The 57,671-nt window shown below is 50.0% G+C and carries 47 protein-coding genes, 2 other RNA genes and 1 pseudogene (1 of these 50 running past the window's edge); 25 read left to right on the plus strand and 25 right to left on the minus strand.

Annotation, left to right across the window (positions count from 1 at the left end):
- Positions 1 to 299 precede the first annotated feature (299 nt).
- Both NZM05_08570 and NZM05_08575 read left to right on the plus strand, forming a co-directional pair.
- Entirely contained in the window at positions 300 to 743 is a 444-nt protein-coding gene (locus NZM05_08570) for a DMT family transporter (protein ID MCS7013665.1), read from the plus strand.
- Positions 744 to 769: 26 nt separating this feature from the next.
- Entirely contained in the window at positions 770 to 1,726 is a 957-nt protein-coding gene (locus tag NZM05_08575; protein MCS7013666.1) for a cobalamin-binding protein, read from the plus strand.
- Positions 1,727 to 1,728: 2 nt separating this feature from the next.
- Here the strand turns inward: NZM05_08575 and NZM05_08580 are convergent, their stop codons facing one another.
- The 11 genes from NZM05_08580 to NZM05_08630 all read right to left on the minus strand — a co-directional run bounded on the left by NZM05_08580 (position 1,729) and on the right by NZM05_08630 (position 10,397).
- On the minus strand, positions 1,729 to 2,490 hold the full coding sequence (locus NZM05_08580; protein ID MCS7013667.1) for a DUF72 domain-containing protein: 762 nt from the start codon (positions 2,488 to 2,490) through the stop codon (positions 1,729 to 1,731).
- A gap of 33 nt (positions 2,491 to 2,523) precedes the next feature.
- A complete protein-coding gene (locus NZM05_08585; GenBank protein ID MCS7013668.1) occupies positions 2,524 to 3,006 on the minus strand; it encodes a DUF456 family protein in 483 nt (160 codons plus the stop codon).
- A 99-nt stretch (positions 3,007 to 3,105) separates the two neighbouring features.
- Complete coding sequence (locus NZM05_08590; GenBank protein ID MCS7013669.1) at positions 3,106 to 3,672, minus strand: YqgE/AlgH family protein; 567 nt, start codon at positions 3,670 to 3,672, stop codon at positions 3,106 to 3,108.
- Between the two features lie 3 nt (positions 3,673 to 3,675).
- A complete protein-coding gene (purE, locus tag NZM05_08595; GenBank protein MCS7013670.1) occupies positions 3,676 to 4,143 on the minus strand; it encodes a 5-(carboxyamino)imidazole ribonucleotide mutase in 468 nt (155 codons plus the stop codon).
- A gap of 92 nt (positions 4,144 to 4,235) precedes the next feature.
- Positions 4,236 to 4,724 (minus strand): RpiB/LacA/LacB family sugar-phosphate isomerase, encoded by a 489-nt coding sequence (locus NZM05_08600; GenBank protein ID MCS7013671.1) that lies wholly within the window; start codon positions 4,722 to 4,724, stop codon positions 4,236 to 4,238.
- A 17-nt stretch (positions 4,725 to 4,741) separates the two neighbouring features.
- Positions 4,742 to 5,536: an ABC-2 family transporter protein gene (locus NZM05_08605; GenBank protein ID MCS7013672.1), complete on the minus strand. Its 795-nt coding sequence runs from the start codon at positions 5,534 to 5,536 to the stop codon at positions 4,742 to 4,744.
- A gap of 23 nt (positions 5,537 to 5,559) precedes the next feature.
- A complete protein-coding gene (locus NZM05_08610) occupies positions 5,560 to 6,483 on the minus strand; it encodes a response regulator (protein MCS7013673.1) in 924 nt (307 codons plus the stop codon).
- 133 nt (positions 6,484 to 6,616) lie between these two features.
- The gene (locus NZM05_08615; GenBank protein MCS7013674.1) at positions 6,617 to 7,957 is read right to left on the minus strand and encodes an RsmB/NOP family class I SAM-dependent RNA methyltransferase; all 1,341 of its coding nucleotides are present in this window, start codon (positions 7,955 to 7,957) and stop codon (positions 6,617 to 6,619) included.
- A 6-nt stretch (positions 7,958 to 7,963) separates the two neighbouring features.
- A complete protein-coding gene (locus tag NZM05_08620; GenBank protein ID MCS7013675.1) occupies positions 7,964 to 8,491 on the minus strand; it encodes a hypothetical protein in 528 nt (175 codons plus the stop codon).
- A 69-nt stretch (positions 8,492 to 8,560) separates the two neighbouring features.
- Positions 8,561 to 9,622 (minus strand): agmatine deiminase family protein, encoded by a 1,062-nt coding sequence (locus tag NZM05_08625; protein MCS7013676.1) that lies wholly within the window; start codon positions 9,620 to 9,622, stop codon positions 8,561 to 8,563.
- Positions 9,623 to 9,647: 25 nt separating this feature from the next.
- Complete coding sequence (locus NZM05_08630) at positions 9,648 to 10,397, minus strand: TerC family protein (protein MCS7013677.1); 750 nt, start codon at positions 10,395 to 10,397, stop codon at positions 9,648 to 9,650.
- 214 nt (positions 10,398 to 10,611) lie between these two features.
- Between NZM05_08630 and NZM05_08635 the strand changes: the two genes are divergently transcribed.
- A complete protein-coding gene (locus NZM05_08635) occupies positions 10,612 to 12,504 on the plus strand; it encodes a tetratricopeptide repeat-containing sensor histidine kinase (protein MCS7013678.1) in 1,893 nt (630 codons plus the stop codon).
- Between the two features lie 45 nt (positions 12,505 to 12,549).
- Here NZM05_08635 and NZM05_08640 read toward each other — a convergent pair whose 3' ends face one another.
- From NZM05_08640 to msrB, 3 genes are read right to left on the minus strand one after another with little or no spacing between them, the layout of a single operon-like run.
- On the minus strand, positions 12,550 to 13,188 hold the full coding sequence (locus tag NZM05_08640) for a ribonuclease HII (protein MCS7013679.1): 639 nt from the start codon (positions 13,186 to 13,188) through the stop codon (positions 12,550 to 12,552).
- A gap of 12 nt (positions 13,189 to 13,200) precedes the next feature.
- Positions 13,201 to 13,734: an O-acetyl-ADP-ribose deacetylase gene (locus tag NZM05_08645; GenBank protein MCS7013680.1), complete on the minus strand. Its 534-nt coding sequence runs from the start codon at positions 13,732 to 13,734 to the stop codon at positions 13,201 to 13,203.
- A gap of 36 nt (positions 13,735 to 13,770) precedes the next feature.
- Positions 13,771 to 14,442 (minus strand): peptide-methionine (R)-S-oxide reductase MsrB, encoded by a 672-nt coding sequence (gene msrB / locus NZM05_08650; GenBank protein MCS7013681.1) that lies wholly within the window; start codon positions 14,440 to 14,442, stop codon positions 13,771 to 13,773.
- A gap of 101 nt (positions 14,443 to 14,543) precedes the next feature.
- On the opposite strand from msrB, the gene NZM05_08655 reads away from it, so the two are divergent.
- Positions 14,544 to 15,716: a peptidoglycan DD-metalloendopeptidase family protein gene (locus tag NZM05_08655; protein MCS7013682.1), complete on the plus strand. Its 1,173-nt coding sequence runs from the start codon at positions 14,544 to 14,546 to the stop codon at positions 15,714 to 15,716.
- Positions 15,717 to 15,836: 120 nt separating this feature from the next.
- On the opposite strand, the gene NZM05_08660 is transcribed toward NZM05_08655, so the two are convergent.
- Entirely contained in the window at positions 15,837 to 18,977 is a 3,141-nt protein-coding gene (locus tag NZM05_08660; GenBank protein ID MCS7013683.1) for an ATP-binding protein, read from the minus strand.
- Positions 18,978 to 19,231: 254 nt separating this feature from the next.
- Here NZM05_08660 and NZM05_08665 point away from each other — a divergent pair, with 254 nt between their 5' ends.
- The 4 genes from NZM05_08665 to NZM05_08680 all read left to right on the plus strand — a co-directional run bounded on the left by NZM05_08665 (position 19,232) and on the right by NZM05_08680 (position 27,457).
- Positions 19,232 to 19,645, plus strand: a complete 414-nt coding sequence (locus tag NZM05_08665; protein ID MCS7013684.1) for a hypothetical protein — start codon at positions 19,232 to 19,234, stop codon at positions 19,643 to 19,645.
- On the plus strand, positions 19,645 to 23,772 hold the full coding sequence (gene porU, locus NZM05_08670; GenBank protein MCS7013685.1) for a type IX secretion system sortase PorU: 4,128 nt from the start codon (positions 19,645 to 19,647) through the stop codon (positions 23,770 to 23,772). The genes NZM05_08665 and porU overlap by 1 nt, the downstream gene beginning before the upstream one ends.
- 187 nt (positions 23,773 to 23,959) lie before the next feature.
- The gene (locus tag NZM05_08675) at positions 23,960 to 24,928 is read left to right on the plus strand and encodes an L-threonylcarbamoyladenylate synthase (GenBank protein MCS7013686.1); all 969 of its coding nucleotides are present in this window, start codon (positions 23,960 to 23,962) and stop codon (positions 24,926 to 24,928) included.
- 174 nt (positions 24,929 to 25,102) lie between these two features.
- Entirely contained in the window at positions 25,103 to 27,457 is a 2,355-nt protein-coding gene (locus NZM05_08680) for a PBP1A family penicillin-binding protein (GenBank protein MCS7013687.1), read from the plus strand.
- Positions 27,458 to 27,577: 120 nt separating this feature from the next.
- On the opposite strand, the gene NZM05_08685 is transcribed toward NZM05_08680, so the two are convergent.
- Complete coding sequence (locus tag NZM05_08685) at positions 27,578 to 28,774, minus strand: citrate synthase (protein MCS7013688.1); 1,197 nt, start codon at positions 28,772 to 28,774, stop codon at positions 27,578 to 27,580.
- Positions 28,775 to 29,038: 264 nt separating this feature from the next.
- Here NZM05_08685 and NZM05_08690 point away from each other — a divergent pair, with 264 nt between their 5' ends.
- The 9 genes from NZM05_08690 to NZM05_08730 all read left to right on the plus strand — a co-directional run bounded on the left by NZM05_08690 (position 29,039) and on the right by NZM05_08730 (position 39,593).
- Positions 29,039 to 31,252: a peptidylprolyl isomerase gene (locus NZM05_08690; protein MCS7013689.1), complete on the plus strand. Its 2,214-nt coding sequence runs from the start codon at positions 29,039 to 29,041 to the stop codon at positions 31,250 to 31,252.
- Between the two features lie 38 nt (positions 31,253 to 31,290).
- Positions 31,291 to 32,121 carry a peptidylprolyl isomerase gene (locus NZM05_08695; protein ID MCS7013690.1) on the plus strand — a complete coding sequence of 277 codons (831 nt, stop codon included), beginning with the start codon at positions 31,291 to 31,293 and terminating at the stop codon, positions 32,119 to 32,121.
- A gap of 7 nt (positions 32,122 to 32,128) precedes the next feature.
- The gene (locus NZM05_08700) at positions 32,129 to 33,472 is read left to right on the plus strand and encodes a peptidylprolyl isomerase (GenBank protein MCS7013691.1); all 1,344 of its coding nucleotides are present in this window, start codon (positions 32,129 to 32,131) and stop codon (positions 33,470 to 33,472) included.
- Positions 33,473 to 33,476: 4 nt separating this feature from the next.
- A complete protein-coding gene (locus NZM05_08705) occupies positions 33,477 to 34,634 on the plus strand; it encodes a glycoside hydrolase family 3 (protein ID MCS7013692.1) in 1,158 nt (385 codons plus the stop codon).
- 99 nt (positions 34,635 to 34,733) lie between these two features.
- A complete protein-coding gene (locus NZM05_08710) occupies positions 34,734 to 35,771 on the plus strand; it encodes an alkane 1-monooxygenase (GenBank protein ID MCS7013693.1) in 1,038 nt (345 codons plus the stop codon).
- A gap of 120 nt (positions 35,772 to 35,891) precedes the next feature.
- Entirely contained in the window at positions 35,892 to 36,581 is a 690-nt protein-coding gene (gene pxpB, locus NZM05_08715; GenBank protein MCS7013694.1) for a 5-oxoprolinase subunit PxpB, read from the plus strand.
- Complete coding sequence (locus NZM05_08720; protein MCS7013695.1) at positions 36,571 to 37,590, plus strand: biotin-dependent carboxyltransferase family protein; 1,020 nt, start codon at positions 36,571 to 36,573, stop codon at positions 37,588 to 37,590. The genes pxpB and NZM05_08720 overlap by 11 nt, the downstream gene beginning before the upstream one ends.
- Before the next feature lie 17 nt (positions 37,591 to 37,607).
- Entirely contained in the window at positions 37,608 to 38,393 is a 786-nt protein-coding gene (locus NZM05_08725; GenBank protein MCS7013696.1) for a LamB/YcsF family protein, read from the plus strand.
- Positions 38,394 to 38,411: 18 nt separating this feature from the next.
- Positions 38,412 to 39,593, plus strand: coding sequence for a divalent metal cation transporter (locus NZM05_08730; protein ID MCS7013697.1), 1,182 nt, complete (start codon positions 38,412 to 38,414; stop codon positions 39,591 to 39,593).
- Between the two features lie 90 nt (positions 39,594 to 39,683).
- On the opposite strand, the gene ndk is transcribed toward NZM05_08730, so the two are convergent.
- The gene (ndk, locus tag NZM05_08735) at positions 39,684 to 40,109 is read right to left on the minus strand and encodes a nucleoside-diphosphate kinase (protein ID MCS7013698.1); all 426 of its coding nucleotides are present in this window, start codon (positions 40,107 to 40,109) and stop codon (positions 39,684 to 39,686) included.
- Between the two features lie 121 nt (positions 40,110 to 40,230).
- On the opposite strand from ndk, the gene ddpX reads away from it, so the two are divergent.
- Together ddpX and NZM05_08745 are read left to right on the plus strand one after the other, a co-directional pair.
- Complete coding sequence (gene ddpX, locus NZM05_08740; protein MCS7013699.1) at positions 40,231 to 40,839, plus strand: D-alanyl-D-alanine dipeptidase; 609 nt, start codon at positions 40,231 to 40,233, stop codon at positions 40,837 to 40,839.
- A gap of 6 nt (positions 40,840 to 40,845) precedes the next feature.
- On the plus strand, positions 40,846 to 43,224 hold the full coding sequence (locus tag NZM05_08745; GenBank protein MCS7013700.1) for a DUF5686 and carboxypeptidase regulatory-like domain-containing protein: 2,379 nt from the start codon (positions 40,846 to 40,848) through the stop codon (positions 43,222 to 43,224).
- A gap of 8 nt (positions 43,225 to 43,232) precedes the next feature.
- On the opposite strand, the gene NZM05_08750 is transcribed toward NZM05_08745, so the two are convergent.
- From NZM05_08750 to NZM05_08770, 5 genes and pseudogenes are all read right to left on the minus strand, one after another.
- Entirely contained in the window at positions 43,233 to 43,607 is a 375-nt protein-coding gene (locus NZM05_08750; GenBank protein ID MCS7013701.1) for a nuclease A inhibitor family protein, read from the minus strand.
- Positions 43,608 to 43,637: 30 nt separating this feature from the next.
- A pseudogene (locus NZM05_08755) lies at positions 43,638 to 44,138 on the minus strand (HIT domain-containing protein).
- A gap of 56 nt (positions 44,139 to 44,194) precedes the next feature.
- Positions 44,195 to 44,594: a transfer-messenger RNA gene (ssrA, locus tag NZM05_08760) on the minus strand.
- Between the two features lie 156 nt (positions 44,595 to 44,750).
- Positions 44,751 to 45,419, minus strand: a complete 669-nt coding sequence (locus NZM05_08765; GenBank protein ID MCS7013702.1) for a putative DNA binding domain-containing protein — start codon at positions 45,417 to 45,419, stop codon at positions 44,751 to 44,753.
- Positions 45,420 to 45,532: 113 nt separating this feature from the next.
- A complete protein-coding gene (locus tag NZM05_08770; protein MCS7013703.1) occupies positions 45,533 to 46,699 on the minus strand; it encodes a hypothetical protein in 1,167 nt (388 codons plus the stop codon).
- A gap of 178 nt (positions 46,700 to 46,877) precedes the next feature.
- Between NZM05_08770 and NZM05_08775 the strand changes: the two genes are divergently transcribed.
- Entirely contained in the window at positions 46,878 to 47,591 is a 714-nt protein-coding gene (locus tag NZM05_08775; GenBank protein MCS7013704.1) for an alpha/beta hydrolase-fold protein, read from the plus strand.
- Positions 47,592 to 47,613: 22 nt separating this feature from the next.
- On the opposite strand, the gene NZM05_08780 is transcribed toward NZM05_08775, so the two are convergent.
- Both NZM05_08780 and lon read right to left on the minus strand, forming a co-directional pair.
- The gene (locus tag NZM05_08780) at positions 47,614 to 48,849 is read right to left on the minus strand and encodes a DUF1343 domain-containing protein (GenBank protein MCS7013705.1); all 1,236 of its coding nucleotides are present in this window, start codon (positions 48,847 to 48,849) and stop codon (positions 47,614 to 47,616) included.
- A gap of 84 nt (positions 48,850 to 48,933) precedes the next feature.
- On the minus strand, positions 48,934 to 51,537 hold the full coding sequence (lon, locus tag NZM05_08785; protein MCS7013706.1) for an endopeptidase La: 2,604 nt from the start codon (positions 51,535 to 51,537) through the stop codon (positions 48,934 to 48,936).
- A gap of 426 nt (positions 51,538 to 51,963) precedes the next feature.
- Here lon and ffs point away from each other — a divergent pair.
- The 5 genes from ffs (at position 51,964) to NZM05_08810 (ending at position 56,021) form a co-directional block, all read left to right on the plus strand.
- Positions 51,964 to 52,063: signal recognition particle sRNA small type (ffs, locus tag NZM05_08790), an RNA gene on the plus strand.
- Positions 52,064 to 52,135: 72 nt separating this feature from the next.
- Positions 52,136 to 53,182 (plus strand): deoxyhypusine synthase, encoded by a 1,047-nt coding sequence (locus NZM05_08795; protein ID MCS7013707.1) that lies wholly within the window; start codon positions 52,136 to 52,138, stop codon positions 53,180 to 53,182.
- 82 nt (positions 53,183 to 53,264) lie between these two features.
- Entirely contained in the window at positions 53,265 to 53,939 is a 675-nt protein-coding gene (gene fsa, locus NZM05_08800; protein ID MCS7013708.1) for a fructose-6-phosphate aldolase, read from the plus strand.
- A gap of 18 nt (positions 53,940 to 53,957) precedes the next feature.
- The gene (locus NZM05_08805; protein MCS7013709.1) at positions 53,958 to 54,179 is read left to right on the plus strand and encodes a histone H1; all 222 of its coding nucleotides are present in this window, start codon (positions 53,958 to 53,960) and stop codon (positions 54,177 to 54,179) included.
- Positions 54,180 to 54,500: 321 nt separating this feature from the next.
- Positions 54,501 to 56,021, plus strand: a complete 1,521-nt coding sequence (locus tag NZM05_08810; GenBank protein MCS7013710.1) for a WG repeat-containing protein — start codon at positions 54,501 to 54,503, stop codon at positions 56,019 to 56,021.
- Between the two features lie 54 nt (positions 56,022 to 56,075).
- Here the strand turns inward: NZM05_08810 and NZM05_08815 are convergent, their stop codons facing one another.
- Positions 56,076 to 57,671: the final stretch of a PKD domain-containing protein gene (locus tag NZM05_08815; protein ID MCS7013711.1), read on the minus strand. The gene runs 3,174 nt beyond the window's last position; the window shows 1,596 of its 4,770 coding nt (coding positions 3,175-4,770); its start codon lies off the right edge, out of view; the stop codon is at positions 56,076 to 56,078.

Below are 57,671 nucleotides of genomic sequence, written 5' to 3' on the forward strand. Positions count from 1 at the left end.
AGCCGTATAAGCTGAGCGATTTGCGTAGGGTGCTAAGCGAAATTGAAAATGCAGCGTAAGGATTAAAAGGTAATGCTTGCTGCACCACTCGCCTCTGACACTGTGTGAAGCAAGTTCAGCACAAGCCAAGCATAAGTTTTTCTTCCAGACCTGTCCGCTTTGCCTTGTGGCTGATAGCCAAGGTTGGTGCAAGTGATGCGCAATACTGTGCGTGTCTTCTCCAAAAGCGACACTAGCTACAGTCAAATACGCTATCTTGCATCGCAACTTGTCAGAACTTCATTGAAGGCTGCATTCAAATGATTTACTTCTTTTTATTACTAGCTATCTGTGCAGGTGCTGTTCTACCAGTTCAGGTCGGTATGAACACCACCTTGCGCCAGCATCTGGGCAGTCCAATTCTGGCTTCACTTACTTCTTTCAGCGTGGGCACAATTTGCCTCTTGGTCTATGCAGTTGTAGGGCGCTTGCCAATTCCGTCGGTGCATACTATTTCGGCTGCGCCGCTATGGTCGTGGTTCGGGGGCACAATTGGAGCGCTCTACGTAACACTAGCTATTGTGCTGGCACCACGGCTGGGTGCCACAACCCTAATTGCAGCCACGATTGCAGGGCAGATGCTCGCATCTATGCTAATTGACCACTTCGGGTGGCTAAACTTTGCTGAGCGCCCGATTAGCATTGAACGCATAATTGGCATTATCTTGCTCTTTGTGGGTGTAATCCTCATTCAACGGCAGTGAGAAGTAACGCAAGCAGGTGAAAGACAATGAGAGTTGCCTCACTTTTAGCAAGCGGCACGGAAATCGTCGCAGCACTGGGCGCAGAAGAGAACTTAATTGGCATTTCGCATGAATGCGACTATCCCGAATCGATCATGCACTTGCCACGACTTACCAGAGCCAGAGTCAATTACTTAGCGCCATCTGACCTGATTCATCTTGAGGTGCAGACGCTGATGCTGACAGCGCTTTCGCTCTATGAGGTGCATGCCGAGCAGCTGGAAGCGCTAAAGCCCGATGTGATTATCACACAAGAGCAGTGCAATGTCTGCGCCGTCTCGCTCGACGATGTGAAGCGTATCGTAGCACAGCTATTGAAGCAGCAAGTCGAGATTGTCTCGCTAAATCCAACTTCCTTGGATGAGATTTTTCAGGACATTTTTCGAGTTGCAAATGCGCTAAAGCGACAAAAGCAAGCAGAAACACTGGTGCAGTCGCTCAAGGCAAGAATTGCAGCGATTAGTGAGCGATGTAAGGATTTGCCTGAAAAGCCACGCACCCTCTTTGTGGAATGGCTCGACCCAATTTTCACAGGCGGCAACTGGATGCCTGAACTAATTGAGCTGGCAAATGGTGTATCACTGCTCTCGGAGCCAAAAAGCCGTTCAGTCGTTTACCCTATCCAAGATGTGTTGAACGCACAGCCTGATGTGATAATCATTGCGCCGTGTGGATTCAAACTCGAGCAGACGCGAAAAGACCTGCACTTGCTCACTCAAAAACCAGAGTGGAGAGCCTTGAAAGCGGTCGCAGAAGGGCGTGTGTTTTTAGCCGATGGCAATGCATACTTCAACCGCTCTGGCCCAAGAATTGTAGAGAGCTTGGAGATGCTGGCAGCGATGATGCACCCAACGCATTTTGCCGATACCTTGGCACGGTATCAAGCAACAGGACTGATTGAGCCACTGATGCCAGAAATTGCCTCGGCTTCACTGCGGCAGTAGTGCTACGCAGCGAGCGAAGTATAAAGTTTGATGAATGCCTCCACAGAGCTAGGCGAATGCCCAGCATAGTGATTGTTGAAATAGCCGAAGACCGTCTCGCACTCAAGGCTGTGAATAAACCGTGCCCACGCTAACATATCGGCTGTCTTGTCCAAAACCAGTTTGGTAAAAGGTTCAGAGAGTAGTTTGCGGTTGCCTAACCAGCGGATGTAGACGAAAGGAGCGGTCTGCACGCCAACGCCGCGCATAACAGGCTGGTCAGTGAGCACCAGTGCGACTCGACACTGGCGCAAATGCTCAAAAAAGCCATCTTTGAGCCATGAGCGATGCCGCACCTCGACAGCAATTCGAAAGGCTTGCGTTGGCAGCGCGGTGAGAAAGGCTTTCATCGCTTGAGCCGTGTCAGGTGTGGCTGCATAGTCAGGTGGAAATTGCAGCACCAGACACCCTAACTTTTCCTTCAAAAGCGAGATAATGTCGAGAAACTCCTTAGTCGCATCCAGTGCATCAAGCAGCCGCTTTTCGTGAGTGATGAGTTGTGGAAACTTGGCGCTAAAGACAAAGTTGGGAGGCGTTTTGTCATACCACCCCTCGACGACACTTTTGCGGGGAATAGCATAAAAAGTGGAATCAATTTCAACTGTCGAAAAGCGCTTGGCATACTCAGTGAGGTAGTCAGCAGGTTTGGTGCCATGCGGGTAGAAGTTACCAACCCAATCTTTCTGCGACCAAGTGGAAGTGCCAATGTATAACTGTTTTGGCATGCAGAAGAAAAGCAGTTCAAAAAGGTATGCGAGTTAATCGAGAAAGTAAGCAATGATGAAAATACCAACCATCATCATTTGCAGGGCGATTTTGGCTGCGCTGCCGACAATCATGCCAATCCAAGTTGCAATGCCAACTTTGGCAGATTGAGCAAGGTTGCGTTTAGCAAGATACTCGCCGATTGCTGCTCCAATCAGAGGCATAAACAAAATGCCAACGAAGCCAAAAAATAGCCCAATCAGCGTGCCGAGTGTTGCCCCAAAAATAGCCCAACCGCTGGCTTGGACGTGCTGCGCTCCAAGCGCTGTGGCTAAAAAATCTACCACGAATGTAAGAGCTCCCAAAAGACCAATAAAAATGAGTGGTAGCCACCCAACCTTTTGGAAGTCATCAATCCACGCGCCAGTCAAAAGACCTAAGAAGACCAGTGGGGCACCGGGCAATCCAGGCACAATAATGCCTGCAAACCCTAATATCACCAAGAGTATGCAAAGCGTCCAGTAGAGTACGTCCATCGCTGCAATAGGGATAGCGCATTGAAAATACGCATTCAATTCTCATATGAAAACTAAGCACGGTGCAGCGTAGGTGAAAGTCTTGGAGCGAAGCGATTTTTAGTTCAGTCGGGGGTCTTCAGGAAAGTTAGCAATGTAGGCATAGTCGCCGCCTTTGGCGCGCAGGACTCTGCCCCAGAGCTTTTCAGGCGGTTCGGTGAAGACAGTTTGGGCAGTTGCTTTTGAAAGATACCATGAACCGCTTCTCATTTCGTCATCAAGTTGCCCAGGCCCCCAGCCTGAATAGCCCAAGAAAAATTTAAGTTCAGCGGTGCTAACGGTTTTCAGTCGCACAAGCTCTCGGATTTCTTCGTAGTCACCGCCCCAAAAAACGCCGTCAATTACTTCCTGGCTGCCTTCAATGCGGTCGCCGAGTCGGTGAATCACGTGCAGCGTATTGGTTTGAACAGGTCCACCAAGCCAAAGCGGAGCGTCCCACTCGCCAAAGTCCTCAATCACATCTTCCAGCCGCAAGTCCAGTGGGCGATTAAGAATCAAGCCAAAGGTACCGTTCTCATTGTGTTCGCAGACCAAGACAACGGTGCGCTTGAAGTTGGGGTCTTGCAGCATCGCATTTGCAATGAGAAGCGTGCCTTTGGTGATTTCAAACTCTTTGGCTTTGGGCATTTCTTAGGCGTTATGGTAGAGTGATTGATTTTTCTTGCGTGAACTGTCCGCCATTTTTTTCCGGAAATCTGCAAGCTGTGCACTCAGTCGCTCATCGCTGAGCGCGAGAATTTGCACCGCCAGCAGCCCAGCATTGCGTGCGTTGCCGATTGCGACCGTAGCTACTGGCACGCCCGCTGGCATTTGCACAATCGAGTATAACGAATCCAATCCGTTCAGGGTTTTGGATTGCACAGGCACGCCGATAACTGGCAAAGTGGTATAGGCAGCGGTCATACCGGGCAAGTGTGCAGCCCCGCCTGCGCCAGCAATAATCACTTTCAAGCCCCTTGACTTTGCCGATTTAGCATACTTTGCCATGTCGTCAGGCGTGCGATGCGCTGAGACCACTTTCATCTCAAAGGGAATCTGAAACTCTTCCATCACGAAAGCAGCCTCTTGCATCGTTTGCATATCGGAATCCGAACCCATAATGATGCCTACCAGCGGTGCAGACGATGACGCAGTGCTTGCTTCACCATCTTTTGGCAGTGCTGCAGGCGTCTTCGACCGTGCAGATTTCGTCATTGCTGCTGGATATCCGAGACGTGTTGCAAGAGGTAACGTTTTTCAAGGTCTTGAAGTTCAGCAAGGCAGGCTCGGTTTTCTGCATCTGTATCGGGCAGTGTGATAAACCACTCGCGTAGCATTTCCATTGCAATAGGAATGGAAGTCGTGCGCAAGCTCATCACAAGCACATTAGCATCGTTCCAGCGACGTGCACCTTTTGCAGTCTCCGCATCGCCACAAAGTGCAGCGCGAATGCCTGGCACTTTGTTGGCTGCCATTGCAACCCCTGTGCCAGTCCAGCAAAAAAGGATACCATTGTGGCACTCACCCCTCGAGACAGCTTCAGCAACAGCCTGTGCAGCAGCAGTCCAACGGCGCTCTTCAGGTGAAGCATTGTCTTTGAGGGCGCCAAAGCGCCTCAGCAAGTGTCCCTTTCTCTCCAATTCCTCTATGACCGCATCGGTCAGTGCGGTGCGTTCATCACTTCCGATTGCAAGAATCATAGCGACGGACTGTTTCGTTATCCACCAAATGCGCCATATTTGCGCAGAGCATAGTTCCAGAAGAGTTTATAAGAAATATAAAATACCATTGCCCACGATAAAACCGCACCCAATCCCCAGAGCGTCTCACTAAGCGTGAGCTGGTTAGTGAGGAGTTTCGTCGGAAAGTAAGCAAGATATCCAAACGGCAAAACACGGCTCAGCGTTTGCACGACGGGAGGAAACATATCAAGCGGTATAAGATGACCAGTGAGAAACCAGAGCACTAAATTTTTCATGACGAAGAGTGTCCAGACTTCGTCCATCCAGAATGCCAGCATCGCAATAAGGAAGCCCATCATATATGCTACCACCATTCCAAGAAAGGTAGCCAAAATCGTGCAGCCGAGCATAAGCCAGTTCATTGAAAGAATGCCAGTCGCTGCACAAGCCAGATAGAGCAACATGCCGCTGACAATCACAGGCGTATTGTCACCGAGAAACACCGCAAAGTAGTAAGTAGCAAAATCAATTGGCTTTGAGAGAAATTTATTAAGGTCGCCTTCACGGATAGCACGCGCAATCTCACGCTCCGTGTAGTCGGTTTTCATCAAGTTGTAAATGATGATGCTAAAGAGGCTATACTGAATGAGCGAGGAGAAGTCATAGCTGGCAATGCGTCCTGTCTCAGTGGATTCTGTAACGGCTTTCCAAAGCAACCCTTGAACGCTAATAGGAATAAAAATTTTGCCGACGAAATCAATTACTAGCTCACTGCGATACTCCACAAAGCGCTGGAGCGTGGCGCGGTAAACAAAGAAGTATTTTCTCATTCGCTCAGCAAAGCAGCCCAGAGCTATGGCTTACGCTCGTTTTCTTTGAGAATACTGGTCTCAAGATTTTTCAAGTTAAGGCCGGGCGTGGCGGTGTAGGTTTTGTAGAGCTCGACCGCCGTTTGCACCGTGCTTTCCAGCGTGTCGCGCCGAAGCGGACGCACCAAATAGCGAAAAATCTGCACCTGATTGATGAGCTGAATAGCCAAGCCAGAATCTTTCATAGAGCTGAGGACAATAATCGGCGTGTTGGGGTTAAACGATTTGACTTCGCTTAGGAATTTGACAGGGTCAGTGTCAGGCAAACTCAGCTCGGTGATAATAGCAGCCATTGGCGTGCGCTTCAAAATTTCTATTGCTGACTGCGCCGTGCTGCTGATGTTGACGACGTAATTTTCTGCAAAAAGGTCTCGCATTGAGGCTAAGTGCGACTGATTGTTGTCAATGACGAGAATCGGCAATTTCTCTGGTATGAAGATGCGCGTGTGATTGGCAGAAGAGGAACTGCTATTAGTGCCAGCAGGCGCAGAGGTAGCAGTCGGTTGCGCAACAGGAGCTTTGGGCATAATGAGGCGAGTGCGCTGCGCAAGTTCCATGGCAAGTTTCACAGTGCTGCGAAGCTTATCCACGTCCCATGGCTTTAAGATGTAACGATAGACCTCGCCCGTGTTGACAGAGCTGAGCACTTCGTTAAGGTCGGAGTAACCAGTCAGCAGTATGCGTATCGCAATAGGATTGATTTTCTTGGCTTCGCGCAAAAACTCGACGCCAGTCATCGTCGGCATACGCTGGTCGGTTACGATGACGTCAATTTCAGGGTGCTTGCGCAGAATATCTAAGGCGTCTCTGGCACGCTGAGCAGTGTATGGGCGCTCTTCTCGGAAAAGCTCAGTCAGTGAGAGCAGCACATTCGGCTCGTCGTCGACAAACAGCAATCTACTTGGCATACTTCACCGGTTAGTTTGCTTCTCGGATAAGAACTAAGTCTGGCAGCCAAGCAACGGCGCACGCTTGCAAGCGGTTTGCTCTAATATCAGAATAATTAAGCAAAAAAAATTGACTTGCAAGCGCCCTTACGATTTAATTTTTCATTAACACGGCGGCAAAAAAACCGTCTGTATTCGTTTGGTGGGGCAAAAGCCGAAGGTAAGAATGCTCACCCAGATATGCTATCAAATTTGAAAGCGATGAACCTGCTGCAGTGTTCAGTAGCTGTGCTTTGGGCAAAACCAGCGTAAAGGATGGGTGAGCTTGCAGGAACGCTTCTACTACCTCTTCATTTTCCTCGCGAAAAAGAGAGCAGGTAGCGTAGACAACCGTGCCCCCTGTTTTGACAAGTGGGGCATATTGGGAGAGAATGTCCTTTTGCTGCTGGGCAAGGCGCATTAGCAAGCCTTCGCTGAGACGGTGTTTTAAATCGGGGTTGCGGCGCAGTGTGCCTGAGCCAGAGCATGGTGCATCAATCAGCACCGCATCGAGCTTGCCGCAATGTGTGCGAGCAAACTTTTCAAACATTGCTGGCATAATGAGCTCAATATTTTGCAAGCCTGAGCGACGAATGCGCAAGCGAATGTTGCCAAATCGTTTCTCAAACTTATCGTGCGCAAAAACCCTGCCGCGTCCTTTCATCAAAGTGGCAAGATGCAAGGTCTTTCCGCCCCCACCAGCACAAGCATCTAAGATTTTCTCGCCAGACTTTGGATTCAGTAGCAGTGAAATAACTTGGCTTCCTTCGTCTTGAATTTCAAACAAGCCCTGTCTGAATGCATCGGTTTGCATAACATTGTAGCGCTTTCGGCAGAGGAGCGCATCAGGCGAAAGCAAGCCTTCTTCCGTCTCAATGCCTTCTCTCTGCAAGATTTGCTGAAGCGCAGCACGTGAGGTCTTCATTGTGTTGACGCGTAATCCAAGTGGAGCAGGGGTATTTAGCGTGTGGTAGAGCGCATCAAGCTCTTGGATGTCAAAGTGCCGAAGAAGGCGTGCGGTCATCCATTCAGGAAAAGCGTGTCGCTGTGAAAGGGCTGATGGGTTTGTTGCATCAGTTAGATGCTTGCTCTCACTTGCGGCGATAACTGCGGCGTATAGTGTCTCAGGCTTGAAGGCAAATTTCTGTTGCATAGCGCCAAGCAAAGCATCGGCGTCTACTTGACCTTTCCGCAGAAGAAAGAAGACCAGTATAAACACAGTGTTTAGGCGTGCTGGTAAGCCTTGTTCAGAAAGAAAGGAGCAGGCAAGCTTTTCCAGTTCTAAATGCTCGCGGAGCGCACCGTAGACGGTTTCGCTGATAAACTTGCGGTCGTGTGAGCCTAAGTATTTGCGCGCTCGCAGATATTCTGACAACACTGCATCAGCAGGGCGACGACTCTTTAAAATCTCTTCATAGACTTCTGCGCTATGTGAAAGCACAAGAAGAAGGTTCATTCCGCATCACGCCGATTCATTCTTTTCGCCTTTCTGGAACAAAGCTGCACCAACTGCGCCGCCAATGCCGCCAGCTAACGGGTAGAGAATAAGCGTCGACCCTAAGCCAATGATAACATTCAGAACAGTTAAGCCTTCCTGTTGCTGCGTGCGCAGTGCTTCTTCTATCTGCTCGCGTGCCGCAGGGTCAGAGCCAAAGAGTGAGAGCAGCAGTTGACGCCATTCCTCTGCGCCAAGTTGGTAATCAAAAAGCGTTTGGAGGAGAAGAAAAAGCGCATAGTATGCTACACCGCCGACCAGTCCAGCCAGTGCACCTAATTTGAAGCCCTCACCACCTTTGAGCGTAAGTTGATATGCACTGGTGTATTGGAATGTGGCCACCGCACCGCCTATCATAACACCCAAACAGCAGAAGTTAATAAGGCTAAGGTAGGGCACAAGAGAAGTAATCACAACAACTGCCGCACCCCACATTACGGCTGTGAAGTTGTCGGGCTGCTCTTTTGCAGGTGTAGGTAAATTTTCTTCTGGCATATTACCTCCTTGACAGTTTGGTGTCAGGTTGTGTTACTGACGCTTAAGCATGTTCGGTTCTCACCCAATTTAGAACGGTTCGCAGGCGGGTTCTTCATGCGTAACGCAGTGAATTGCACCAAGACCCCAGATAAGGTGGGTGCAATCAATGCCGTGCACGCGGCGTGTCGGGAAAAGGCTTTGCAAAATTTCCAGTGCTCTGATGTCGTTCTTAGAGCGAAAGGTAGGCACTAACACAACATTATTTGCAATGTAAAAATTCGCATAGCTGGCAGGCAAGCGTTGCCCTCGCTCATAGACTGGTTCGGGCATTGGAATGGTTACAATCCTGAATGGCTTGCCATCTTGATCGGTCATTTTTTGCAGTCGCTCGTAGTTTTCTCTGAGTGGCTCATAGTTGGCATCGGATTTGTCTTCTTCAATTGCTGTAACAATAGTATCAGGACTGACAAAACGCGTGATGTCATCAACGTGACCGTCTGTATCATCGCCAACAATGCCTTCGCCGAGCCAAAGAATATGTGTAACCCCCAGATAGTCTCTAAGCATTTGCTCAATTTGTGTTTGAGAGAGATGGGGATTGCGGTTCGGGTTTAGAAGGCACGAAGTAGTAGTGAGGAGGCAGCCTTTGCCATTTACATCAATTGAACCGCCTTCGAGAATCATTTGCGGGTGAAAGCAAGGCAAGCCTTGCCATTCTGCAATTTTAGTTGGGATAGCGTCGTCTAAGTCGAATGGTGGGTATTTGCCGCCCCACGCATTGTAGCCCCAATCAATGATGGCTTTCTCAATTTTGCCATTCTGCTCGCGTAGAATGTAGTTCGGACCATGGTCACGGCACCATGCATCATTTGTGCCAAACGGGTGAAAGAAAATGCGCTCAAAATAATCACGTCCGATACCACTCTTTCGCATAAGGGTGAGAACCTCTTGCTCCATTTCAGTGCCTGTTGTGTTGATATGCACTTCCTCGTGTGGCACAAGAAAGCGGACAAGCTCCACAAATGTAGCCCAGATTTGCTCCATTGATTTTTCAGGCCATGTGTGAATGTTGTGCGGCCATGAAAGCCAAGTGGCTTTGTGCGTAACCCATTCGGGAGGCATTCGATACCCCAGTTCTCTTGGTGTCATTGCAAAAGATGAGTGTTTGCAGCTCTTAGAACTTCTCGGGCGTGTCGCTGGCAGTAACTGATTCAATGGGTCTGGAAACCTTGCGCACGCGAATGTTGATACTTTCCACAAAGAGTGAGAAGGCAATTGCAAAATACATGTAGCCTTTCGGAATCTCGAAGTGCAGCCCTTCTGCAACCAGCACCACACCAATCATCAGCAGCATTGACAAGCCTAAGACTTTCATTGTAGGGTGGCGCTCAATGAAATCGCTAATGCCTTTTGCAAAGGCAATCATCACGGCAGTTGAGATAAGGATAGCCAGCGCCATCACAAGAATCTCTTTGGCAAGCCCAATAGCAGTAATGATCGAATCAATTGAAAAGACAAAGCTTAGCACTGTCGACTGCAAGAGCACACTACCAAGTGAATCTTTGACAGCTGCTTTTGGTGCGTTTTCACCTTCCAGCTTGCTATGAATCTCCATAATTGCTTTGAACATCAGAAACAAGCCGCCCAGCATCATTACAAGGCTTTTGCCAGATAGGGCGATGCCAAACAGTGAAAAAAGTGGTTCATTGAGCGTAGCAAGCCATGAGATTGCAAAGAGAAAAAGTAGGCGCAGCAGAAGCGCAATCACAAGGCTTAGCACGCGAGCACGCTCCTTAAGCGAAGCAGGGAGCTTGCCTACCAAAATTGCAATGAAAATGATATTATCGATACCCAAAACAATTTCCATAATCGTAAGGCTCAGGAGACTAAGGAGGCTATCGAGCTGCAAGAGCGTATCAAGCATTGCTATCTTAGGTTTCGGCGCAAAGCTATACAAATCACGCTCTCTGCACAACTTTCTGGCTAAGCATTTACGGCTTTTCAAGAATAGGAAGCTTGCCACAGGCAGAGCACACATTCATGGCTCGCCTTCGCCAAAGCAAACAAGGTAGTGCGCTAACTCAACATTGACTTAACAGAGAAGCGTTAATTTGTACAAATTGCAAACCCTTTGAGCTATGCTGGAACTCTTAAAAAAGTTAGATGCAAGGATTCAAGCAGCAAATGATCCACGCGACATTGTCGACGCCCTCAACGATTACGCTTGGAGCGTAATGCGCACCGACCTTAGAAGCGCAATGACGCGCGCAGAGCAAGCCTTGGAACTGGCAAAGAATTTTTCATATGAAGGCGGCGTAGCCCGCAGTTTGCGCAACCGGGGATTGTGTCATCACCAGTATTCAAACTATGAGGCAGCTCTGCACGACATCAACGAAGCACTCTACCTTTTCCGAAAAGTGGGCGATGCTTCCGGTGAAGCCAGCGCACTCAACAACTTGGGGAGCATTTACGCCGACCTTGGTGAATATACACGCGCACTCGACTACTTTGAGCAAAGCTACAAACTTTACCGCGACCTTGATTACAAAATTGGCGAAGCGGCGAGCATTACCAACTTGGGGGACATTTACTACCGATTGGGTGAATACTCCCGCGCACTGGGATACTTTCAGCAAAGCCTTGAACTCTACAAAGACATCAAACACAAACAGGGCGAAGCCACTGCCTTAGCCAGCATTGGCAATGTCTATTCTGCGTTAGGTGCGCATACTCAAGCCCTCAATAACCTGCTTGCTAGCCTCCAACTCTTTGAATCCTTAGGCGATAAGCAAAGTCTGGCTACCACGCTAAAAGACATTGGCGCAGTCTATGAAAAATTAGATTCCAGTGAGCAAGCGATTGAGTATTTTGAGCGCAGCCTTTCTTTGATGGAGCAGATTGGAGACCGACACGGGCAAGCGATTGTGCAGTTATCGCTTGGGCAATTTCTACTCTCCAAAGAATTGCTTGACCAAGCGCAGCCACATCTTGAACGCAGCTTGGAGGTAGCTGAAGAAATCAATGCCAAGCCTGAGATTTACCGCGCCCATCAAGCACTGGCAGAACTATACAAACTCAAGGGCAACTATCGTAGTGCGTTTGACCATATTGAAAAGTTCTACCAAATCCGCTCCGAAGTGATAGGCGAAGAACTAAACCGCAAGCTGACCAATCAGAAAATCACATTTGCAGTCGAGAAAGCAGAAAAGGAAGCGGAGATTTACCGCCTCAAAACAGTGGAGCTGGCTCAGGCAAACAAAGCACTGGAAGAGGCAAACGCGCTTAAAACCGAGCTGCTGCACATTGCCGCTCACGACCTCAAAAATCCCCTCACAGCCGTGATGACCTTCGCTGAGCTGATTCGTGAGCAAGCAGACGATGTAGAGTTTGTCCGCACTCAAGCCCAAGCGATTTATCAGTCGACTGAGCAGATGTTTAACCTTGTAAAAAGCCTCTTAGAGCAAGCGGCCCTGGAGAGCGGAAAAGTGGAGTTAAATAAGAAGGTTGTCGATATAGCCACGATTGCAGAGTTTGTAGTGAAGCACAACGAAATGAACGCACACAACAAAGGTCAGCAGATTCACTTGGCGTTAGAGCGAGAAGCATATGCGGAAGTAGATGTCGAGAAGATGCAGAGCATTTTTGATAACCTGATTTCCAACGCCATCAAGTATTCGCCGCACGGACGCCACATTTGGGTCAGTGTCAAGAAGAAATTGCTCACAATCGATGGCGTCGAGCTGACCAGTGGCAACATTCCGACCAAAATCATCTTTGAAGTGCGTGATGAAGGCCTAGGGCTGACCGAAGAAGACAAGCAAAAGCTCTTCGGCAAATTTCAGCGGCTGTCGGCACGTCCAACAGGTGGCGAAAGCTCCTCTGGCCTGGGGCTTGCAATTGTCAAACAGTGGGTAGAATTACACGGCGGACGAGTGTGGGCAGAGTCGGAAGGCAAAAACAAAGGGGCAACATTTTTTGTCGAACTGAATGCCGCAGAAAAGCCGGCTGCACTCGAGGCAGAAACGGCATAGCAAATGCGACATTTGACAAATCACGTGCAGCCTCAAGGTTTAAGCTCATTCGCCCAGTGCCTTCAGCTTAAAGCTCTGGCGATGCAAAGGTGAGCGACCATATTTGCGAATAGCAGCGATATGCTCGGGGGTAGGGTAGCCAAAATGCCGCGCAAACCCATACTGGGGAAATGCCGCATCTAACTCTATCATATACGCATCACGATACACTTTTGCCACGATGGAAGCAGCAGCAATCGAGAACACCTTCGAATCACCTTTCACAACGGTCTTGAAGGGAATGCTCAGTGAGGATTTGAAAGAGTTTCCGTCAATAAGCAGAAAGTCAGGGAGAGGGGAAAGCTGTGCAATCGCTTGCGACATGGCTAAAAAGCTTGCATTAAGAATGTTGAGGCGGTCAATCGTTGGAACATCAACTACCCCGATAGCAACCGCAGCGGCATACAGGCGAATTTCGGCAGCAAGGTCAGCCCGCTCGCTGGGAGAGAGTTGCTTAGAGTCGGCTACGCCTTGCAAGGCAGCTGGCGGAACAAAGCCCCGTTCAAACATCACAGCCGCAGCCACCACAGGCCCTGCTAATGGGCCACGACCAACTTCATCGACACCGCAAACCCACTGATATTGCGCCCAGAGCAGTTGCTCGTAAGCAGTGTCAAGTGTTTGATGAACTCGACGATGGCGCATCTGGCAAGAGCATCACTCAATGTTTTTATGCCGCATCGCCTCATACAAAAGCGACTGATAGATGTCGTAATCGCGCTGGAGGAAGCAAACGAAGAAAACTTTTTTCAGCATGTAACTCTTTTGAAGAAAGGCGTCGACTTCAGAGACCGCAATTTGAGCCGCACGCTCATTAGGAAAACTGTATGCGCCTGTGCTAATGCAGGGAAAAGCCAGCGTCTCAATGCCATTTTCTTCAGCCAATTTGCACGAATTGCGGTAGCACTCCGCTAAGAGTTCATCTTCGCCAAATGACCCACCTTTCCAGACAGGGCCAACAGTGTGGATAACATACTTTGCAGGCAAGTTGAAACCTGGCGTCAATTTTGCCTCGCCTGTCTGGCAACCGCCTAACTTGGCGCAGGCTTCCCGCAGGAGCGGCCCTGCAGCACGATGAATGGCTCCATCCACTCCGCCACCGCCCAAAAGTGTGGGATTGGCAGCATTGACAATCGCATCAACATAAAGACGCGTAATGTCACCCAAAATTGCTTCCATTCGAGATTCCATAGCAGCACATATTTTTTATGCCGTTGCAACCCTGCTTCAATGTGGCGTTTTGGGTTCAAACACCAGCGCAGCCGAATTCATACAGTAACGCAAGCCTGTTGGCGTTTGTGGTGCATCATTGAAGACATGTCCAAGATGTGCATTACAGCGACTGCAAAGCACTTCGTCACGCACCATACCGAAACTGTAATCTTTTTCCGTCTCAATGCAGTCAGGTTGAATCGGAGCGTAGAAGCTAGGCCAACCTGTGCCAGAATCAAACTTGGTGTCGGAACTAAAAAGCGGCTGACCGCAGCAAGCACACTTGTAAATCCCAGCTTGCTTGTTGTTCCAATACTTATTCACGAAAGGAAACTCCGTGCCTTTCTCACGCGTGATGCGATACACATCAGGTGGCAGAATTGCTTTCCACTCTTCAGGTGTCTTGACGATTTTCTCTTTCATTTTCTTCTTTGGATTTGTGTTAAGTGAATCGCTTGAAGGAGGCGGCAGGGTTTGTGTCTGAGCAGATTGCGACAGCTCTCGTGCCGATGGCGCCACGCATGCGCATAGCGTTAGCAAGAGAAAGCTAACGGGGGATGTGCCGAAGGAAAATCTTGCCCAACGTAGCTTGGAATTTTCAAAGCATCGCATATAGATTGCCAAAGCAGGAACTTGAAATGATTTGGTGCGCAAAAATACAACACGCAGCGTGTATTGCCATCGCACTGCTTTTCTTAGCAAGGCAATGCGGGTTTGCGCAATCTACCACGACCAAAGATAGGTCTGAGGTAGAAACTTTGCGGAAAGAGCGACGCGAAACACAAGAAATGCTGCGCTCACTGCAGACGCAAATTGAGCAGTATGAGCAAGCCCTCCGCACCATTGCCGAAAAAGAACGCCTCTCACTGAAAGCGCTGGAAACAATCGAAAAGCAGCTTAGTCTTTACCGCGCAGTCCTCAAAGGGTTAGAAAAAAATCAAGAAAAACTGAGGCGAGAAATTGAGCTAACCCAGCGCGAGCTTCTGCAAGCTGAAAAGGAGCTGGCAAAGATGAAAGAAGATTTTGCACGCTATGCAGTAGGCATCTACAAGTTTGGAGTGCAACGCAATGAAGAAGTGCTATTCTCAGCGGCATCGCTTAACCAAGCAATCGTGCGTCTGGAGTATATCAAGCGCTTTGAGCAAGCCGGTAAGCTTAAAATTTTAGACATCACCGCAAAGAAGCGCCAAGTTGCAATGCTGTATGACACGCTCTCGGAAAAGTATCAGGAAAATCGTCAAACACTGGACGAGAAATTGCGTCAAGCAGCGGCTTTTGAGCGGCGCAAAAAAGAGCGAGAGACGCTGCTATGTGAGCTGCAGAAAAATAAGAAGAAGTTAAAAGAAGAGCTCGAGCAGCGGCAAGCCAAAGCCAAGACTTTGCAGGCTGAAATCAATCGCTTGCTGGCACTGGAAGAAAAAGCAATCGAGGCAGAGCGAGCACGCGCCAAAGAAGCAGAAAAACGGCAGCGTGAGAAGAAAGTCGCTGAGGTTGCACCTCACAGTGCTGCAGCGGCTGGTGACGGAATACCGCCCCTGAGTGGAGAGGTCAAACGCTTTGAGGACTATCGCGGACGCTTGCCCTGGCCGGTGCGTAGCGGGGTGATTGTGCGCGCCTTTGGCGAAAATGTAAACCGCACTCTGAAGATTGTAACCTTTAACAACGGTGTGGATATTTCCGTCGAGAAAGGGGCAGAAGTCTTTGCCGTGGCACCCGGAAAAGTTACGCAGGTGAGCTACCTGCCAACCTTTGGCAACATTGTGATTATTCGCCACGCCGATGGATTTATCACTGTCTATGCGAATTTAAAGGATGTGCGCGTGGCAAAAGGTGAACTGGTCGGGGCACGTCAAGCGATTGGGCGCGTGCAGCCAAGCGAAAACGGCAACGCGATTGTGCACTTCGAGGTCTGGCAGGGCAAAGAAAAGCATAATCCCGAGCTGTGGCTTGCAAAGAATTGAGGAATTGACACACCCTCTTGCACTGCTTGACGTGCTAAGAGAGGATGTCCACCTCACAATCTGTAACACAAGTGCAACAAGCAAGCTAGTCTAATAAGCAGCAGAGTGATAGCTACATGGTTACTCTACAGCGGGAAGTTCCACGATAAAGGTTGCACCTTTGCCTTTGCCGTCGGATTCTGCCCACACTTTGCCGTTGTGCAAATCCACGATGCGCTTAACCAGCGCTAAGCCCAAACCGACTGATGTTTCACCGCCTGTTGGCTGAGCTGACAGTCGCTGAAACTTGCGAAACAGTAGAAACTTATCCTCCTCGCTAAGTCCCTGTCCTTCATCATGCACTTCAATGCGCCCCATCTGATTTTCTTTGCATACCGTTACCCAAATCGTTTTACCAAATGGCGAATACTTAATTGCATTAGAGATAAGCTGCCCGACCATTTCTGTGAGGCGGTCTTCATCACCAAAGACGATGCAATCGCTTCTGACACTGAGTTCAATTCGCTGCGATTTTTTCGCCGCAAGGTCTTGGTGGCGCATTACAGCAAGCTCAGCAAGACCTTTGAGGGAAATATCTCGTTTGCGAAGCACGAGGCTTTCGATGCCGAGAATATTTGAATCCAGCAGCTTATCGACCGTTACGCTCATTCGGTTGGCAAGGTCACGAATAATGTTCAGGTATTGAACTTGTAGATGGAGCGGCACCTCGCCATTTAGAAGCATAGTTGTGAAATCCATAATGCTTTTAAGTGGCGTTTTAAGTTCATTTGCGGCTACGCCAATCAGTTCAGTCTTGAACTCATTAGCTGCTTGGGCAATTTCTCGCTGGCGTTCAGAGTTCTCTTTCTCGAGCTGCAAGTCGCGTGTGCGCTCCTCGACCAGCTTGCGTAGCTCTTCTTGCTTGGCATTCATTTGGCGAATGCGCCATGACCACGCACCAAAAGCTGTCAGCACGATGCTGAATGCACAAACTAAGATGAACCAAAGTGATTGATAAAAGCGCGGTTCAACTTTGAACGAAATGCTAGCACCTTGCTCATTCCAAATGCCATCATTGTTGCATGCTATGACGCGAAAGGTATATAGCTTCGGAGGCAAATTGGTGTAAGTAATCTCCCGCTCATTGCCCATATCGTTCCAGTCTGCGTCGAACCCTTCCAGCTTAGTCTTGAAGCGCATCTTCTCTGGGGCAACGAAGGAGAGAGCCGTGTAGTGAATGTTGTAACGCTGCACGTCAGGAGGAAAGACAAGCTCAGGTGAGGGGGATGTGATACCTTTGTCCGTGCGAATGTGCTCAATGCGGACAGGCGGTACCAGCGGGTTGTAACGAATTCGATAAGGGTTCACGACCACGACGCCTTTGCCAGTTGGAATCCATAGCTCGCCAGTTTTGCTGGGACGCACAGGCATACAGGCGCCAGTTACCTCACTAGTTTTCATTCCGTCGGAGCGATCGAAGGATTTTGCGTTAAGTCTCGCTATCTTGCCATCTAACACATCGCATAGCTCCTGAAACGGGAAAAATGAAATGCCGTTGTTCCCACCTGTCCAAACATTGCCTAGTGAGTCCATTACAAGAAAAAAGACGGCCTGCGAGTAAAGCCCGTTGTTAGTGGTTGCATTTGTGATGCGTCCAGCTTTGAGGCGAGAAATGCCCATATTGGAGCCGAAGAGCATAGATCCATCGGGCGCTTCCATTGCACAGAGCACAACTCCTGAAACAAGACCATTAGCAGATGTGTAGGTAATCAGCGAATCGCCTTTGATGCAGCCAATACCGTTACCATCGGTGCCAAACCAAATGCACTTGTCTCGGGATTCATAAATGAAGGTAATGGAGTAGCGTGTGAACTGACCAAACTTGGGCAAGTTGTAAGGTCGGAGCGAATCATCTACCAGTTGGTATAAGCCACCGACACTGCCTGTCCAGATGCGCTTGCGAGAGTCTTCATAGACGACACGCACGCGGTCGCCCGCGCCGCCACCAACGGAGAAACACCTAAATGAATTGCCCTCTAAGCGGCAGATGCCAGAGTAGGTGGCAAAGTAAAGCTCCCCACGAGAGGTGCGCAAAATGTAGCGCACAAGGTCATCAGGCAACCCATTTGCGGTAGAATAGTTGATAAACCGACCGTCGACAAAGTGACTAATCCCACCAGCGGTTGCAATCCAAAATGAGCCATCACGGTCTTGATACACGCCATAGACAATATCATCTATAAGCCCTTCACGTGAGGTGTAGGTAAGAAACTTGCCGTCTTTGAAGCGGTTCAGTCCGCCACGATAAGTGCCAACCCAAAGGTTGCCTTCACAGTCAAAAGCCATCGTTTGAACTTGGTTATCGGTCAGCCCATCTTTTTTGGCAAAGTAGGCAAACACAGGCTTGCCCGTTTGCCCAAAGCGCATACGACAGATGCCGCCATTGTAAGTGCCAATCCAAAGCACGCCAGCTGTATCGACCAGAACCGAAAGCACGCGATTGTGGGGCAATCCGTCAGCCGTTGTGTAGAGCGAGAAGCGACCATGTTGATATCGGTATAGCCCACGGTCGCCTGTGCCCATCCAAAGTGAGTGCGTGAGTGTGTCTTCAGTGATAGTCCAAACTGAACCTAAACTGAATCCATCTGACTCTGTAAACTGCTTGAAGACACCCTCTTTGAAACTCCAAAGGCCGCCCACGGAGCCAATCCAAAGTGTGCCTTCTTGGTCTAAGGTCACGTGGTTGATGGCATTTTGCTGCACATCGCCTGGGATTCGGTAACTGGTGATTTGCCCACTGGCAGAAATGTGAGCAATGCCTTCGCGTGTGCCGATCCACATTCCGCCAGCTCGGTCAGAGCAGAGATGATGCACCACATTGCTGGGTAAGCCATCTTCAACCGTGAAGGTCTTGAAACGACCGTCTTTAAGCCGCGTAACGCCGCCGCCATTTGTTGCAAACCACAGGCTACCATCTGCAGCCTCGCGAATTGACCAAATGCCGTTGCCTTTCAGCTCGGGCGTATTGGTGGTATTGAAAATGGTAAAAGAAACACCATCGAAGCGCGCAAAGCCGTCAAAAGTGCCAATCCAGATGTAGCCATCCGACGATTGAAAGATGCTGAGAATCGCGTTGGAAGGCAGCCCCTGCTCACGCTGCCAGATGTCGTGCATATATTGCGTAAAGCTCTTTTGCGGGTCTAATGCAAAAAGCCAGCGAGGCGCAAACGCTATCGTGAGAAGTAGGGAAATCAAAACGGAAGAGAGCGCATAAGTGCTCATAGAAAAGAAAGACCCTGACTTGCCCTTATACTGACACTCAAAGTCTCGAAGAAGTGGTGCGTCGTGCATTAATCGCTATGTGTGAAGAAGCGCAGAGTAAAATATACTCAAATGCGTAGGAATTGCGATAAGACAGCGTTAAATCGGAACATTACGAAGAGAGGCAAAGCCTGCAAGCATAGCGCAAGTTGTGCATTGCGCAAATGAAGCCATGCGCCGTATCTTTACATTTCTTCAACCAAAGCATCACAAAAATGCATCGTTTGCTGATTAACTTACTTATCATAGCTGCACTGGCAAGCTCTATAATGCTCATCAGTCACTCAGCTGCTGCACAGGCGACGCAAAAAGGCTTTAAGATTGACTCTACCACGCAAGCGGCGCTGAAAGCTGACAAGAAAGCCAGCGACCTGTACGCCAAAGTGCGAGCAATTGAAGAAAGTGGTAAAGCCCAAGAGAAAAAGGCGGAGTTGGTAAAGGCGTATATGGAGTTTGCAAACTATATGACTTTTTCGGCACCTGTTCCACCCGCTATCAAGTATCGACCTGCACTGAAAGCTTATCGACGTGTGTTAGAGCTGGAGCCGAATCACGCTGAGGCGATGAAGAACAAGCAGCAAATCGAGGAAATCTACAAAGCAATGGGGCGACCCATTCCGCAAGATTGATGACCAGCAAGGCGGTGCGGCAAAATGCAACGTGGTTCACTCCAAGTGCGGTAGGTCTTTTGGGGCTGTCGCTGTGGCTGCTGTGGCCGCTGTATGCGAAGGCACAGGACAGCGATGTGCGTGTCTTGCAGTCTTCTGAGCAGAGCCTAACGCTGGAATTCAAGCCAGTCTGGCAAGCCCCTGTGCAGCGTGAGATTGAGGGGCGAAGTTACCTCGAGCTAAATTTTCTATTCGCCTTGCATCAAAGAGAGCGCATAGGCTTGCCGCAAAAGCCACTACGTGCAGTGTCTGTAATTGTGCCTTCACGCAATAGGCCTACCGTAGAAGTCGTTGCGGCTGAAAGCGAAGAGTTGCCAAATGTGCTACTTGCCCCTGTGCCCCGTGAAGGCGCAATCCTCCACGAGCGAGTCTATCAGTGTGCACCAAATTACTTTGTGAAGCAGCCTGCAGTGCTGGTTGAAGTGTCAGAACCCAAAGTGGCGCGTGGTGTCTATATCTCGCAGCTCTCCTTTTATCCTTTGCACTTTAATCCAGAGAAACGCAGCGTTAGAAAATACACACGCATCGTAGTAAGGCTAAATTTTGCCGAACCGCAAGGCGTGACGCCTATTTTGCAGGCGGCGGAAGATGAGTTTTGCGCGGGACTACTTGGCAAAGAAAACACAATAAAACTTTTCTCCTCATCGCCAAGAGACAAATCGGTGCAAGCTTCCTCTGCGCTGCAAAGTGTGCTACGCTCAGGCAGGTTCTACAAGCTCGAAATTCGTGAAGAGGGCGTGTATCGACTTGACCGTGCCTATCTGGAATCGATTGGCATCAATGTGGCAACCGTGAACCCGAAGCGCATTAAAGTTTATCAGAACGGAGGCGAAGAATTAGATAAGCGCGTGAATGCACCAAGAATTTCAGACTTGCAAGAATGTGCCATTTTCGTATCAGGCGAAGAAGACGAGCGCTTCGATGCGAATGATTTTGTGCTCTTTTATGCCAAAGCTGCCTCGGGCATCAAATACGATTCTGTGCGCGGGCGGCTGACGCACTACCTGAACCGACTGTCAAACTCAGCGTTTGTTTTTCTTGCGCTTGATGGTGAAAATGGTAAGCGCATTCGCACCGTGCCATCGGTGCAAGCGACATCGCCTTTGCGACCAAGTGCATTTGAGTGGCTGTCGTTTGTGGAAAACGACCGCATCAATTTTTCAAATACAGGACTAAATTTTTTTGATAGTCCGCTAACACTAAGCCGCAATCGCGTAACCTACAATCTCAGTGCAGCTGGCATTGACCGCACACGCCCTGTGCAGGTTTCGGCGCGCATTATTGCTGCAACTACAGCCAGTGAGACATTCATATTGCGTGAGTCTGGCTCGCTTATCGCACAGCGCGCCACAGGCATCACGCAAAATTTAGATGCCTACATTTTGGGCGCTGAATTCCGCATTGAGCAAACGCTGCCGGGCACAGTGATTCAAGGTGAGCAAACAAATACGCAGCTGGAGTTTCTTGCAAGTTCAGAAACCTCAAACCTCTACCTCGACTGGATTGAGCTAAGCTATGCACGGCAGTTCGTAGCACAAAACGACTTGCTGCGCTTTAATTCGCTGGTGGGCTTGCGTGCATCGCAAGCGGTGCAGTATGAGGTAACGGGTTTTTCTGCCACGCCGACCGTTTGGGACATTACCGACCTTGCAAATCCAGTGCGTGTGGCAGGGGAAGTGGCACCGACCAGCATGCGCATGATCCGCAATGAGCAACCACAAGCCTATCGTGAGTATGTGGCATTTTCAGAACGCACGGCATTTCTCCGACCTGCGTCAGCGCAACTTGTGCCAAACCAAAATCTGCACAGCCTTGCTGATGCAAGCAATCCGAATGCTTTCCCAGAGCATCTGATTGTCTATGGCGAAGACTTTCGCACCGAGGCGGAGCGACTGGCGGCCTATCGCAGCAACCGTGCACGGCATGGCGACCTTGCGCTGCGAAGTGTAGCAATTAGCGTAGGACAAATTTACAATGAGTTCTCTGGCGGCAAGCAAGATTTTACGGCAATTCGTGATTTTGTAAAGCTGCTCTACGACTATGCACCTGCGGGACGCAAGCCAAAGTATCTCCTACTTTTCGGCGATGGCGATTGGGATTATCGGGATATTACAGGACGGCGATATAGCAAAGTGCCCGTCTATTCGTCTGAGGAAAGTCTGTTAGAACTCTCATATGCTGCAACCACCGATGACTTTTTCGTCTCCGTCGATGGCGAAGACCTTGTGCCTGACCTTGCCGTAGGGCGCTTCACGGTGCAATCGTTAGCAGAAGCGCGCACTGCAGTGGATAAAACCATTGAGTATGAAACAGCAGCAGAGCAGGGCGACTGGCGCAATCGAGTGGCATTTGTTGCAGATGATGGGCCGAATGGAAACAAGCCCTCAGATTTCAACCTATTTGTGCGCGATAGTGAAAACACAATTGAGGTGATGCGTCGTATAGCGCCATATATCAACCCAGTTAAAATTTATGCTTCATTTTTTCGGGCTGAGGCGGCAGCAGGTGGTATGCGTCGTCCAGGTGCAGCTCGAGAAATCATCACTCAACTCAATCGTGGCGCACTAATTATCAACTACATTGGGCATGGCAATCCGAGCGTCTGGGCAGCAGAGCGAATCTTTGAGCCAGCCGTGTCATTGCCGCAACTGTTCAACCGAGCACGTCCCACACTGTGCATTACGGCGACATGTGATTTTGGACGCAATGACGACCCCAATCGACAGAGCGGGGCAGAGCAGATGTTTGTGCTGCCTACGGGAGGGGCAAGCGTGCTGATTCCAACGAATCGCTCCATTTTCACAACCAGTGGCTCAGCGTTGCCGCCCTTGCTATTTCAGCGTCTCTTTGAGCGGGATGCAAACCAACTGCCTATCCCGCTGGGCATTGCGCTGTTTCGCTTTAAGTTGGGGCTGCTCAATACAAGCGATGCAGAAAAGTTTTACCTTTTGGGTGACCCCGCCTTGCGCTTAGGCACAGGACGCACACTGGCTCAACTCGATTCGCTAAACAACATAGCGTTGCCGACGGCGCGCCCGCTTCAAATCAAAGCGCTCTCCCGCGTCTCGCTCTCAGGTTCAGCGCGCTTGCCCTCTGGTGCAGTAAATACAGCGTTCAATGGCATAGCATCGGTATTGGTCTTCGATGCGCCGCGTCAGGCAGCTGCTGACCATGAGGGACGCGGCACAATCGATGAATTCTACGATGTGCAAACTGCTCTCATTTATCGTGGCACGGCAGAGGTGCGGAATGGTCGTTTCCGCCTCAATTTTGTTGTGCCCAAAGACATTAGCTACGACAGCGTAAAGTTCGGCAAGATTAGTCTCTACCTTTGGCAGAATGACACAGAGCCTCGCAATACAGTTGCAACTGCAGTGGGTAGTTTCGAGCAATTTGTAGCAACAGGCACCAATCCCGATGCACCAAACGACACACAAGGCCCTGACATCACCATTTACCTAAATGACCGACAGTTCGTCTCTGGCGGTGTAACCAATGAGCAACCGCTTTTTATTGCTGAACTCTTCGATGAAAGCGGTATCAACTTGGCGCAAGGTATTGGTAATGCACTAACGCTGATTCTCAATGATGATGAGCGAAATCCAATTATCCTGAACGACTTCTATCAAGCAAAGCCTGAGAGTTTTACAGAAGGAGAGGTGCGTTACCGTTTGCCAGTGTTGCAAGAAGGACGCTACACGATACGCTTTAAGGCGTGGGATACATACAACAACTCCAGTGAAAAAGAGCTAGCGTTTGTCGTGCGACGTGCATCGACCTTGGCGGTTCAGTATGCACTGAGTTTCCCAAACCCAACAAGTGGGCGAACTGCATTTTTCATCTCCCACAATCAACCAGGCGAAGTCATGCAAGCTCGCATTAAAATCTACACAATCGCTGGACGACTCGTCAAAACGCTGGAGACATTTGAAGCAGCCGCGCCATCGCTACTGCGCTTAGATTGGGATGGCAGAGATGAAGACGGAAGCGACCTTGCAAATGGTATCTATCTCTACAAGGTCATTGTCCGAAACCCGCAGCTTAACCAGCAAGTTGAAGTTTTGGAGAAATTGGCAGTGATGCGGTAGTCGAAGGACACTCGAGGGCGATTTAACCGATATTGCCATTAAGTCTTGACAAGCGTAGTAGCTGGCATGTTTGGAAATTGGCGATGAATCTGGGGCGATAAACTGCTTGTCCTGTCCAAAACGTCGTAGTTTTGCTCGAAAAGTTTGGGAAACAGAAAAAGTGAATGCAGTATGAATCGCTCTGGTAATGAAGACCAAAATTACCACCTCCGTGTTGGAGGCTGCGCGGTTTATTTTGAAGGGCGAGCTAGTGGCATTCCCAACCGAAACGGTCTATGGACTGGGTGCAAATGTCTTTGAGGAAGAAGCGATTAGAAAAATTTTTGCGGTGAAGGGTCGCCCAGCCGATAACCCACTGATTGTTCACATTGCGCACTTTTCAGAGCTGGGCATTTTAGCTAAGCGCATAACAAAATATGCTGAAAAGTTCATTGAACACTTCTTTCCGGGACCGCTCACCGTTATTTTGCCGCGCAGCAAGTTCGTGCCAAAGGTTGTCTCAGCAGGGTTGGATACAGTAGCCGTGCGTATGCCCGCGCATCAAGTGGCGCATCGCTTCTTGGAAGCATGTGGCGTGTCCATAGCAGCCCCGTCTGCCAATCTTTCAGGTAAGCCTAGCCCAACTACATGGCAAGCTGTCAAGGCAGACTTGGGTGGGAAAATCAGTTGTATCTTGAAAGATGAGCAAAGTCAAATTGGTTTGGAATCAACCGTCGTAGATTGCACGGGCAACACACCACTGGTAATGCGTTTGGGCGCCGTAACGCTAGAAGACTTGCAAGTAGTTGTCCCTGAAACCAAGCTCTATCAGCCGAAGAACCTCAAGGCGCCAAGAAGTCCGGGAATGAAGTATCGCCACTATGCGCCTGATGCACATCTGACGATTATCACCTCGCCAGCTGAAATGACTGCGCCAAACTCGACTGCAGCCTACATTGGTCTAGATGCGTTGCCGAAAGGCATAGAGGTGGCGAAAAAAAAAATCTGCACCAGCTTGCAGGAGTATGCACATAGTCTCTACCGCTTCTTGCGTGAGTGCGACCAACGGGGCATTGAGCGCATCTACTGCCAAGCCGTGCCTGAGCAAGGGATTGGGTTAGCGATTATGGATAGACTTCGCAAAGCAGCTACGCCAGACTCAAGCATGCATCACTAATCCTGCAGAGGTATCGGCTAAACTGCAATCACGGCGGCTGGATTTTTAGAGCACCTGCAAGGTGGCACGCACCTTGTCGGAACAGACCTATACAGCAACATTTCGCATTTTTTGCATATCGGGTGGCTATATTATTTTTGTCGCTTGCAGAAAGATTGCTAAAGGCAAGCTTGAATGGAACATCAGGACACTCAAAAGCCCTTTTCGCCCGAATCATCTTCAGATGCTCTAACCTATTCTTCAAAGGAACGCGAAGCATATTTCAACAATCCTGAATATCGGCGACGTGTGGCACGTCGGCGCCGATTCTTAGACCGCCTATTCTACGTAATACTGGGTCTATTAGCCGCGGCATGCTTAGGGGGTGTAATAACGCTGATTGTGTTGTCTCGCAATCTGCCAAGCCTTGAACAGCTCGAAAACCCGAAGCCACAAATTGCCACAGAAGTGTATTCGGCTGATGGGGTTTTGCTGACGAAGTTTTTCAACCAAAATCGCACCATCGTGCCGCTGGATTCCATCTCTAAACACGTTATCAATGCACTGATTGCGACAGAAGATGTGGGGTTCTATGACCACTGGGGCTTGGATATGCCGCGTCTGATGCGAGCGATGGTGGAAAATGTAGGACTGGTTCTGCGCGGTCGGCGGGCACGCGGCGCCAGCACCATTACGCAGCAGCTTGCTCGCAATCTTTGGCTGACACCTGAACGCAGCCTTTGGCGCAAAATTCAAGAGCTGCTGATCTCCATTCAAATTGAGCGCACCTACACCAAAGACGAAATTCTTTCGCTATATCTCAATACCGTGTATTTCGGTGAAGGTGCATATGGAGTGGAAGCTGCTGCTTGGACTTACTTTGGAAAGCCTGCCTCGCAACTAACTGTGCCTGAAAGTGCGCTCTTGGTTGCCACGCTGAAAGAACCTGCGCGCTACAACCCTGTCAAGCACCCCAAAGATGCGCTGGCACGACGCAATCTGGTCATCAGCCTGATGGAACGAGCGCGGTTTATCACTGCTCAGGAAGCAGAACAGTATCGCAATACCAAAATTGTTTTGAACTACACGCCCGTTACGGACATCGGCATTGCACCTTACTTCACAGAATATGTGCGCCGACAAGTGCAAGCAGAGGCGGAAAAACACAAGTTTGACATCTACCGTGATGGGCTGGTGATTTACACCACACTGGATACACGTGTGCAAGCCCACGCAGAAGCAGCCGTGCAGCGACACTTGCCATGGCTACAGAGCGAGTTTGACAAAAATTGGCGATGGGACTCTCGGCGTGGCGATAGTCTGCGCACGGTGTTCATCAAAGAAACAGATCGATACAAGGAGCTTATCTCAAAAGGCGTCTCTGAGAAAGAAGCCTTGCGTCAGCTTCGTAACGATAAAGGTTGGCTGGATACATTGCTTCGTGAAAAATCGCTGGTTCAGGTGGCGTTTGTCGCCATTGAGCCTTCGACGGGGCACATCAAGGCATGGATTGGCGGGCGAGATTTCTTGAAGTATAAGTTTGACCGCGTCTGGCAAGCTAAGCGTCAGCCCGGCTCTACCTTCAAACCTTTTGTCTATACAGGTGCGATTGACCAAGGCATTCCACCCAACTATCGCATTCTCAACCAGCCAATTGCCATTAAGACGCCACAGAAAATGTGGATGCCCGAGAACTCTGAAAAAGATGTGGGTGGCTTAGTTACGCTGCGTGATGCGATGGCAAACTCGCTCAATCTTGTTACTATTCGGTTGGCACAAGCGCATGTGCCTCCGTCAAAAATTGCTTACTATGCGCGTCGGATGGGGATTGAAACGCCACTGGAAGAAAATCTGGCACTGGCACTGGGTGCTTCCGTTGTAACCCCACTTGAATTGACCTCTGCTTACAGCACGTTTGCAAACAACGGTGTCCATGTTGACCCCATCAGCATTTTGCGCATTGAAGACCGCTTTGGCAATGTGATTTTGTCGAACAAGCCCAAAAAGCGAGAAGCCCTCAATCCAGCAACGAATTATGTAATGCTAACGATGCTGAAAGGCGTAATGGATCGGGGCACGGGCGCTGCAGCGCGCTCCAAGTATAATTTTCGCTATGAGGCGGCTGGCAAGACCGGCACCACGCAAGAGCAGGCCGATGCATGGTTTATGGGCGTAACGCCGCAGCTTGCCGCAGGCGTGTGGACAGGTTTCGATGACCACCGAATGAAGTTTACCTCAATGAGCTATGGGCAAGGCTCACGTGCAGCCCTGCCGATTTGGGCAATGTTTATGAAAGCCTGCTACGATGACAAGTCACTTAAATACGAACCCCAGTATTTTGTGCGCCCCAGCAATGTCTATACGCGCCTGATTTCACTGGACACCAATCAACCAACTGATGCGTCCTCACCACGTGCATATGTGGAATTTTTCACCGAAGCCTGCTTGCGACGATATGCTTCACTGATGCCCGGCAGCGACTCTGTGCGAATTAACGCACCAATCGCCCTACCCACTTCTACTAAAAAACGGGGTGAAGGCGAATACTAAGAACGCCAAAGGCCCAAGGGAGACGCAAAGCTGCATGAGCCGCAATCAAACACAGCGACATGTTGAAATAAAAAAGCCTCAGCAAGGGTGCGCTGAGGCCTAGCAAGCAAGTCTCCCAAACTACTCTCGCTCATCAATTGGAATGAATTTTTCATCGAGTGGTCCAACATACTCCGCTGTGGGACGAATCAAGCGGTTGTTGGCGTATTGCTCTAAAATGTGCGCAATCCACCCTGCCGTGCGGCTCATGGCAAAGATGGGCGTAAAAAGGTCAATTGAGATGCCCATCAAGTGGTAGACCGACGCAGAGTAGAAGTCAACGTTCGGATAGAGACCCTTTTCTTGCAACATCAGTGCTTCAATGCGGCGGGAGATTTCATACCACTTGAGGTTGCCTGTGCGATAGCCTAAAAGTTCTGACATCTTGCGCAGATGCGTTGCGCGCGGGTCTTCGGTCTTATAGACTCGATGCCCAAAGCCCATGATCTTCTTCTTTTCAGAGAGCAACTTTTTGACATAGCCTTCAGCACGGCTGGGGTCGCCGATTTCAATCAGCATGCGCATCACTTGCTCGTTTGCGCCGCCATGTAGTGGACCTTTGAGCGCACCAATTGCCCCAGCAATCGCTGAATACATATCGGAAAGCGTAGCTGCAATAACGCGTGCGGTGAAGGTGGAAGCGTTAAGCTCATGGTCAGCATGCAGAATCATACAAATGTCAAACAGTCGCTCGGTTTCTGCATCGGGCAATTTGCCAGTGAGCATATAGAGGAAGTTTGCAGAAAACGAAAGACTGGGGTCAGGCTGAATCAGATCTTTCTCATTGCGAATGCGCTCATCGAAGGCAACGATGGTGGCTACTTGCGACATGAGCTTAAAGGCTTTCTCGAAATGCGCTTCGGTGGTCATTCGTTCATCATTGTCGTAGAGCGCAAGTTCCGAGACCGCAGAACGCAAGGCTTCCATTGGAGGCGCAGAAGTCGGGATGGTGTAAAGGTGTGCAACCACTTCTCGTGGCAAGCGACGGTGCTGCGCCAAACGCTTTGTAAAGTCGCTAAGCTCTCGCCGATTGGGCAATTTGCCATACCACAAGAGATAGATAACTTCCTCAAAGGTAGCACCGCCATTGACTAAGTCGTGAATATCGTAGCCACGATAGACCAGTCGCCCTTTCTTGCCATCAATGAAGCAAATTTGTGAGGTGGCCGCAACAATATCTTCAAGACCTGCCTTCGGTGGAACAACTTTTTGCGTCTGCTCTTGCATTTTGACCTCCGAGTTACCAGCAGAGCTGCCGTTGGTGAGAACATCTGGCATAGTTATCTCTCCTTTCTTCAATGAGTTTGAAAATCTTTGGCAATGCCCTGCACTGCCGAAAACTGCGGAAATATAGGCATTTCTTGGCGGAAGTTTGCATAATTTTGCACTGTGATTTTGGCGGCTATCGTAGCGTGACTGCTGTGCTGTGGCTGAAGCGTCCAATCGCTGCGACAGGAGGCGCTCTTGCAAAAGCGTCTTTTTTTTGCTACACTTGCGCCTTTCAAAATAAAAAACGGTGCCCAAGGCCTCATTCATCAAGCAATGAGACAAATACGAGGTGTTTTTTTCTGCACGTTCTTTTTCTGCTGCGTTACGCTTGGCATCTCGGCTTGCAGCAATACCCAACTTACAAGCTCACCAGAGCAAGTTGTAGTTGCGCGTATCAAGCAAGGTAATTGGCAGACAGATATCACACTGGCTGAGTTTGAAGAACGCTACCTTGAAACTCGCCGCTCGGCTGAGGAAGCGCGCAAAGATTCACTCACTTCATACCGAGAATTTCTTGACCGCCTCATTGACTTCAAACTCAAAGTAAAGGATGCGATTGACAAAGGTTTAGAAAATGACCCTGAGGTGCAAAACGAACTACGCCAGTATCGCAATCAGCTGGCACAGCCCTACTTAACTGAAAGAGAGCTCTATGAAAATGCTATCAAAGACCTTTATGAAAAGCGCAAGTATGAAATTGATGCGTCACACATTTTGGTCTTTGTAGCGCCCGATGCATCGCCGGCAGATACCGAAAGAGCTTTCAGGAAAATTGAAGAAGCCTTAGCGGAGTTGAAGCGCGGCGTGCCATTCGACAGCGTGGCATACAAGTATTCAGAAGACCCAACTGCAAAGCAAAACTACGGTCGTTTGGGCTACTTTACAGGCGGCGTGATGGTGCACCAGTTCGAAGATGGTGTGTATGCGACGAAGGTGGGAGAAATTAATGGTCCATTTCGCACGCGCTTTGGCTACCACATCGTTAAAGTCTGGGACAAGCGACCACGCACGCCCGATATTCGCGTAGCGCATATCCTGATTGGCTTCGGCAATGGCTCTCCTGAAGACACACTCAAGGCGTTTGAAAAAATTTCAGCGTTGTTGGATTCCCTAAACCAAGGCGCCGATTTTGCAGAGTTAGCACGGCGGCACTCAGAAGACCTCGGCACGGCTGCACAGGGCGGCGACTTAGGTTTTTTCGGCTTGGGACGCACCGTAAAACCGTTTGAAGAAGCAGCGTTCGCTCTAAAAAACATAGGCGATGTGTCACCAATCGTGCGCACGCAATTTGGCTACCACCTCATTAAGCTGCTCGGACGCAAAAAAATCGCTTCGCTCGAAGAAGAACGCGAAGAACTCAAAGCAATGCTGCGGCGCAACCCTGAAAAAATCAATGCCGAGACCAATAAACTCACTGAGCGCTTAAAGAAACTCTACGGCTACCAAGAAAACCCACGCGCAATAGCGCTGTTTCTAACAAAGCTCGATACCACCGAAGAAGGCTATGCCAAATTGGAGACGCTTTCGTTAGGAGAGCTAAAAGACACACTGTGCTTTGCCTTTGCAGGCAGGCGCTACACACTCGACAGCCTCCTTGCCTATCTGCGACTCTTTGCAGAGAGACGCAAACTAACCGAGCGCGACCTTGTGAGCTTTCGCAATAGTTATGCTCAGCGTGAGCTGATTGACTATGAGACCTCACAGTTAGAAGTGCGATACCCTGAGTTTGCAAAATTGATGCGTGACTACAAGGACGGGATTTTGCTCTTTACCGTCTCAGAGCGAACCGTGTGGCAAAAGTCCACTGCAAACGACTCAATTGCACGCGCTTACTATGAAGCCTACAAAGATGATTTTCAATTCGGAGAGCGTGTCAAGGTCTCCCAAATCGTCTCTTCAAATCGTGAGCTGATTGATAAATTGCGTGCAGAATTGGTGGAGAAGAACCGCACGCTGGACATCATCACGCCTGACAGCGTAAAGAAAGCGCAAGAGGCTATGCGAGCGGCACTCAAAGCCTTAAAGCGTGGCAAGACGTACATCGCTCAGCGTGACTCAATTTTGCAACGCCTGAGGGCACTTAAACCCGATACCGAGCCGCGCTCATTTGATGAACTGGCAAAGCGATACAGCGAACAGTATGACTCAACCCGTCGCGCAGAGCTTGGCACGTTCCAGCGAGGCGAAAATATGCTTGCCGATATTGTCTTTGGCAATGAAGTAGGAAGCATTAGCGCACCGATTCAATACGAGGAAAAGCACTACCTTTTGCGAGTTGATGGACGAGAAGCCCCGCGCCGCAAAACTTTTGAGGAAGCCTTGCCCGAGATTTACTCTCGCTATCAAGACGATACCAATCGCCGACTGGAGGCAGAGTGGGTGCATGGGCTGCGTGCAAAAAGTGAAATTCAAATCTTTGAGGAACGCTTAAAACAAGCCTTCCGCACCGCTGCAAACACTGAAACAGCCTTAACCAGCAAACCTTGATTGGCATTGTTACCTCAGGGCAACAGACCGCAGCCACTGTGCTTTGTTTGCTTGTCTTTGCGTGTTGTTCTGCCTGTCAGCGTGCGCCAGAAGAACCGCCTGTTGCAAAACTGGGTCGCAGCGTGCTCACGCGTGAGGAGTTGCGGCGGTCGCTGTCATATCAAAATGCGCAGGATAGCCTAACCCAAGCGATGATGTATCTGGAAGATTGGTTAGCAACAGCGGCACTGTATGAGCAAGCCTTGAAAGAGCGATTTGACCAAGATACGCTCACACAGCTCTTGGTTGAAAAGGCGCGCCGAAAGATTATTGCTCGCCGCTACTTTGAGCACAAATTGCAAGAAGAAATTGCAAAAGGCAACTTGCGTGTCGACTCTGCAGAAGCGCAAGCGTTTTATGCGGCTAATCTTGGGCTATTTGAGCGCCGTGAGCCACATTACCGTGTAAGGCGCATCTTTGCTGCCACGCAAGAAGCAATGCTGAGTGTGCGCCAGAAACTGATGAGTGGCATACCTGACCCTGATGTGCTAAGGCTGGCCGACTCGCTTTCACCAGCAACTCAAGAGCGCAATCGCGTGTTTTGGCAACGCGACAAAGACGCATATCCTGCACGGCTACTGCAGCTGGAATCCGAAGTGCTAATGCAGCTTTTGGAACGAATGCGTCCAAAAGACCTTACGCCAGTGGTAAAGCTGCAAGACTCGCTCTTTGTGGTGCTGCGCTTAGACGAAAAGCTCGAGGCAGGTACGCCAATGCCTTTTGAGCAGGCTTATCCCGATGTAGCGGAACGACTTTGGCGACAGAAGGAAAAAGCGTTTTATCAGTATCTTGTGCGCACGGCAAAATCGGCACTGGAAGCGTCAAAATGACATCGCAATGCAAAGCAAAAGTCTTAAACGGTTCTATGGTCTTAGACACGGCTTAACCTGCATCGGACTGGTGGTGAGCATGCTGGCGCTTATGCCTGCAGCAAGCCACGCGCAGCTTATTGATGGTGTCGTAGCCGTCGTGGGCGATGAAGTCATCTTGAAATCTGATGTGGATTCGCAGGTTGCGCTTTATGCCTATCAAAATCAAATTGACCCGCGCACGCCCGGCTTGTGGATGCGAGTGCTCAATGCAATGATTGACCAGAAAATTTTAGTCGCCAAAGCCAAGCTTGATAGCATTCAGGTGAATACCAGCCAGCTTGACGCACTGGTAACAGAGCGAATTAACTTTATTCGGCAGCGACTGGGCTCTGATGAAGAGGTAGTCAAGTATTTCGGAAAAACGATTCCCCAACTGCGCATTGACCTGCGTGAGGAACTCAAGGCGCAACAGATGGCGGCAGAATTACAACGCAAAAAGTTTGCAAACCTAACCATCTCCAATGAAGAGGTAGTGCGGTTTTATGAAACTTACAAAGACTCTTTGCCAGCTGTGCCAGCTGAGGTGGAACTGGCTCACATTTTGATTCGCCCGAAAGCAGATAGTGCAGCGCGGCTTTCTGCGCTGGAGAAAATTCGGAAAATCGAACAAGAGCTGCGTGCTGGAGCAGACTTTGCAGAATTGGCACGGCGATACTCCGAAGACCCTGGCTCTGCTCGAAGCGGTGGAGATTTGGGCTATGTCAAGCGCGGTGAATTTGTCAAGCGCTTCGAAGAAGTCGCCTTTTCTTTGCGGGAAGGGCAAATTTCCAAAATCGTAGAAACAGAGTTTGGCTTTCACATCATTCAGCTCTTAGACCGACGTGGTGAATCGGTGCACACCCGCCACATTCTTGTGCGCTTCGACCAAACGAAGCGAGATGACCGCACAGCGATTGCACGCCTTGACTCAATTCGCGCACAAATTCTGGCTGGCGAACTAAGTTTTGGGCTGGCAGCGCGACTGTTCTCTGAAGATGAACGCACAGCACCGCAAGGCGGCGACATTACCTCGCCACAAACTGGCTCAAACCGAATCCCAATCGAGGCCATTGATCCGAGCTTTCGCGACATTATCGATAGCCTGAAAGTAGGGGAGATTTCTGCACCGCGCCGCATCTCGATTGTAGGCACTGGCGACTACGCCTACCACATCGTATTGCTCAAATACAAAGCCCCACCACACAAGATGAACTTAGAGATGGACTACACGCGCATCAAAAACTTTGCCTTGCAGAAACGACAAGCCGAACTATACGAACAGTGGATTGAGCAACTCCGCAAGGAAATTTACTGGCAAATAAAACTCTGAGCCAATGACGCCTTGTAGAAGATGTGCCAGAGCGACAGTGCTGGCTTGGCTGATAGTGCTTTCATCGTGCGTGGCTCGAGCGCAAAAACCAGCGCTGGATAGCCTCGAGTTTAAGATTGGGCAAATGGTAATGGTCGGCTTTCGGGGGCTGAGCGTTGCAGATACCAGTGCAATTGTGCAAGACCTCCGCCAGCGTTACATCGGTGGCGTCATTCTCTTTGACTACGATGTGCCAGCTAAATCGCCTGTGCGCAACATTGAGTCGCCAGCGCAGGTTAGGCAGCTCATTCATCGCTTAAAGCAGATTGCAGCAGAGCATTCGACGCTGCCACTATTTGTCGCAATTGACCAAGAAGGAGGGCGGGTAGCGCGTCTCAAGGAAAAGTTTGGCTTCCAGCGCACAGTGTCGGCTGCATACTTGGGCACACAACCACTTGATTCCACACGCTTTTACGCCGCACGCATCGCTAAGGAACTGGCATCGCTTGGCATCAACATCAACTTTGCACCGTGCGTCGATGTCAATCTCAATCCAGAGAACCCAGTGATTGCAAAGTATGAGCGCAGCTTTTCAGCTGACGCGCGTCAAGTTGCGCGCTACGCAGAGGCATTTATTGATGAGCATCGCAAGCAAGGGATTCTGACCACCCTCAAGCATTTTCCAGGACATGGCAGCTCACGCAGCGACTCGCATGTGGGCTTCGTAGATGTAACAGCAGTCTGGTCACCAGAAGAACTTATGCCATACCGCACCTTAATACAAGCGGGCAAGGTCGATATGGTAATGACCGCTCACATTTTCCATTCTGGACTAGATTCAGCGCTGCCAGCCACGCTGTCGCAAAATGTGGTCAAGCGACTGCTGCGCGATTCTCTGCAATACAAGGGGGTGGTCGTCTCTGACGATATGCAGATGAAAGCTATTTCAGCGCAATATGGACTCGAGACAGCTATCAAGTATGCACTACTTGCTGGCATAGATATGCTCCTTTTTGGCAATAACTTGGACTATGACCCTGAAATTGCAAGGAAAGCCACAGCTTGCATCAAGCAACTGGTTGCCGATAAAGTAATCTCTCCAGCTCGTATTGAAGAATCATACCAACGCATTGTAGCACTAAAACTGCGCCTACAGAGCGAGCCGAGAGAAGCAAAGCGATAAGACGTTACTTGTCTCCGGAGAATTCCTTTTGATGTGTTTGCACACAAAGAAAGCGAAAGATAAATTGCGCAAAAACTTAGGGAGCAAAAACACCAAAAAATGTATTGGCGCGATTTAGGCTACCTTCTGAGCCTGATTCCTGTGAGCCTAACGCTTCTCGGCAACATTTTGGGCGGCGACTGGACGCTGGGTAACATTCTCTTTACGCTGGTGGGCTTAGTGCTAACCGACTGGTTTATCGGCGAGCGCAAAGACCAGCCAGAGCCGCACTCGCCACTCATCGCAAATGTGCTGCTTGTCATTCACGTCCTCACTCATACAGCAGCGATTGCCAGTTTGGCAGTGGGAGCAGCGACCGGTAAACTAAGCGGCAAGTTTCTGCTTTTTGCAACAGTATCAACGGGCGTAAATTCAGGCGTGTCGGGCATTGTAGTGGCGCACGAGTTGATACACCGCAAAGAGAGACTTTGGCAAGCACTCGGCATCTGGAATCTGCTGCTGGTAAATTACGCTCACTTCTTCATTGAGCATATCAAGGCGCATCACAAGTATGCTGCCACACCAAAAGATGCAGCAACGGCCCAGTATGGCGAGACCGTGTATGGCTTTATTAGGCGCACCATTCCGGCACAGTTCCAAAGCGCCCTTAGCCTTGAGGCAGAGCGCTTGCGAAAGAAAGGCAAAGCGCCATTTGGCTTAGAAAACTTTGTCGTCCGAAATACCTTAGTGCAAGCACTCATAACAGCCAGTGTCTTTTTGGGGCTTGGACCCGCAGCAGGACTGGCATACCTTGGGCAAGCTGCCATAGCCGTCTGCTTGCTTGAAATTACCAACTATGCGCAGCACTATGGTCTGAGGCGCAGTGAAAACGAGCGCATCTCAGCTGCACACTCGTGGAACACCGACCATCTCTCATCACGCTTTTTCTTGCTTGAGCTGCCACGCCATAGCGACCATCACTACTATGCTGCTCGTCCTTATCAAGAGCTGCGGAGCTATCCTGAAAGCCCAACCTTGCCTACGGGCTACCTAGGGCTGTTGCCAGTTGTGCTCATTCCACCACTTTGGTTTAAGCTAATTCACCCTATTCTGGCAGAGCACCACAAAGTGCAGAAAGTGCAGCCCGTGTTGAGCTAAGCACAGTCGGAGTGCCGACAACTTTACGGAAAGCAGGCTTGCATGCACTCTCGAAAGCGAGACCACAGTAGCTAAATTTCAGCGCAAGATGATGAGCTGCAAAGCATTTGCGGACTTACAATGACCTGTTTCCCATTAGGTGATGCAGCGCTGGTGATAGAGTTTGCGGAAAAGAGTTCATCAGAAGTGCGCCAGCGCATCCGAGCATACTGTGAGGTCTTGCGTGCATCTTCGGTATTGGGCTTCTTGGACGTGATTCCTGCCTACACGACTGCGACAGTGCTATACGACCCACTTCAGCTTGACTACCCAGCTGCCAAAGCACATGCTTTACGCTTGTTAGAACATAGTCATACGCTGTCAGCATCGTCAGCTCGACTGCATGAGATTCCAGTGTGCTATGCGGAGCAATGTGCGCCTGACCTGCAAAGTGTTGCTGCAGCACTAAAGCTCACGCCGCAAGCGGTGGTCGATGTGCATTGCAGCGTGGAATATGAAGTGGCAGTCGTTGGCTTCGTGCCAGCCTTTCCGTACTTGGTGGAGTTGCCAGAGCAGCTTCGGCTTCCACGACGTGCAACACCGCGTCTGGCTGTGCCAGCAGGTTCGGTCGGCATTGCAGGTGCGCAGACAGGAATTTATCCCTTCGAGACACCGGGCGGCTGGCATCTCATTGGTCGTACACCTCTGAGATTATTTCGTCCAACTCATCAGCCACCTAGCCTTTTGCAGCCGGGTGACCGTGTGAAGTTTTACCCAATTTCTGAGCAAGAGTTCTTTCGCCAAAGTCAGTACCTTACGAATGAGCCTTGAAGTGCTTGCAGGGGGCTTGCTGACGACGGTGCAAGACTTAGGTCGGCGGTCGTGGCAGCATCTTGGAGTGGCACCATCAGGCGCAATGGATTGGGTCTCGCATACGCTTGCAAACTGGCTTGTAGGAAATGATGAAGGTGCGGCCACATTGGAAATGACGCTGCAGGGCGCAACCGTGCGTTTTCATGCTGACAGCCTCATTGCACTCTGCGGCGGTCGATTTTCAACCGCCATAGCTGACAGAGCTGTGCCACTTTGGCGACCAATTTGGATACGTGCAGGGTCAGTGCTGGACTGTGGACGTGCAACAACAGGCGCACGGCTCTACATGGCGATTGCTGGCGGCATAGACGTGCCAGAAGTAATGCAAAGTCGCAGCACCAATCTGGTAGCCCATTTCGGTGGCTGGCACGGTCGCTCGCTACAGAGAGGCGACTTTATTCCAGTTGGCAAGCCAAATACACGCGCACTAAGCTTGCAAGCATACCTTCACCACACTTGTGCACATCGTGAAGCATTTTCTCAGGCATTTTGTGCAGCCCCATTTTTCGTAAGCGATGCGTTGCACACAGTGAAACGCGCGCCGCTGGTTGTGCGGGTCGTGCGTGCACCGAATTTTGAACACCTCACGCTCGAGAGCCAATTGCGCTTTTTTGCAGAACCCTTCACCATCACGCCCGATTCAAACCGAATGGGATATCGCTTGCAAGGACCAGTGCTGCAGCGAACCAGCCAGAGTGAGCTGCTCTCGACGGCTACGGTCAGTGGCGCTATTCAAGTGCCACCCGACGGTAATCCGATTATTTTGCTGGCAGACCGACAGACCGTTGGAGGGTATCCTGTCGTAGCCGTCGTTGCGACGGCAGATATACCACGCCTTGCTCAAGCGAAACCCAACGATAGGGTGTGGTTTCAGGAAGTGTCACTGCGAGTCGCACAGGCGCTGTTGATTCGCCAGAAAAATGATATGTTTTGTGTAAAAGCCTATCTTGATGCACTGGTTTTGTAATCACAACTTGCAAAGCAATGCGTAGCATTGACCTGAACGCCGATATGGGCGAAAGTTTTGGTGCCTACACAATGGGCAACGACGAAGCCCTACTTGAGGTTGTCTCCTCTGCCAATATCGCTTGTGGATTTCACGCAGGCGACCCTAGTGTGATGCGCCGCACTGTGCGTTGGGCACTGGAAAAGGGTGTAGCAATCGGGGCACATCCAAGTCTGCCAGACTTGATGGGGTTTGGTCGGCGTGCAATGGCGGTCTCGCCAGAAGAAGTTTATGACCTGACGCTGTATCAACTGGGCGCTCTGTCGGCATTTGTAAAAGCAGAGGGCGGCAGACTCCAACATCTAAAACCACACGGCGCGCTCTACAACATGGCGGCTAAACAGCGTCCCCTTGCCGACGCTATTGCCAAAGCTGTAGCGCAGTTTGATGAGAGCTTGATTCTGGTGGGGCTATCTGGGAGCGAGCTGATTGCTGCAGGTCAAGCCTTTGGACTGCGCACGGCTAGCGAAGTGTTTGCTGACCGCACCTACCAAGCGGATGGCTCACTCACCCCTCGCACCGATGCAAAAGCACTGATTGACAGTGTGGATGAAGCGGTGGCACAAGCGCTGAGGCTAGCAACGGAAGGTATCGTTACAACAGTTCAAGGCACAACCTTAATGCTCCAAGCTGACACTATTTGCATTCATGGCGATGGAGCAAATGCAGTGGAAGTTGCAAGGGCGATTCGCGCAGCGCTGCAAGCAGCAGGCATTGAGATTCGAGCGCTGGCAAAGCGTGAGGTAGTAGCTTGTGAACGCTAAGTGTTCGCGCAACGCACTGTGCTGACCTCGTCTTTGCGCACGTTGCTCGGTGCAGCCTTTCTGATGGCAACTTCTGCCATCGGCCCTGGCTTTTTAACCCAAACCACTGTTTTTACCGAGCGCTTAGGTGCAAGTTTTGGCTTTGTGATTCTCGCTTCCGTGCTGATTGACATTGCGGCGCAGCTCAATATCTGGCGCATTCTTGCTGTAGCAGAGCAGCGGGCGCAAGATATTGCCAATCGAGTGCACTTTGGGCTTGGTTTCCTGCTCTCTTTTCTGGTGGCGATAGGAGGACTGGCGTTCAGCATTGGCAACGCAGCAGGTGCGGGACTAGGTCTCAATGTGCTGACTGGGCTTGCCCCTGAATGGGGTGCAGTGCTCAGTGCGCTGGCTGCGATTGCAATGTTTCTCTACAGAGATGCAGGCAAAGCCATGGACATCTTTATGCAAACGATGGGATTGCTCCTATTAGGTCTGACGCTATATGTAGCGCTGACTGCAAAGCCGCCGTTACAAGAAGCGGCTGTCAGAACCTTTGTGCCTGAGACGATTGATATGTTTGCAATTCTGACGCTGGTAGGTGGCACGGTAGGGGGATACATCACCTTTGCAGGTGGACATCGCTTGCTGGAAGCAGGCATCAAGGGTCAAGCCGCACTATCCGCTGTGTCGCAAAGTGCAGTGTCAGGTATTGTGGTAACAGCCGTCATGCGCAGTCTGCTATTTATGGCGACTCTGGGCGTGCTGGCGCAAGGCACAGTGCTTGATGCGTCGAACCCTACTGCAGCAGTGTTTAGAGCCGCAGCGGGAGAATGGGGCTACCGTTTTTTCGGGGTGGTGCTTTGGGCAGCAGCTATCACCTCGCTGATTGGCGCAGCTTACACCTCTGTATCGTTTTTGCAAACACTTTCCCCATGGCTGGAGCGGCAGCAACCAAAACTGATTGTGCTTTTCATTGCGTTAGCCACGTTCATTTTTGCAACGGTTGGGCGACCCGTTAAGGTATTGGTGATAGTAGGCGCATTGAACGGCTTAATTCTTCCACTTGCGCTCAGTGTGATGCTGCTGGCAGCATATCGCACCGACATCGTCGGGGATTACAAGCATCCACGCTGGCTAACGGCGGCTGGAATCGCAGTGAGTACGGTGATGGCGGTAATGGGAGTATATGCGTTCTTTAAAGAGCTTGAACGGCTTTAGATGCAAAGGGAAAGATGCAGTCGCACTTTGTTCCCTCCCTCAGTGGGAGAGGGAACAAAGTGAGCATACATAGGAGCGTCCTAACCAGAGTTAGGTAAGTAAGCTCACGACTTCATGCGTTGCGAAGAAAAAAGCAGCCTCAATTTTGGCGTTTTCCACCGAGTCTGAACCGTGAATGGCATTTTCGCCAACGTTTGTGCCGTAGAGCTTTCGAATTGTGCCTTCGGCTGCTTTGGCAGGGTCCGTAGCGCCAATGAGTTCTCGGAATGCTGCAACGGCATTTTCCTTTTCCAAAATCATTGGCACGCAAGGGCCAGAAGACATAAAGTCCACCAGCTCGCTATAAAAACTGCGCTCCCTATGCACAGCGTAAAATTCGCCAGCTTGGGCTTTGCTGAGACGCACCAGCTTCATGGCAAGAATCTTAAAGCCAGCACGCTCGATTTTATCAATAATGGCGCCAACAACTTGCTTACGCACGCTGTCAGGCTTGATGATTGCAAGGGTTCGTTCCATCGTTTTTTGAGGCTTGATTGATTAAACTTGCACGACAAAAATTGCGGCGAAAATAAATCACTATGCGGGAAACCCAAAACTGGAACAGACTGTTATGCAAAGAAATTTGCACACACTTCTAATGCAACTTCTTTTAATGACGCTTACAGCCAATGCAGCAGTTGCACAAGCTCTCAAGCCTAAGCACGATTTGGTCGATGTGCAAAAAATCAATCCGCGCATTCTGATAGAGATGCGCTATGCAACAGCGAACAACTTTATGAAGAAAGCAGTCTATAAATCAGCGCGCTGTCTCCTGCAGCGCAGCGTCGCTGAGCGACTGTCACGCGTACAGGAGCGCTTAGAAAAGCTGGGTTATGGACTCAAAATCTACGATGCCTATCGTCCGCTGTCTGCACAGTGGGAGCTGTGGAAAGTGGTGCCCAATCCGACCTTTGTGGCAGACCCACGCAAAGGCTCTAAACACAATCGTGGTGCTGCAGTTGACCTAACGCTGGTTGATAGAGAGGGCAATGAAGTTGAGATGCCAACTGAATATGATGCCTTTGTCAAAGAAGCGCGCAGTGACTATATGGACTTGCCCCCGCACATTCTGCGACATCGCCAGATTCTGCACGATGCAATGAAGGCTGAAGGCTTTCTTCCCAATCCAAGCGAGTGGTGGCATTTCGATGACCCCGATTGGCACACGTATCCAATTCTGGACATTGACTTTGATGAGATTCCCTAATGCAAAATGATGAGGCGAGGACTTTTCCCGATTCTGCTGGTGTTGCTAACCTACACAGCACTTTGGGCACAATCAGAACCTGCACTGTATGGCAAAATCACGGACAAGAAGACAGGCGAACCCTTAGCAGGTGCAACGATTCGTGTCAAAGATGCCAGTGGTAACATCCTCCGTGGAGCAAAAGCCAATGCAGAAGGACGCTATAGAATTGTGTTGCCGATGGGACGCTATACGGTGGAAGTCCGCTACTTGGGCTATCAGACACGCATTGAGCAGGTGGCAGTAGCGCTGCCTATTGAGAAAAATTTTGAGCTTGTGGAAGGCGAAGTGCGCACAGCTGAGATTGTCGTGGATGCAGGCGAAGACCTTGTAACCACAATCATGAAGCGTGCGATTCGTGAGAAGAAGCGGCAACGCGACTCGCTTCGCACCTATGAGCTGGAAGCCTACACCAAACGACTGACTCGGCGTGATACCAGCATTGCGGGCATCACTGAAACCTTCGCAAAAGGCTATTGGCGTAAGGGCGATACACTGCGCGAAATCGTCATTCAAGAGCGCATTACGGAAAATATCAAAGCACAAATTCCATCTGGTGCAGTCATTGCCGCTGGCATTCGTAACATCATTGACTTTTCAGAAGAGCGTATCCCGATTGTTGGCAATCGCTTCGTCAGTCCCTTAGCAAATGATGCATTTTCTTGTTACGGCTTTGAACTGCTCGAGACCACGCACAGCGAAATCGGCGATATTTTCACCATCAAACTCATTCCAAAGAACAGCTTCATTCCACTGTTTAGCGGCACAATTAAAATTGCAGCAAACACCTACGCCCTTGTTGCCGCTGACCTTGTGCCCAATCGCTCGGGGTTCAAATTGCCATATGTCAAGGACATCAAGCTCGCCTACAAGCAAACACAAGAGCTCTATCATGATGCACAGGGCAATGCCTTTTGGTTGCCAGCGACGCAATTTTTGGAAGGCGGTCTAACCGTCTCAGTAGCAGGGGGATTTGTGGAATTGCCACGCATTTCGTTCACGCAAACCACAATGATTTATCGCTACACGGTGAATGAACCTGTGCCTGACACAGTGTTTGAAAAGCGCCTTGTAACAAAATCTGCCAGTGCCGAAAAGTTTGATTCAGCGTTCTGGAAAGAGCGGGCATTTGTCGCCCTAACCAAAGAGGAGGAAGTCGCCTACCAGACGCTAGATAGCTCCAAAACGCTGCTGTCGCAATTTCAGCCGAGAGGTATGGGGGCACGGTTAGGTGTGGGAGCACAAGCACCGCAAGGATTTTGGGGACATTTGCTCAACTTCCCAAACATTCGCTTCAACCGCGTCGAAGGCTTCTTTCTTGGCGGCAAACTGTCGCTGGACTCGCTCACGGCCTTAACCGCATTCAACGGCTCACTTGGCTACGGCACGGAACGAAAGGAGTGGCTCTGGACAGTAGGGGTAGAGCAGTGGTTCGATAAAGAACGAAAATTTAGTCTCGGACTTGAAGCCTATCGCACCACGACCTTTACACCAGAACGCAATGGGATGATTCCAATTGCGAATGCCTTGCTGGGGCTCTTTGAGCGACGCGATTACCACAACTATTTCCAAGCTGAAGGCTTTAAGGCACTGGTGCGCTACAGACCTAACTTGCGCTTTAGCTACACGCTAAGCTTTCTGAGCGAGCAGCAGCGCACAATGCCAGTAGTGCCGCCCGGACACCGCTGGTTTAGTTGGCTCGAGTCAGTCAGCTTTCGCGACAATCCGCCCATTCAAGACGGCATGATGCGAAGCCTGACGCTGGAATTCAACTATGGCACGCCGTTTGCCACATTTCTTGGCCAGCCCACATTTTTTGTGCAGGTCGAGCACGCCTCAGCCACATTAGGCAGCGAGTTTGATTTTACACGGCTCTGGGCAACAGGGTCGCTGCGCCTGCGCAGTTTCTTCTCGGAGCGATTTCTTTCACCTTACTTTGCCTTCTACCTTGAGCTGGGCACGTTTTTTGGCAGCAGTCTTCCGATGCAGCGATACTTCTCAGTTGAGTCGCCAATTGGAGGACTGGCATTCTCAAATGTGTTAGTTGGCGTAAGCGAAAAGGAGTTGATTGGCACAAGCCTTGCTTCGCTCATCATAGAGCACAACTTTCAAGCCGTGCCGTTTGAGCTTTTGGGCATTGACTTTTTAGCAGACGAGAATATTCAGCTCATTCTACGCGCAGGAGGGGCAAGTATTTGGCAAGGCACAGCATCCAAACTCTATGGCGAGGTCGGCGTAGGTATCGGTGGCATTTTGGGTCTCATTCGGCTTGATGGTACAGTAGGATTCTTACAAAGCCACTCGCCACGCTTCCGCTGGGCAATCGGTTTAGGGTTGCTGCTTTAGGAGCCCAGTCAAGTTTCAATCAACTTTGTCTTGAAGCCAACGACATCGTTGCCAATTTTGCCGATTGCATACACATCAATTTCAACGGTGCCAATGCGATAGACTTGCAAGCCTTTGAGATGCGTCTTCATCAAATCCGCCAGTGCTTTGAAGCGAGGAACTTGCGCTCTTTGCGTCTCGTCGTGCCAGTCTTTTTCTTCGGCGAGATTGCGAAAAAGATAATCCAAGCTCACGCTCTCAACAGGTGTGTTCTCTGCATAGCCGCCTTGGCGGAGCACCTCATCCATCGTGGGCATGGCATTTTCCCAACGGATGATTTCAAATGGATAGTCTGATTCGCTAGGCATCAGTAAATCCTTCGACGCTTCTTTTAGCGCCTCCATAAGCTCGGGTGCGGTCATCGTCTTACCTGATTTTGAGAGTTGTTGCATAGCCGAGCGAAGCTTGTAGTAAAGTTCCTGCATATCGTTGCTAATAACCTTCGTGTCAGCGATGACAGGCATAAAGTTTGTGTCGCCATGCCAGCGAGGCACAACATGGAAATGAAGGTGTGAGTCGACACTACCGCCTGCTACCGACCCTAAGTTTAAGCCGACATTAAAGCCGTGCGGTGAAAGCACTTCGGTGAGTGCCTGAATAGAGAGGTCAATCAAGTTCATAATCTCGAGGCGGGTTTCGCTGTCGAGGTCAGAAAGAGTAGGGGTTTGTTTGTAAGGGACAATCATTACATGCCCTGCGTTGTAGGGATAGAGATTCATAATCACAAAGCTAGTCTTGCCACGATAGACCACAAGGCGTGCCTCATCTTCTTCGGGTGGAATGTCGGCAAAGATGGATTTACCTTTGGCGGCTTGTGAGGCATCCTTAAATGAGGCAATGTATTTAGAGCGCCAAGGCGAAAAGAGTTGCTCCATTTTGCTCTGCAAGTTGTGGATAGTGGGCAGCGTCAGTTAGCGTGAGCCAGTAGCACTGGTGGAGATGGCGGGACTCGAACCCGCGTCCAGAACCGCTTCAAAATAGGCTCCCACACTCATCGTCAATGTTTAGGATTCGCGATTAGCGACCGCATTGACACGGTTCTAACCGCTATCTCAACTAAGTATTCGCACTTGCCGTTGAGAAAAGCAAGCACGAAGCCTAAAGCGCGAGCAAAGCTCAAGCGCAGCGTTATGACATTTGCAAGCCTCCGTATAGGCGCTTCAGCTTGCAAACGGGCGTGCCTAAATTAGCGCTCTGCTAATTAGGCAGCCATTGCGTAAGAATAATCTTCCGCAGTTACTTTTGCACAGACTTCTTTAACGAGTCCGTCCGTGCGGAAACTCGGAGTGCAACCTACCTCTCAGTCGGTCCTGTCGAAACCTGTCATCCCCAATTTTTCAAAGAGCAAGGGGAAATATAGCAAATGTTTGATTCTCAGCGAACATTATATACGCCCTCTGTTGGCAAAAAAGTTTCGCACTAACGCCCTGTGGCGTTGTGCAAAGCTTATGACCAATCATCGTGCCGGCCTTACTTCCAGTGCACCCTTACTGTGGCGACACAGCGAGCGTATAGTAATGACACTTGCCTTCTGTATGTAAGGTAATGACACCAGCTCGAACAAGTGAGATTAAAATCCGTGCGGCGCGGCGGCTGGAGATGTTGACCAGCTTGCTGTATTCGGATAATGTGATGCGATGGTAAGCACTGAGATACCGCAGTAGCGTGCGCTCGTTATCTGTGTAGGAAATTCGAATCGGTCGCTTCTCGGCTTTCATCAGGTGCACCATTTCACGCGAGGCAGCCACATTTTGATTGCCTTGGCGCAGATATACCTTTCGGTCTGGCACCTTTCGCAGGGTTTTCGGGTCACGTGTTTCAGAAACGCAGTAATGCGGTTTTTCATCGCTTGCTTGAATGACCACAGCAAGCACATCACGACCTTTGAACCCCAACACTTCGGTGTGAAAGCGAACAACAGGGTAGGTATGCCGTGTGGCGGCTTCGTGAAGGATTTCCAAAGTTTCTTTTTCACTTTCAATGCCAACAATGCGTTTGTCGTCATCGACGCCAATGAGAATCACGCCGCCAGCTGTATTTGCAAAGGCACATAGTGAGCGAGCAATTTTCTCAGGGGAGCGCACCAAACGCTTAAACTCCGTGTGGGCGTCCTCGCCAGTCTCAATCAATCGGTGCAGTTCTAAGTCTATGGGCATCGGTCGCAAAGTTTAGAAGTTGTGCGAAGACCTGCTTGCATTGCAAAGGTGGTCTTTCGCGTCAAAAGAAGACTCTATCAAAGAACAGCACATCAAAGTTGGTTCAGCGGCTGCTACTTTTTCTTGCTGGGCTTACTGGATGTTTGTGCCGTGGCTTTTTCGGCTTTCTTCGCAAGCACCTTGATCGTGACCAGACCTGTTACCTTCGGGTCATAATCAGCACGCAGGCGATTGGCCGCAATGCCTTTGCTGCGCAGGTATGCCACAATCGCTTGGGACCGTTTCAAACCAATGCGGCGGCGGGCATCTTCCAGCCGCTTCTTATAGTCCCGCTCTTTTTCGTTTTTGCGCTGTTCCAGCGTAACATCGTCGGCGTAGGCATAAACACCAACCGTCGTGCCCTTCTCAGCTTGCATAAGCTCAACGACAATGTCAAGCCCGCCGACATTTGCAGGCAGCTTGTCTGAGCCTTTTGCAAAAGGCACATCTACGCTGCGTGTGTCACCGACATTTTTGAGTTCCGCCGAGGCATCGCTAAAGACGGTTCGAACAGGCAATGGAATCTCAGTTTTCGGTTTTCCAGTTGCAACAAAGCTGGCGAGGATATAGTTGATTGCTTTTGCTTCTTGCTCAGTGAGAGATTTCAAAGGATGCTCGACAATCACATTATACTGCAGCTCGCCTGACTTGAAGAAAGCAAGATTATACTGCTTGCCGTTAAACTCGTAGCGACCAAAGTAATTTTGCGTAGTGTTGGTGCGCGCGGAGTTCATTGCAAGCTCCATTGACCAATCGTCTCTTGGAAGCTGATTTTTGCCAAATGAAATCGCTTCTTGCACTTGTGCCCAGATGCTAACGGAGTCGAAGGTAGGACGCGCAACAGAAATAATAACAGAGATTTTATTGTTGCCGTAGTAGTTGACAAGATTTTTATACCGCCGTTGTGAACTGACCCACTCTTTGGGAATGGCGTATCGGCAGCCTAATGTATCATCTTGAATGGTTTCCATCGGCAGACCACTGTCGGTCAATAAGCCCAAACGAATGAGGCGAACAGGGTTGATGCGCTCATCAGTCGTGATGGGCACATAGTCAAGCTCTTCTACCTGCGATGTCTCTCGAAGTTGAGCTACATCAAGCGTCGTAGTCGCAGTGTCAGATTTGGCAGCAGTCGTGTCAGCAGAGGGCACATCCGTTTTTGCCGCTTCTTGCGTGCCGCCACAGCTACAAAGCACTGCCAGCAGCACGAGCAAGAAAACCCTTACGCTATGCTTAGGCATTGACTGGAGTGGTTACAGGATTTTTTGCCTAATCGAAGTCGAAGATATGCAATTCAAAACAATACACAAAGATAAGGGCTTTTGCGATGAAAAAAAATCACTTGAAAATAGGCTTGGCAAACGCATAAGAACGTGTAACTTGCGCGCATCTTGATGGAATTGAAAAACCAGTATCCTTATGCACACCGAATACCACAAGTGGTTCAGTCCGCGCCTGCAACGCGATATGGAGCTACTTATTTTCGGGCACACAGGTGCACCAGTAATCGTATTCCCAACTTCCTACGCACGATTCTACGAGTGGAAAGATTTCCAGATGATTGATACCGTAGCAGATAAAATTGATGGCGGATACCTTCAATTCTACTGCATTGATAGCTGCAGCACCGAAAGCTGGTATAACTACTGGGCACACCCAAACTGGCGTATGCAGCGCCATAACCAGTGGGAAAGCTATGTGATGCACGAGCTATATCCGTTCATTCGTTACAAAAATCCGAACACCTTTACAATTTTAGCGGGCACAAGCTTCGGAGCATTCTTAGCCGTGCTTTTTGCATTAAAACACCCTTGGTATGCCAATAAGGTGGTGGCAATGTCTGGCGGTTACGATACGCACTCCTTTTTTGATGGTTACTACGACGAGGATATTTACTTCAATTCGCCACTGGATTTTGTGCCAAATCTTCATGACCACAATGAGCTGGAACGAATGCGCCAGATTGATTTTAAGCTCATTACAAGTCGCTGGGATATTCCAACTTGCTACCACACCACGCTTGAACTCTCAACCAAGCTGTGGAACAAAGGCATTTGGAATCAATGCGATGTCTGGGAAGATGCACAGCATGACTGGCCAGACTGGCGGCGAATGATTCGCGTCTATCTCTGAGGCAACTGAGACTCGAGCAACCCTATTCATAAAGCCAGTATGTTTTCCACCTGCGTAGGTATGTAGCAAGGCTTTCTTGGCTTTCTGCAAGAATAGTTGGCAGTGAAGCGTGCGCTTCAATAAGCTCACGCAAGCGAGCCGTGCCAGCAAGTCTATCCAGCGATTTGCCACCATCGACCCACTGCAGCTCCTTCGGGTGCACGCGCTGTATCGCCAGCAAAATCGCTACGCCAAGTGCAAACGGCTGAAAAGCGTGTCGGTCAGTTATCGTGATGCGAATGCCTTTGCACCACCTATCACGAAACTTTGGACGGCTGGATTTGCCTGCAAGACTTTTGGGCATAAACGAGAGCGTATCGAACCGCACGCCAGAGAGCTTGAACTCATACAACACAGAGCGCACCTTCTCAGCATCCAAGAAGGGGGCACCGAAGACTTCAAAAGGCATGTCAGTGCCGCGACCCTCGCTCAGGTTAGTGCCTTCCAAGAACACAAGCGCAGGGTAGAGTAGCATTGCATGGAGGCTGGTAATGTTAGGTGAGGGAGGAATCAAGCGAAACTGCGAATCTTCATCTGCAAAACGCTGACGCCTAAAGTTCTGCATCGCAACAACGCGTAACCTAAGGTGAGGCAACTCTTCAGACTGAATCATTTGAGCAAGCTCTCCAGCGGTGAGTCCATGCACGAGTGGCACTTTGACATAGCCTACAAATGAGCGATAAGCCGTGTCCAGCATAAAGCCCTGTGGCAAAATAGGGGCAATCGGGTTAGGACGGTCTAACACCACAAACAGCTTGCCCTGCGCTGCACAGGCCTCCATGGCAAGCTGCATCGTGGAGATGTAGGTGTAGCAGCGCGTGCCAATATCTTGAATGTCGAAAAGCAAGGCGTCAAGGTTTTGGAGCATCTCGGGGGTAGGCTTTTTGGTTGTCCCATAGAGCGAGTAGATAGGAATTTGCTCGCTGGTTTTGCCAGTGTAGATGTGCTGGCCGGCTTCTTCACGGATTTGAAAACCGTGTTCAGGTGCAAACAAGGCTTCAATGCGGAAGCCGGCTTGCAATAGTCGCTCGTAGTTTGGTTTGCCGTTGGCATCGACGCCCGTCGCATTTGTAATAAGACCAAGCCGCATAGACTGGAGCGCACTATCGCCACGCTCGAGCAGCACATCAAGCCCCATCTTGACCTGTGCTGCGGCGGGTGCATAAAGTCCACACAGTAGCAGAAGGGTAGGAAAGGAAATGAGACGATGTAGCACCATTCCAAAATAGCGATGCGGCAAAGGAGGCTTTATCCAGAAAGGGCAGGCAAAAAGCCTGCCCTAAAAGCAGCTAAGCAAAGTTGCTCACACTAGCTTAATCATCAGGTCACCGCGTTTTGCACCTTTCTTTGCTGCGACCGAAGCACTATGCGCAGGTTCTTCCTCTTCTTGCTGGATTTTTCGCTCAGCATCTTCAGGTATCCGACTCTGACCTGAATACAGCCGCTCTGCCTCTTCGTCAGAAATGGGTTCGAGCGCATAGTCCAGAAGGTCGTCCATTTCCGAGAAGAACTTAAAGCTCATATTCTCTAACGCTTCCTTGTTGGTTTCCATTACCTCGAGCACATCGTTGCGGTTGCGTTCAGGCAGGAGAATTTCGGTAATGCCTGCACGGCGCGCCGCAAGAATTTTCTCCTTGATGCCGCCTACTGGCAAGATGTGTCCACGCAGGGTAATTTCACCCGTCATTGCAATGCGAGGTTTGACCTTGCGCTGCGTGTAAATTGACGCTAAGGAAGTAAGAATTGATACCCCAGCAGAAGGACCATCTTTTGGAATTGCGCCTTGCGGAATGTGCAGGTGCACGTCCCAATATCGGAAAGCTTCATCAGGGATGCGGAAGTATTCAGCGCAGGATTTTAGATATGAAAGCGCGGCTTGTGCGGATTCTTTCATCACATCGCCAAGCTGACCAGTGAGCGTCAACCGCCCAGAGCCTTTCGTGACAGTCGATTCAATGAAAAGAATATCACCACCGACTGGGGTCCATGCAAGACCGATCGCTACGCCAGCCAGTTGCACAGGTTCGCTCATTTCGGGGAAATACTTCTCTAAGCCCAAATACTTTTTCAGGGCAGACTCTTCAATCGTGATAGCTGGGCGCTTAGCACGCGCTTCAGGCCCCTCACTTTCTATTGCAAGTGCAATGTCTTTTGCGACTGAACGGCAAATGCTGGCAATCTCTCGCTCCAAATTCCGCACCCCAGCCTCGCGTGTGTAAGAGTTAATGATTTTGAGCATCGCAGAGTCGGTGATGTGCAGCTCATTTGGCAAAATGCCGTGTTCGTCCATCTGCCGCTTTAGGAGATACTCTTTGGCAATATGCAGCTTTTCGTAATCGGTGTATCCAGTGATGTGAATGACCTCCATGCGATCTTTTAGCGCCAAAGGAATGGTATCAAGCGTATTTGCTGTAGCAATGAACAGCACGCGCGAGAGGTCGTAACTAACCTCTAAGTAGTGGTCGCTAAATGTGCTGTTTTGAGCTGGGTCTAAAACCTCAAGCAAAGCAGAGGACGGGTCGCCACGAAAGTCAGAACCGAGCTTATCGATTTCATCGAGCATGAAAACTGGGTCACTGGTGCCAGCGCGCTTGATGCCTTGAATGATACGTCCGGGCATAGCGCCGATGTATGTGCGGCGATGACCTCTAATTTCTGCTTCATCGCGCACACCACCCAGTGCCACACGAATAAACGCACGTCCTAAGGCGCGAGCGATTGACTTGCCGAGTGAAGTTTTACCCACACCGGGCGGACCACAGAAGCAAAGAATAGGCGCTTTCATGTTCGACTTGAGCTTCAAGACGGCCAGATACTCCAAAATGCGCGCCTTGACTTTCTCTAAGCCGTAGTGGTCTTCGTTGAGCACACGCTCGGCTTCGTGAAGATTGATTTTCGTGCTCGAGTAGGTGTGCCATGGCAACGAAAGTAGCGTGTCAATGTAGTTGCGCGTTACGCTGTAGTCAGGGGAAGCTTGTGGGATGCGAAGCAGTTTTTCAATTTCTTTCTCGACCACTTGCCGCACTTCATCAGGCATAGATTTCTTGGCAAGAGCCTCTCGGAGTTTAACGGCGTCTTGCATCTGAAGGTCATACTCGCCAAGCTCTGCCTGAATCGTTTTAAGTTGCTGGCGCAGGTAGAACTCTCGCTGCGCCTTGTCCATATCCATCTTGACCTTCGTCTGAATCTGCTTTGTCAGCTCCAAGATTTGAGCCTCGCGCGCTAAGTATTCAATCAGCTTTTCAGCGCGTGCTTGCAGGCTCGGCGCTTCAAGCAGACCTTGCTTATCCGCAGCAGGCACGTTCAGGTTTGACGCAATGAAGTGCACAAGGAATGGTGGGCTGTCAATGTTCTGGATGGCGTAGCTGGTCTCATTAGGCAGGTTAGGTGAAAGCTCAACGACTTTGGCAGCTAACTGCTTGATGCTACGCACAAATGCAACAAGTGTCGGCTCTTCATTGGGCAGCTCGTCCAGCACACTGACGCGCGCCATCAAGTATGGCTCATCTTGCACTACAGATTCCAGACGCACGCGCTGCAAGCCTTGCACGATGACGCTTGCGCTGCCATCGGGCAGTTTAAGCACTTTCAAAATCTGACCGACTGTGCCGACTGAGTAAAGGTCTTTGGTAGTAGGCTCTTCGACTTCTGCATCGAGCTGAGCCACAAAAGCCACCTGCTTGCTAGCAGGCAAATTCTCAATAAGTAGAATGGATTTCTTCCGCCCAATGCTAACGGGCGTGATGACATCAGGAAAAAGCACCGTGTTACGAAGCGGCAGAACTGGCACAGTTGTGTCAATTTTGGTTTCGCTTCGCGACGGCGGTGCTTGCGGTAGGTTCTTCGCCAAGTTATCTAATAATCCCGCCGGCGAAGATTCCTCGAGATTATCTTTCGTTTCACTCATCTTGGTCTCCATAATCCGTATAAGGTTCGCTATGTCTGTAATCAAGCGACACTGAACACTGCGCCACACTCCTTCTTCGCACAAAGAGCTATCACGCAGAACGGCACAGCTCTTTCTGCAACTCCTTCACAAACACTGCTTACAACGCTACGGGAACACCAATTGAAGCGGAACTACTGCGGGAAATCGCATCACGCTTTCTCTGGTTGAGTTCCAGTCTCAACCCATCAAAAACGCACACTGCTTTGAGTTCAATTTAACACAAAAACGACAAAAACGGTTTTCTTCTGCGACCTTTTTCAGCCGTAGAAGACAAGCAGCGTGAATTCAGGTTGGTTGGGGCAACCCTGCCGCTTGACAAAGAGCCCTGATTGTTCTATATTTTCGCCCCAATTTTTGCGACAGGGCAGTACGGCACAAGGAATTGGGCAAGTCCTATACAACGCTTGGCGACTCAACCATGTCAGGTCCGGAAGGAAGCAGCATCCAGTCTGCCTAAGCGTGTGATATAGTCCGCTTGCCCACTCTTTTTTGAGCGGCGCACCCTCGCAGGTTTTCTCAGTTTGTTTAATTACTCAACCCGCAAGGAGGAATTTGTATGCCAACCAAGCAAGATTTTCTGAGGGAAACGGTCGAACATCTGGATATGAAGCGTTTTAATGTCGTGCCGATGGTCGAGGCGATGGCGAAGATGGCCTTTCAAGCTCGAAATCTCTCACGCGCCGCAAAAATTTACGATATGATGCTAGCCGACAAAGACTGCGCAATTATTCTCACACTAGCTGGCTCGCTCATTAGTGCAGGCTTGAAGCAAATCATTATTGACCTTGTGGAACACAATATGGTAGATGCGATTGTGGCTACTGGGGCGAACATTGTGGACCAAGATTTTTTCGAGGCTTTAGGCTTTAGGCACTACATTGGCACACCTTTCGTTGATGACCGCATTTTACGCGAGCTGCATATTGACCGCATCTATGACACTTTTATTGATGAAGACCAACTGCGCATCTGTGACGAAACTACAGCGCAAATTTTTGGCGCGCTGCTACCTAAGCCTTACTCTTCTCGGGAACTAATGATTGAGTTTGGCAAATATCTCGAGCAACATTACCCTAATGCCAACTCCATCATTCTTTCATGCTACCGCAAAGGCGTGCCGATTTTCGTTCCAGCTCTGAGCGATTGCTCGGCTGGCTTTGGCATCGTGCATCACCAGTGGCATCACCCTGACGCACATATTTCGTTTGATTCGGGCAAGGATTTCCTGGAGCTCACTCGTATTAAGATTGAACACCCGACCACTGGCATTTTTATGATTGGGGGCGGCGTGCCAAAGAATTTCACGCAAGATATTGTCGTAGCCGCTGAGGTGCTTGGCTTTGAGAACGTGCAAATGCACAAATACGCCGTGCAACTCACCGTTGCAGATGAACGGGACGGGGCACTGTCAGGCTCAACTTTGAAGGAAGCAAGCTCTTGGGGCAAAGTGGATACGACCTTTGAGCAAATGGTGTTTGGCGAAGCAACGGTTACATTCCCACTGGTAGCGGGCTATGCCTACCACAAGCGTAGCTGGGAGGGAAGAAAGGGCTTTCGTTTCAACGATCTGCTGGCAACCCGCCACACCGTTGCAGCGTGCTAAGGTGGGAACGTCTGAACTGGATTCAACCTTACTTTTGACGTAATTCGGTTGCGGTTTCTTTCAACTTAACTCTACTCCAACGATGAAATTCTTCATTGACACCGCTAACTTGGATGAGATTCGTGCAGCGCAAAGCCTTGGCGTCTTGGACGGCGTGACGACCAACCCAACCCTCATCGCAAAGGAGCTCAAGCCGCTGACCTATGATGCCTTTATGAACCACATTCGGAAAATTTGCGAATTGGTTGACGGCCCCGTCAGCGCTGAAGTAACCACCCTCAAAGCCGACGAGATGATTGCCGAAGGTGAAGCCCTCGCTGCGATTCACGAAAATGTGGTCGTAAAGTGCCCCGTTACAATTGAAGGAATTAAGGCAATTAAGCATTTTTCATCCGTTGGCATTAAGACGAACGCGACCCTTGTTTTTTCACCAAATCAAGCTTTGCTAGCGGCAAAGGCAGGAGCAACCTTCGTTAGTCCATTCATCGGGCGGCTCGATGATGTAAGCACCGATGGTATTGCACTGATTGAACAAATCGTAACGATTTTCCACAACTACGAAATCCCAACCATGGTGCTGGCGGCAAGCATTCGTCACCCTGTGCATGTGATTAACTGCGCACTGCTGGGTGCAGATGTGGCGACTATGCCCTTCAAAGTCATTGAGCAGCTAATTAAGCACCCACTGACGGATGTGGGGCTGCAAAAGTTTATGGACGATGCCAAAGCCCTACGTGAGAAAGTAGCAGTCCCTTAACCTTAATCGTTAAAGGATATGAGCACCATAAAGCCCTTTGAAGAGCTTAGGCAAATGGTTGCCGAGATGGAAGAAGATTTTCGAAAATTCTATGAAAAGCGTCAAAATGCAGCTGGCACACGCATTCGCAAAAAGCTCTCTGACCTCAAGCGAAAAGCCCAAGAAATTCGTAATGAGGTGCAAGCCATAAAGCAAGCGGCAAAGCAAGAGAAAGCCAAGAAAACTACATCTGAAGGGTGAGACATTTTTTAAGTGAGCATATCGCAAAAAGGCTACTTTAAGGTAGCCTTTTCTGTTGTGACCAAGCACGAAAGCGCGACCTATACCCGTGCTGCCAAATCAAGAGGGTTGAACTAGATTAGATGTGATGCGATAGACGCACAAGCGCAATGTGTGGTCGCCCATTATTTTGCTGCGAGAATTGTCTGCGCATTTGCGCAGTAGTATGCAAGCGGAACAGGGAATAGGAAAAGAAAGTGATTCATTCTCAAAATTTTTATACCTTGCTGGGCAAACTTAATCGAGTATTATGCCTGCACAGGCAAACGCAACTAAGCCACTATGCTCCGTCAAGTGTATCTCTACTGGCTAAGCGGTCTAGTGCTTCTGATAGTAGGTTTTAGCAGTGGCTGCGGTGGTAAAAAAACTGCAAGCGAGTCAGTGACCGCTTCACCATCGAAGCCAGCCAGTACTGAACCAGCCAGCATGCCAGTGCACAACGCACCGTCTGGGAATACACTCTTTGTCATTAAAGAAACCGGCAAGTTCGGCTACATTGATTCCTCTGGGCGAGTGGTTGCCTCTGCAATGTATGAAGAAGCGGGTGAATTCTCAGAAGGCTTTGGGCGCATTCGGCTGGGCAATCGACACGGCTACCTGGATGCGTCAGGTAACCTTGTAATCAATCCACAATTTGATGCGGCAGGGGAGTTCAAAGAGGGATTTGCCAGAGTACGGCTTGGTTACAAGTGGGGATATATCAACCGAGAAGGTAAGTATGAAATTAACCCGCAATTTGATGCTGCAGGGAACTTCTCAGAAGGATTAGCCAAGGTGCGCCTTGCAGGCAAGTGGGGATTTATTGATAAGACAGGCAAACTGGTCATTCACCCCGAGTTTGAAAATGTAGGCGATTTCAAAGGAGGTGTAGCTCGCATCAAGCAAGCAGGTAAGTGGGGATTTATTGACAAAACAGGTAAGCTGCTTGTGTCACCTGTCTATGACCTTGCCTTTGATTTCTCGGAAGAAATGGCGCTGGTCAAACAGGGTGGCAAATATGGTTACATTGACCAATCAGGTCAGCTGGCTGTGCCTATTCAGTATGCATCGGCGCAGAGTTTTTCGGAAGGACTTGCAGCCGTAACCAGTCCCAATCCGCAAGATAAAGGCAAGTCGGGCTACATTGACAAGACAGGGCAAATGGTGATTAAGCCAGACTTCTACCGAGTAGGCCGTTTTTCAGAAGGCTTAGCGAAAGTCGGGTTCTACCGAAAAGAAGGGTATGTGTATGGATACATTGACAAAGCAGGCAAGTATGCCATCAATCCACAGTTTGATGCGGCACTGGATTTCTCTGAGGGGCTGGCATGTGTCAAATCGGGTGAAAAATGGGGCGCAATCGATGCCAGTGGTCGATATGTGATTCCGCCTCAGTTTGATACCATTTACGCTTTCAAAAATGGTCTGGCGCAAGCAAAGCAGGGCACGATGCTCGGTTACATCAATGCTACAGGCAGCTTTGTGTGGAGTACGGAGCTGCCTGAAATAGAGACTGTGTTCAGCCGCTTGTTTTACGGCACAATTGAACGACTGGAGATTCAAATGCGCCTTGAACGCAACGGAGAGGAGCTGTTCGGCACATACTTCTACAAGAACATTGGCACTGACATACGCCTAAAAGGCAAAATCGACAAGGAAAACAATATCACACTGGATGAGCTGGATGAGCAAGGTCATGTGGTAGCCACATTCAAAGGGGCATTTGTTGCACCTGATGTAATTGAAGGCAAATGGACAAAAGGCAATCGAACCTTGCCTTTCGCCTTGCGAGAAATGGTCTTAGAGACCAGCGAGGAAAATTGAATCCAGTAGTGCACATTGCGGTGTGCGGTGAAAGGCGCAGTAATTCAGCATCTTTCACTCTGCTCTAACAATGATGGTCGCTGAAGTTGGCTTTGAACCCTCGACGTCTTCTTCACTGGCTTCTACCACGAAGATGTTTTCGCCTTTGCGGAGCGGCACTTCCAGCGTTCTGCCGTAGCCTAAGACGCGCTTTCCTTGCAGCCACCTATAAACCACTTTGCGCTCCTCAGGGCGGTTGACAGGCGGCGCACTTACAATTGTTGAAGGGTTAGCAGGATTCCAAGTTAGCACAATGGGCTTCGGCGATGCGGTGAACTTCAAAGCCTCCCAAACCGTTAGCTCATATGTTTCAACTCTCAAAATCTCGCTGCGCGGTCGCCAGCCTAACTTGATGTCGTTTTTGCCAAGCACAGTGGCTTGAAATCTCGGCACAATCGTTTCAGCTGAGCCAGTGGTAACAAATCCAATCGCACGCGTCTCAAACACTTTGGAAAGATCAATTGCCGCACCTTGCACAATGTGCTTAGGTAGTGCAGTTGGAAAAGCGGGTGCAGGCACCACATCAATTTCCTTTACAATTGAATCGCGTGAGTTACGCAAATTTCGCTGGTCATCCGCAATCAGCTTGATAAGGTGTCGACCAGCAGAAAGTTGCACAAAATCGCTATCGTATGGCTGACCGTCAATAATCCAAGCAAAGCGCAGGGGGTCGCCATCGGCATCTTGCGTGGGCTTGGCTTTCAATGCAAGACGCTCGTTTTCATAAACAGGTAATGGGAGGCTAATTTCAGGCTTAGGTGCAGAGTTGGCAAATACGGTAAAAGTTTGAGTAGCGGTGCGATTACGCGTCGGGGAGTCATCACTAATGGTGAGTTCAAGACGATGCGTGCCAGCTTGTGAGAAAACGTGGGCAACTTTGGGCGTGGTACCAATAAGTTTGCCATCGGCTTTCCACTCATATTTTGTGATGAGGCCATCAGGGTCAGTAGATTGCGACGCATCTAAAATGAAGCGCTCACCCACTGCAACAGCCTTAGGCACGCTAGCCACTGCAACTGGTGGTGCATTGACACGAATGAACTTGGTCTGACTGGCTGACTTGCAAGCCACTTTCGAGTCAGTGGTAATCGTCAGCGTGATAGGGTAGATGCCCGGTTTGCTGAAGCGATGGGTCGCTTTAACGCCTGTTTTCACAATAGACGCCAGCTCACCTTGTTTTAAGGTATCGCCGTGAATCTGCCACTCGTAAGCGATAATTCTATCGCCTGATGTAGATGGTGAGGCGTCGAGGCTCACTTCATCATCAGTGGCAACCCATGTTGGCACACTAAACTCAGCAATCGGTCCTGCGACAACACGCACAATAGATGTAGCTTGACTGACGTTGCTACACTTGCCACGTTTCGCTGTGCCTTCCGTCCCAACTACGGTCAGCGCCACGCTGTAGACGCCGGGCTTAGTGTAGCTATGCTGCACAATTTTACCAAGTGCCGTTTCACCGTCGCCAAAGTCCCAAGCATAGGAGCCAATCGCCCCCACTGGATTGATGCTCCGACTGCCATCGAAGGTGAGCATTGCTTGCACGCAGACGGTTGTGTCGGTAAAAGAGGGAATAGCGAGTGGCGAACCGCCAATGAAGACAGGAATCGT

This window comes from Chloroherpetonaceae bacterium (genome assembly GCA_025056565.1).
Lineage (GTDB): Bacteria > Bacteroidota > Chlorobiia > Chlorobiales > Thermochlorobacteraceae > Thermochlorobacter.

Excerpts from the sequence above, each read along its gene's own strand:
- NZM05_08570 (MCS7013665.1), top strand. The coding sequence starts at position 300 with ATGATTTACTTCTTTTTATTACTAGCTATCTGTGCAGGTGCTGTTCTA.
- NZM05_08575 (MCS7013666.1), top strand. The coding sequence starts at position 770 with ATGAGAGTTGCCTCACTTTTAGCAAGCGGCACGGAAATCGTCGCAGCA.
- NZM05_08580 (MCS7013667.1), bottom strand. The coding sequence starts at position 2,490 with ATGCCAAAACAGTTATACATTGGCACTTCCACTTGGTCGCAGAAAGAT.
- NZM05_08585 (MCS7013668.1), bottom strand. The coding sequence starts at position 3,006 with ATGGACGTACTCTACTGGACGCTTTGCATACTCTTGGTGATATTAGGG.
- NZM05_08590 (MCS7013669.1), bottom strand. The coding sequence starts at position 3,672 with ATGCCCAAAGCCAAAGAGTTTGAAATCACCAAAGGCACGCTTCTCATT.
- purE (MCS7013670.1), bottom strand. The coding sequence starts at position 4,143 with ATGGGTTCGGATTCCGATATGCAAACGATGCAAGAGGCTGCTTTCGTG.
- NZM05_08600 (MCS7013671.1), bottom strand. The coding sequence starts at position 4,724 with ATGATTCTTGCAATCGGAAGTGATGAACGCACCGCACTGACCGATGCG.
- NZM05_08605 (MCS7013672.1), bottom strand. The coding sequence starts at position 5,536 with ATGAGAAAATACTTCTTTGTTTACCGCGCCACGCTCCAGCGCTTTGTG.
- NZM05_08610 (MCS7013673.1), bottom strand. The coding sequence starts at position 6,483 with ATGCCAAGTAGATTGCTGTTTGTCGACGACGAGCCGAATGTGCTGCTC.
- NZM05_08615 (MCS7013674.1), bottom strand. The coding sequence starts at position 7,957 with ATGAACCTTCTTCTTGTGCTTTCACATAGCGCAGAAGTCTATGAAGAG.
- NZM05_08620 (MCS7013675.1), bottom strand. The coding sequence starts at position 8,491 with ATGCCAGAAGAAAATTTACCTACACCTGCAAAAGAGCAGCCCGACAAC.
- NZM05_08625 (MCS7013676.1), bottom strand. The coding sequence starts at position 9,622 with ATGACACCAAGAGAACTGGGGTATCGAATGCCTCCCGAATGGGTTACG.
- NZM05_08630 (MCS7013677.1), bottom strand. The coding sequence starts at position 10,397 with ATGCTTGATACGCTCTTGCAGCTCGATAGCCTCCTTAGTCTCCTGAGC.
- NZM05_08635 (MCS7013678.1), top strand. The coding sequence starts at position 10,612 with ATGCTGGAACTCTTAAAAAAGTTAGATGCAAGGATTCAAGCAGCAAAT.
- NZM05_08640 (MCS7013679.1), bottom strand. The coding sequence starts at position 13,188 with ATGCGCCATCGTCGAGTTCATCAAACACTTGACACTGCTTACGAGCAA.
- NZM05_08645 (MCS7013680.1), bottom strand. The coding sequence starts at position 13,734 with ATGGAATCTCGAATGGAAGCAATTTTGGGTGACATTACGCGTCTTTAT.
- NZM05_08655 (MCS7013682.1), top strand. The coding sequence starts at position 14,544 with ATGCTGCGCTCACTGCAGACGCAAATTGAGCAGTATGAGCAAGCCCTC.
- NZM05_08660 (MCS7013683.1), bottom strand. The coding sequence starts at position 18,977 with ATGAGCACTTATGCGCTCTCTTCCGTTTTGATTTCCCTACTTCTCACG.
- NZM05_08665 (MCS7013684.1), top strand. The coding sequence starts at position 19,232 with ATGCATCGTTTGCTGATTAACTTACTTATCATAGCTGCACTGGCAAGC.
- porU (MCS7013685.1), top strand. The coding sequence starts at position 19,645 with ATGACCAGCAAGGCGGTGCGGCAAAATGCAACGTGGTTCACTCCAAGT.
- NZM05_08675 (MCS7013686.1), top strand. The coding sequence starts at position 23,960 with ATGAAGACCAAAATTACCACCTCCGTGTTGGAGGCTGCGCGGTTTATT.
- NZM05_08680 (MCS7013687.1), top strand. The coding sequence starts at position 25,103 with ATGGAACATCAGGACACTCAAAAGCCCTTTTCGCCCGAATCATCTTCA.
- NZM05_08685 (MCS7013688.1), bottom strand. The coding sequence starts at position 28,774 with ATGCCAGATGTTCTCACCAACGGCAGCTCTGCTGGTAACTCGGAGGTC.
- NZM05_08690 (MCS7013689.1), top strand. The coding sequence starts at position 29,039 with ATGAGACAAATACGAGGTGTTTTTTTCTGCACGTTCTTTTTCTGCTGC.
- NZM05_08700 (MCS7013691.1), top strand. The coding sequence starts at position 32,129 with ATGCAAAGCAAAAGTCTTAAACGGTTCTATGGTCTTAGACACGGCTTA.
- NZM05_08705 (MCS7013692.1), top strand. The coding sequence starts at position 33,477 with ATGACGCCTTGTAGAAGATGTGCCAGAGCGACAGTGCTGGCTTGGCTG.
- NZM05_08710 (MCS7013693.1), top strand. The coding sequence starts at position 34,734 with ATGTATTGGCGCGATTTAGGCTACCTTCTGAGCCTGATTCCTGTGAGC.
- pxpB (MCS7013694.1), top strand. The coding sequence starts at position 35,892 with ATGACCTGTTTCCCATTAGGTGATGCAGCGCTGGTGATAGAGTTTGCG.
- NZM05_08720 (MCS7013695.1), top strand. The coding sequence starts at position 36,571 with ATGAGCCTTGAAGTGCTTGCAGGGGGCTTGCTGACGACGGTGCAAGAC.
- NZM05_08725 (MCS7013696.1), top strand. The coding sequence starts at position 37,608 with ATGCGTAGCATTGACCTGAACGCCGATATGGGCGAAAGTTTTGGTGCC.
- ndk (MCS7013698.1), bottom strand. The coding sequence starts at position 40,109 with ATGGAACGAACCCTTGCAATCATCAAGCCTGACAGCGTGCGTAAGCAA.
- ddpX (MCS7013699.1), top strand. The coding sequence starts at position 40,231 with ATGCAACTTCTTTTAATGACGCTTACAGCCAATGCAGCAGTTGCACAA.
- NZM05_08745 (MCS7013700.1), top strand. The coding sequence starts at position 40,846 with ATGATGAGGCGAGGACTTTTCCCGATTCTGCTGGTGTTGCTAACCTAC.
- NZM05_08750 (MCS7013701.1), bottom strand. The coding sequence starts at position 43,607 with ATGGAGGCGCTAAAAGAAGCGTCGAAGGATTTACTGATGCCTAGCGAA.
- NZM05_08765 (MCS7013702.1), bottom strand. The coding sequence starts at position 45,419 with ATGCCCATAGACTTAGAACTGCACCGATTGATTGAGACTGGCGAGGAC.
- NZM05_08770 (MCS7013703.1), bottom strand. The coding sequence starts at position 46,699 with ATGCCTAAGCATAGCGTAAGGGTTTTCTTGCTCGTGCTGCTGGCAGTG.
- NZM05_08775 (MCS7013704.1), top strand. The coding sequence starts at position 46,878 with ATGCACACCGAATACCACAAGTGGTTCAGTCCGCGCCTGCAACGCGAT.
- NZM05_08780 (MCS7013705.1), bottom strand. The coding sequence starts at position 48,849 with ATGGTGCTACATCGTCTCATTTCCTTTCCTACCCTTCTGCTACTGTGT.
- lon (MCS7013706.1), bottom strand. The coding sequence starts at position 51,537 with ATGAGTGAAACGAAAGATAATCTCGAGGAATCTTCGCCGGCGGGATTA.
- NZM05_08795 (MCS7013707.1), top strand. The coding sequence starts at position 52,136 with ATGCCAACCAAGCAAGATTTTCTGAGGGAAACGGTCGAACATCTGGAT.
- fsa (MCS7013708.1), top strand. The coding sequence starts at position 53,265 with ATGAAATTCTTCATTGACACCGCTAACTTGGATGAGATTCGTGCAGCG.
- NZM05_08805 (MCS7013709.1), top strand. The coding sequence starts at position 53,958 with ATGAGCACCATAAAGCCCTTTGAAGAGCTTAGGCAAATGGTTGCCGAG.
- NZM05_08810 (MCS7013710.1), top strand. The coding sequence starts at position 54,501 with ATGCTCCGTCAAGTGTATCTCTACTGGCTAAGCGGTCTAGTGCTTCTG.